Annotated in this window: 43 protein-coding genes and 2 pseudogenes (1 of these 45 running past the window's edge); 19 read left to right on the forward strand and 26 right to left on the reverse strand. The window is 45.5% G+C overall.

The features are described from left to right. Positions 1 to 511 (forward strand): annotated as a pseudogene (locus tag FKN16_RS11025) (hypothetical protein); the annotation flags it as partial. 4 nt (positions 512 to 515) lie between these two features. Continuing rightward, the gene (locus FKN16_RS11030; protein ID WP_170902694.1) at positions 516 to 2,162 is read left to right on the forward strand and encodes a BatD family protein; all 1,647 of its coding nucleotides are present in this window, start codon (positions 516 to 518) and stop codon (positions 2,160 to 2,162) included. Between the two features lie 116 nt (positions 2,163 to 2,278). Here FKN16_RS11030 and FKN16_RS11035 read toward each other — a convergent pair whose 3' ends face one another. The 5 genes from FKN16_RS11035 to FKN16_RS11055 form a co-directional block, all read right to left on the reverse strand. After that, positions 2,279 to 4,402 (reverse strand): GGDEF domain-containing protein, encoded by a 2,124-nt coding sequence (locus tag FKN16_RS11035; RefSeq protein ID WP_170902695.1) that lies wholly within the window; start codon positions 4,400 to 4,402, stop codon positions 2,279 to 2,281. 328 nt (positions 4,403 to 4,730) lie between these two features. Further along, entirely contained in the window at positions 4,731 to 5,480 is a 750-nt protein-coding gene (gene pstB / locus FKN16_RS11040; protein ID WP_005397884.1) for a phosphate ABC transporter ATP-binding protein PstB, read from the reverse strand. A 60-nt stretch (positions 5,481 to 5,540) separates the two neighbouring features. Then, positions 5,541 to 6,404, reverse strand: coding sequence for a phosphate ABC transporter permease PstA (gene pstA, locus FKN16_RS11045; RefSeq protein WP_005397882.1), 864 nt, complete (start codon positions 6,402 to 6,404; stop codon positions 5,541 to 5,543). Positions 6,405 to 6,426: 22 nt separating this feature from the next. After that, positions 6,427 to 7,359: a phosphate ABC transporter permease subunit PstC gene (pstC, locus tag FKN16_RS11050; RefSeq protein ID WP_006741921.1), complete on the reverse strand. Its 933-nt coding sequence runs from the start codon at positions 7,357 to 7,359 to the stop codon at positions 6,427 to 6,429. Positions 7,360 to 7,462: 103 nt separating this feature from the next. After that, positions 7,463 to 8,284: a phosphate ABC transporter substrate-binding protein gene (locus FKN16_RS11055; protein WP_006741922.1), complete on the reverse strand. Its 822-nt coding sequence runs from the start codon at positions 8,282 to 8,284 to the stop codon at positions 7,463 to 7,465. 328 nt (positions 8,285 to 8,612) lie between these two features. On the opposite strand from FKN16_RS11055, the gene FKN16_RS11060 reads away from it, so the two are divergent. After that, positions 8,613 to 10,256, forward strand: a complete 1,644-nt coding sequence (locus tag FKN16_RS11060; RefSeq protein ID WP_170902696.1) for a methyl-accepting chemotaxis protein — start codon at positions 8,613 to 8,615, stop codon at positions 10,254 to 10,256. A gap of 109 nt (positions 10,257 to 10,365) precedes the next feature. Here the strand turns inward: FKN16_RS11060 and FKN16_RS11065 are convergent, their stop codons facing one another. The 6 genes from FKN16_RS11065 to FKN16_RS11090 form a co-directional block, all read right to left on the reverse strand. Beyond that, entirely contained in the window at positions 10,366 to 10,941 is a 576-nt protein-coding gene (locus FKN16_RS11065) for a DUF1566 domain-containing protein (protein ID WP_053808314.1), read from the reverse strand. A gap of 1 nt (position 10,942) precedes the next feature. Next, complete coding sequence (locus tag FKN16_RS11070; RefSeq protein ID WP_170902697.1) at positions 10,943 to 12,394, reverse strand: DUF1566 domain-containing protein; 1,452 nt, start codon at positions 12,392 to 12,394, stop codon at positions 10,943 to 10,945. Between the two features lie 25 nt (positions 12,395 to 12,419). Beyond that, positions 12,420 to 14,672, reverse strand: a complete 2,253-nt coding sequence (locus FKN16_RS11075; RefSeq protein ID WP_170902698.1) for a proprotein convertase P-domain-containing protein — start codon at positions 14,670 to 14,672, stop codon at positions 12,420 to 12,422. Between the two features lie 12 nt (positions 14,673 to 14,684). After that, positions 14,685 to 16,823 carry a TonB-dependent hemoglobin/transferrin/lactoferrin family receptor gene (locus tag FKN16_RS11080; RefSeq protein ID WP_170902699.1) on the reverse strand — a complete coding sequence of 713 codons (2,139 nt, stop codon included), beginning with the start codon at positions 16,821 to 16,823 and terminating at the stop codon, positions 14,685 to 14,687. After that, complete coding sequence (locus tag FKN16_RS11085; RefSeq protein WP_170902700.1) at positions 16,824 to 18,821, reverse strand: prolyl oligopeptidase family serine peptidase; 1,998 nt, start codon at positions 18,819 to 18,821, stop codon at positions 16,824 to 16,826. A gap of 326 nt (positions 18,822 to 19,147) precedes the next feature. Beyond that, the gene (locus FKN16_RS11090) at positions 19,148 to 20,491 is read right to left on the reverse strand and encodes a DEAD/DEAH box helicase (protein ID WP_170902701.1); all 1,344 of its coding nucleotides are present in this window, start codon (positions 20,489 to 20,491) and stop codon (positions 19,148 to 19,150) included. A gap of 551 nt (positions 20,492 to 21,042) precedes the next feature. Between FKN16_RS11090 and FKN16_RS11095 the strand changes: the two genes are divergently transcribed. Beyond that, complete coding sequence (locus FKN16_RS11095; RefSeq protein WP_005375145.1) at positions 21,043 to 21,297, forward strand: Lpp/OprI family alanine-zipper lipoprotein; 255 nt, start codon at positions 21,043 to 21,045, stop codon at positions 21,295 to 21,297. A 26-nt stretch (positions 21,298 to 21,323) separates the two neighbouring features. Here the strand turns inward: FKN16_RS11095 and FKN16_RS11100 are convergent, their stop codons facing one another. Genes FKN16_RS11100 through FKN16_RS11115 form a run of 4 tightly spaced genes read right to left on the reverse strand, consistent with a single transcriptional unit; the run spans position 21,324 to position 25,435 of the window. Next, positions 21,324 to 22,250, reverse strand: a complete 927-nt coding sequence (locus FKN16_RS11100; protein WP_005394922.1) for a L,D-transpeptidase family protein — start codon at positions 22,248 to 22,250, stop codon at positions 21,324 to 21,326. 6 nt (positions 22,251 to 22,256) lie between these two features. After that, a complete protein-coding gene (gene phrB, locus FKN16_RS11105; protein WP_170902702.1) occupies positions 22,257 to 23,672 on the reverse strand; it encodes a deoxyribodipyrimidine photo-lyase in 1,416 nt (471 codons plus the stop codon). 19 nt (positions 23,673 to 23,691) lie between these two features. Beyond that, positions 23,692 to 24,495 (reverse strand): MerR family transcriptional regulator, encoded by an 804-nt coding sequence (locus FKN16_RS11110; protein ID WP_047009571.1) that lies wholly within the window; start codon positions 24,493 to 24,495, stop codon positions 23,692 to 23,694. Next, entirely contained in the window at positions 24,485 to 25,435 is a 951-nt protein-coding gene (locus FKN16_RS11115) for a DUF523 and DUF1722 domain-containing protein (RefSeq protein ID WP_046875782.1), read from the reverse strand. Before FKN16_RS11115 ends, FKN16_RS11110 begins: the two co-directional genes overlap by 11 nt. 397 nt (positions 25,436 to 25,832) lie before the next feature. Between FKN16_RS11115 and deoD the strand changes: the two genes are divergently transcribed. The 9 genes from deoD (at position 25,833) to FKN16_RS11160 (ending at position 36,517) form a co-directional block, all read left to right on the forward strand. Continuing rightward, complete coding sequence (gene deoD / locus FKN16_RS11120; protein WP_005394915.1) at positions 25,833 to 26,543, forward strand: purine-nucleoside phosphorylase; 711 nt, start codon at positions 25,833 to 25,835, stop codon at positions 26,541 to 26,543. A 71-nt stretch (positions 26,544 to 26,614) separates the two neighbouring features. Continuing rightward, positions 26,615 to 28,084, forward strand: coding sequence for a hypothetical protein (locus FKN16_RS11125; RefSeq protein WP_005394913.1), 1,470 nt, complete (start codon positions 26,615 to 26,617; stop codon positions 28,082 to 28,084). 159 nt (positions 28,085 to 28,243) lie between these two features. Then, the gene (locus FKN16_RS11130; RefSeq protein WP_170902703.1) at positions 28,244 to 29,728 is read left to right on the forward strand and encodes a hypothetical protein; all 1,485 of its coding nucleotides are present in this window, start codon (positions 28,244 to 28,246) and stop codon (positions 29,726 to 29,728) included. Further along, the gene (locus tag FKN16_RS11135; protein ID WP_170902704.1) at positions 29,712 to 31,295 is read left to right on the forward strand and encodes a diguanylate cyclase; all 1,584 of its coding nucleotides are present in this window, start codon (positions 29,712 to 29,714) and stop codon (positions 31,293 to 31,295) included. Before FKN16_RS11130 ends, FKN16_RS11135 begins: the two co-directional genes overlap by 17 nt. A gap of 243 nt (positions 31,296 to 31,538) precedes the next feature. Beyond that, positions 31,539 to 31,919 (forward strand): DUF3302 domain-containing protein, encoded by a 381-nt coding sequence (locus FKN16_RS11140; RefSeq protein ID WP_006741936.1) that lies wholly within the window; start codon positions 31,539 to 31,541, stop codon positions 31,917 to 31,919. Then, complete coding sequence (locus FKN16_RS11145; RefSeq protein ID WP_005394904.1) at positions 31,919 to 33,049, forward strand: HlyD family secretion protein; 1,131 nt, start codon at positions 31,919 to 31,921, stop codon at positions 33,047 to 33,049. The genes FKN16_RS11140 and FKN16_RS11145 overlap by 1 nt, the downstream gene beginning before the upstream one ends. A 337-nt stretch (positions 33,050 to 33,386) precedes the next feature. After that, positions 33,387 to 33,935 carry an ECF-type riboflavin transporter substrate-binding protein gene (locus tag FKN16_RS11150; protein WP_005375133.1) on the forward strand — a complete coding sequence of 183 codons (549 nt, stop codon included), beginning with the start codon at positions 33,387 to 33,389 and terminating at the stop codon, positions 33,933 to 33,935. Positions 33,936 to 33,941: 6 nt separating this feature from the next. Next, positions 33,942 to 35,681 carry a DUF3744 domain-containing protein gene (locus FKN16_RS11155; protein WP_170902705.1) on the forward strand — a complete coding sequence of 580 codons (1,740 nt, stop codon included), beginning with the start codon at positions 33,942 to 33,944 and terminating at the stop codon, positions 35,679 to 35,681. Next, entirely contained in the window at positions 35,678 to 36,517 is an 840-nt protein-coding gene (locus FKN16_RS11160; protein WP_170902706.1) for an energy-coupling factor transporter transmembrane component T, read from the forward strand. The genes FKN16_RS11155 and FKN16_RS11160 overlap by 4 nt, the downstream gene beginning before the upstream one ends. A gap of 124 nt (positions 36,518 to 36,641) precedes the next feature. On the opposite strand, the gene FKN16_RS11165 is transcribed toward FKN16_RS11160, so the two are convergent. The 4 genes from FKN16_RS11165 to napG form a co-directional block, all read right to left on the reverse strand. Further along, entirely contained in the window at positions 36,642 to 36,953 is a 312-nt protein-coding gene (locus FKN16_RS11165; protein WP_043884592.1) for a YrhK family protein, read from the reverse strand. Positions 36,954 to 37,124: 171 nt separating this feature from the next. Further along, positions 37,125 to 38,306 (reverse strand): MFS transporter, encoded by a 1,182-nt coding sequence (locus FKN16_RS11170; protein WP_005394895.1) that lies wholly within the window; start codon positions 38,304 to 38,306, stop codon positions 37,125 to 37,127. A gap of 204 nt (positions 38,307 to 38,510) precedes the next feature. Next, positions 38,511 to 39,365: a quinol dehydrogenase ferredoxin subunit NapH gene (napH, locus tag FKN16_RS11175; protein WP_170902707.1), complete on the reverse strand. Its 855-nt coding sequence runs from the start codon at positions 39,363 to 39,365 to the stop codon at positions 38,511 to 38,513. Further along, on the reverse strand, positions 39,365 to 40,135 hold the full coding sequence (gene napG / locus FKN16_RS11180; protein ID WP_015313573.1) for a ferredoxin-type protein NapG: 771 nt from the start codon (positions 40,133 to 40,135) through the stop codon (positions 39,365 to 39,367). Before napG ends, napH begins: the two co-directional genes overlap by 1 nt. 395 nt (positions 40,136 to 40,530) lie before the next feature. Here napG and FKN16_RS11185 point away from each other — a divergent pair, with 395 nt between their 5' ends. Beyond that, entirely contained in the window at positions 40,531 to 41,031 is a 501-nt protein-coding gene (locus FKN16_RS11185) for a GNAT family N-acetyltransferase (RefSeq protein WP_170902708.1), read from the forward strand. A gap of 43 nt (positions 41,032 to 41,074) precedes the next feature. Here the strand turns inward: FKN16_RS11185 and FKN16_RS11190 are convergent. Both FKN16_RS11190 and FKN16_RS11195 read right to left on the reverse strand, forming a co-directional pair. Beyond that, positions 41,075 to 42,052 (reverse strand): annotated as a pseudogene (locus FKN16_RS11190) (phosphotransferase). Further along, positions 42,052 to 42,327: a GNAT family N-acetyltransferase gene (locus tag FKN16_RS11195; protein WP_006741945.1), complete on the reverse strand. Its 276-nt coding sequence runs from the start codon at positions 42,325 to 42,327 to the stop codon at positions 42,052 to 42,054. The pseudogene FKN16_RS11190 and the gene FKN16_RS11195 overlap by 1 nt, the downstream one beginning before the upstream one ends. 136 nt (positions 42,328 to 42,463) lie before the next feature. On the opposite strand from FKN16_RS11195, the gene FKN16_RS11200 reads away from it, so the two are divergent. After that, positions 42,464 to 43,201 (forward strand): flagellar brake protein, encoded by a 738-nt coding sequence (locus FKN16_RS11200; protein ID WP_041853113.1) that lies wholly within the window; start codon positions 42,464 to 42,466, stop codon positions 43,199 to 43,201. 122 nt (positions 43,202 to 43,323) lie between these two features. Here the strand turns inward: FKN16_RS11200 and FKN16_RS11205 are convergent, their stop codons facing one another. The 3 genes from FKN16_RS11205 to FKN16_RS11215 form a co-directional block, all read right to left on the reverse strand. Continuing rightward, positions 43,324 to 44,283, reverse strand: a complete 960-nt coding sequence (locus FKN16_RS11205; RefSeq protein WP_005394882.1) for a porin — start codon at positions 44,281 to 44,283, stop codon at positions 43,324 to 43,326. Between the two features lie 398 nt (positions 44,284 to 44,681). Then, positions 44,682 to 46,310 carry a methyl-accepting chemotaxis protein gene (locus FKN16_RS11210; RefSeq protein WP_134646076.1) on the reverse strand — a complete coding sequence of 543 codons (1,629 nt, stop codon included), beginning with the start codon at positions 46,308 to 46,310 and terminating at the stop codon, positions 44,682 to 44,684. A 294-nt stretch (positions 46,311 to 46,604) separates the two neighbouring features. Beyond that, positions 46,605 to 48,965: an ATP-binding protein gene (locus FKN16_RS11215; protein ID WP_005394880.1), complete on the reverse strand. Its 2,361-nt coding sequence runs from the start codon at positions 48,963 to 48,965 to the stop codon at positions 46,605 to 46,607. Between the two features lie 186 nt (positions 48,966 to 49,151). Between FKN16_RS11215 and FKN16_RS11220 the strand changes: the two genes are divergently transcribed. Together FKN16_RS11220 and FKN16_RS11225 are read left to right on the forward strand one after the other, a co-directional pair. Continuing rightward, the gene (locus FKN16_RS11220; RefSeq protein ID WP_006741947.1) at positions 49,152 to 49,649 is read left to right on the forward strand and encodes a hypothetical protein; all 498 of its coding nucleotides are present in this window, start codon (positions 49,152 to 49,154) and stop codon (positions 49,647 to 49,649) included. A gap of 85 nt (positions 49,650 to 49,734) precedes the next feature. Continuing rightward, positions 49,735 to 51,366: an ABC transporter ATP-binding protein gene (locus tag FKN16_RS11225; RefSeq protein ID WP_170902709.1), complete on the forward strand. Its 1,632-nt coding sequence runs from the start codon at positions 49,735 to 49,737 to the stop codon at positions 51,364 to 51,366. A 241-nt stretch (positions 51,367 to 51,607) separates the two neighbouring features. Here FKN16_RS11225 and FKN16_RS11230 read toward each other — a convergent pair whose 3' ends face one another. Next, positions 51,608 to 53,641: a prolyl oligopeptidase family serine peptidase gene (locus FKN16_RS11230; protein ID WP_170902710.1), complete on the reverse strand. Its 2,034-nt coding sequence runs from the start codon at positions 53,639 to 53,641 to the stop codon at positions 51,608 to 51,610. A gap of 120 nt (positions 53,642 to 53,761) precedes the next feature. Next, positions 53,762 to 54,661, reverse strand: coding sequence for a LysR family transcriptional regulator (locus tag FKN16_RS11235; RefSeq protein ID WP_005375112.1), 900 nt, complete (start codon positions 54,659 to 54,661; stop codon positions 53,762 to 53,764). 162 nt (positions 54,662 to 54,823) lie between these two features. On the opposite strand from FKN16_RS11235, the gene FKN16_RS11240 reads away from it, so the two are divergent. Continuing rightward, positions 54,824 to 56,515, forward strand: coding sequence for an L-lactate permease (locus FKN16_RS11240; RefSeq protein ID WP_006741952.1), 1,692 nt, complete (start codon positions 54,824 to 54,826; stop codon positions 56,513 to 56,515). Between the two features lie 319 nt (positions 56,516 to 56,834). Then, positions 56,835 to 57,671, forward strand: partial view of an FMN-dependent L-lactate dehydrogenase LldD gene (lldD, locus tag FKN16_RS11245; RefSeq protein ID WP_005383962.1) — the 5' portion only. It continues 303 nt past the right edge of the window; only the first 837 of its 1,140 coding nucleotides appear in the window; it begins with the start codon at positions 56,835 to 56,837; the stop codon falls past the right edge of the window.

The following is a 57,671-nucleotide window of genomic DNA, read 5'->3' on the forward strand; positions in this document are numbered from 1 at the left end:
CAAAGAGCAACAAAAAACGGAAAAAGAACAACAACAAGAAGAGAAACAACCAGAGCAACAGCAACAAGAAGCAGAACAGAAACATCAACAAGAACAAAAACAGGAAGAGAAACAGCAACAGCAACAGCAACAGCAACAGCAACAGCAACAGCAACAGCAACAGCAACAGCAACAGCAACAGCAACAGCAACAGCAACAGCAACAAAAGTCTCAAAACGGTGAAAGGGAAGAGCAAGGACAACAGTCACAAAATCAGCAAGAATCTGAAAATAAAACAGAAAAGCAAAAAACAGAGCAACATCGACCGAAACGAGGTGAAAAGCAGGCTCATGAACAAGGTGAACCAATGCAGGCTCAAGTGCAGCCAAAAAACACGCATCGGGATGATCCTGAATTCCGTCGTCTAGAAGCAGTCGAAAGCGCTCGCGATCCAAGCTTTTTGATTCGTGCACAAATGCAGCTTCAAGCTCAACAAAAACAACCTCCACAACAATCTCAAAAGGAGTGGTAAGCCCGTGATGAACAAAGGCGTACAACTGATCTTTATTCTTGTGGCCAGCCTATTATCCAGCTTCTCGGTGATGGCACAGACGCTTCAAGCAAGCGTCAATAAAACACAAGTTGCTAAGAATGAAGTGATCAACCTCAGAATCATGGCAGATACTGAGCTCAGCTCAGATGCAATTGACTTTAATGTACTTGAGAACGACTTTTTCTTGGGTCAACCTCGTTATGGGCGCTCCAGCAATAACATTAACGGAAGAAAATCTGTACGTACTGAGTGGAGTATCTCGATTGCGCCGATGAAAGAAGGTGTTCTGACTATTCCGAGCTTTTCCGCAGATGGTATGAGAACGGAGCCAATAAAGCTTCGTGTCACCGCAAGCCAAGCTGAACCCAATCTCGATGACCTATTTAGCTTTAATATCAGTGTCGACAACAGCACGCTGTACCCTCAACAATCTGCGACATTACGTATGCAGCTTTTGATCAAAGCAGATACCCGCCGTCTTGATAACCCACAAATTGTGCCTCCACAGATTGAAGGCATGAAGCTTGAAGCGATTGGTGGCTTACAGCAGGGACAAAAGATCTTAAATGGATTAGAAGTAGCGGTCATTGAACAGTCGTTTCGCTTAACGGCGAATCAGCCGGGTATTTACACCTTGATAGGTCCTAGACTGACAGGCTCTTACATTTATGGCGACAGCTTGACGGGCTCTACCAAGATCATGCCAATCAACACCAAAGCTGAGCAAATGCCTATCGAGGTAAAACCAATTCCAAGCGAATTTGAAGGGGAATGGCTTCCAGCTTCAGCGTTAGAAATGACGCAGAGCTGGCAAGACGATCAAGGTAATCCTCTGTCGGTTAATGCGCTCAACACTGTCAAACAGGGCTCTTCACTCACTCGAACCATTCAAATTAAAGCTCGCGGAACACAAGCCGAATACCTTCCACGAGTAAGTATTGATTATCCAAGTTCGCTGCGGGTCTACCCAGAACAGCCTCAATTCGACAGCGCGAGAGATGGCACCGTTATCATGACAGTGAAGCAAGTCATTATCCCCACTGAGGCTGGGTCATATACCTTGCCGGGATACCATTTGAACTGGTGGGACAGCCAAAATGATGAAGCGAAAAAAGCGACGTTACCAGAGCTACAATTAGAAATAGAGCAAAGTGACACCGGGCTTATCACGTTGCCGGAATCGCCTCTGCCAACACCACCTGAGTCAGCCATCAGTCCCGAACCAAACGGTGGAGTGAGCAGTCTCTGGAAAACCCTGACCTTTGTTTTCGCTGGGCTTTGGGTGGCGACGTTAGGAATCGCGATTTGGGCATGGAAGAAGCGTCCTATGACGGCGAGTAAAACGGTTTCGAATACCGAGCAACCTCTTTGCGTTGATGCGTTGAAAAAAGTCATCAATGAAGGGGACGCTGCTAAAATTGAACGCTCAGTAAACGAGTATCTAAATACTCACCGAGACAGATTAAGCCCTGGTGATGCGCAAGCCGTAAAACAAGAACTTGATGCTATGAACCAAGCGCGTTTTAGTGCCAATCAACAACCTTGGCGTCCAGACTCGCTACTGGCAAAAATTCAAAACCTTAGCAAAGCAAACGTAACGAAAACCGACCACCAGCTAGAAAAACTATAAAGCAAAATGGCAGCTCACGAGAGCTGCCATTTTTCTTGTGCGACCAAACACACTTTAACAGTTTTATCTAAAAATCAACCAAACTGTCTCAGTAACTTTGATGTTATGAGCATCACTTATTCAACAAAAGCTTGATGCTCGTACTCATATCGCCTTACGCAATTTCGACCATGGCTCTTCGCTTGATAGAGAGCCTTATCCGACAACTGGTAAAGATGGTCGAAATTAAAGTCTTTGCCTTTCGTTTTGTAGCAAGAATAACCGACTGACACAGTGAGCAAGTCCCCTTCTGGATTGTGTTGGTGTTTGATGCCTTCATCTTCAATGCATTGACGAATACGTTCCGCTCTCTGCTTTACCGCCTCTTGATCAGAGCCGATCATTAGTAACACAAACTCTTCTCCACCAATGCGACAGAAAACCTCGTCTTCACCTTTGGTATGATGATCCAAGATATGACCCACGCGCATTAGTGCGATATCCCCTTCGAGATGGCCATAGTGATTGTTAAACAAGCCAAAGTGATCAATATCAATCAGGATAAGACCAAAGGACATCGCTTCCTCACACTCTAGCGCGCAATATTTCTGCATCACATGTTCTAACATACGGCGATTGCCAAGACGTGTCAGAGGGTCAAGTTTAGAAAGTACCTCAAGCTGTCGGTTGGCTTCTTCCAACTCTTTGGTTCGGTTCTGTACTTCTAACTCCAGGTTTTCGTTTAATCCGCGAATCGCCTCTTGCGCTTGAGTGCGCTGCAAAACCTCCGCTAGACTGGAAGCGAACATACGAATCACTTCACGTAGCTGAGAAGTCAGCGGCGCGCGCGTCAATAAGTTATCAACGGCAATAAAGGCGATGGGCCCGCTGCTATTCGAAGTCAAAACCGTCATCGCAGCCCAGCCAAAGCCGACAATATTACAGTCATGATAAATAGGAACGGATTCCTCAAATGCAACTTCACTAGGTACGGCGCGAGCTAAATTGATCAACGAAAAGTCTTGTGTCTCACCAAAGAAATAAGACTCATCCACCACATTGCCTTGAATGTCAGTCCCCCAAGTACCTTGCATGTATGAGCAGTTTTCATCGGTCAAAAACACCGCCATCCGATCAATACCAAGATTTTTGATGGCAAAAGTGACGGCCGATTTACATACATCACTGACGGTTGTACAGCGTGATAGCTCAACCATGCTTGAATGCAACATACGCACGTTCTGCTCTTGGCGCTTTCGAATGTAAATTTGTGAGAAAAGGGAGCCAAACGAGTCCAACATCTGTTTTTGATACGCTGTTATCGGCTTGCGATGAATAAAGTTATCAAGCGCGAACCAACCAAATGGCTCATTGCCATCACGTAGAATCAACATCGCGTTCCACCCCTGCCCAACCACTTTACCAGCTGTGTATATCGGCGCATCTTCCACGATCACTAGGTTGCTCTCAAGGCTTGACAGCGCAGCGATGTATTCTTCGCTCAGTTGGTGTAAATCGTATTGCGTGTGAAACTCATCAATGGTGATGCCTGATTCATCCGTGCCGTACGTTCCACTGAAACTACGCTTTTTCATGTCCAAAAGCATCAGTGTGGAGCGATCAAACCCCAACCGTTGACGTAGCGCTTCGACGGCTTTGTAATACAAATCTTTTAAGGAATCAGGGTTGGAGATCTCGAGAGCAACTTGCTGAACTAACTTCATGTTCTCGATAAAGCGCTCGCGTTGGTTAATTTCATCGACATATTGCGCTTCACGAATGTCTCTGTGTCTCATCTCTTGCGACGCATTTTTCTCGGCGCGAATGCACTGCCAACGCACCGCTGCAAGCTGCATTGCATCATAGCTTTCTTCATAGATATTGTGTGCCGTGCGAGCATGAACAGACTGAATCAGTAGGTAGGTGCGTTTGATAGGCGTGTTATCGAGCATCATTATGTAACTATCTCCACCTAAATCTTGGGTGTGATTCCAGTTACAAGTATTGATCGCCAGAGGAATGATGCTTTCAGAAGTGTCAAACTGACTCGCCCACTCCCAGAAGCTGTCAGGATAGCTTTGGATTGGGTAAAGCTCCCCGCGAGAGAAACTCACAGAATAACGGGGATTGATTGAAGGATCTTCAAAAATGGCTAAGGCTTGAGGGGAGAACAAACTCTCTAAATGATCAAATATCGCCTCCGCTAATAACCGATGATCCCTCGTTGAAGACACTTTTCTTGTAAAACTTCTTAAACTCACCCTACCAACCTAATCTACTTTTTTATTCTCGATAAAAAACTACTTAGGCCATCATATGCAATCAATACAATCAAATTTGAGCTGTTAAGTCATTCGCAAAATTATCAGACTTAGTTTCACATTCGAGAGCTCTTCAGCACTTTTATAACCGTATTTCACATAAGTTACATGTTCTATAAAAAAGGGGGATATTTGTGCTTCCTTGCAAGAATTATTGGTATAGGTTGGTGTTATAAATCCGCAGCTTGAAAAGAAAAAGGCCCCTCAAAAAGAGGGGCAAAGTTACCATCGCTTATAGTTATTTAGTTATGCTTGTAAATATGGCGAATTAACCGAAATCACCATTTACGTAGCCTTGAGTACGGTCATCTTGAGGGTTACTGAAGATCACTTGAGTATCGTTATGCTCAACCAGTTCACCCATTAGGAAGAACGCAGTACGGTCAGAGATACGACGCGCCTGTTGCATTGAGTGAGTCACGATAACGATGGTGTAGTTCTTCTTCAGCTCTTCCATCAATTCTTCGATTTTATGTGTCGCAATTGGGTCAAGTGCCGAAGTTGGTTCATCCATCAGAATCACATCCGGTTCCATCGCGATCGTACGTGCGATACAAAGACGCTGTTGCTGACCACCCGATAGACCAAATGCGTGTGACTTCAGACGATCTTTCACTTCGTCCCAAAGTGCTGCGCCGCGTAGTGAACGCTCTACCACTTCGTCAATGTGTTTCTTGTCTTTGATACCTTGAGCACGTAGGCCGTAAGCCACGTTTTCGTAGATGCTCATCGGGAATGGGTTTGGCTTCTGGAACACCATGCCAACCTTGATGCGAAGATCCGCGACATCAATGTTGCCGTAAATGTCTTCGCCGTCCATCGCCAATTTACCCGTAATTTTCACGCCTTCTATTAGGTCGTTCATGCGGTTCAAACAACGTAGAAGCGTTGATTTACCACAACCTGACGGGCCGATAAGTGCCGTTACTTGGCGAACTGGAATTGGTAGGTTGATCGATTTCAGTGCTTGGTTTTCACCGTAGAATAAGTCTAGGTTTTCAATATCAAATTTGTTCATTTTCTTAATCTCTTAAATCTTGAATTCGTGTCTTTTAACGTGCGTTCTTAATTAGTGTTGTTAGTAAGTTGCGGTGTTAAAACGTCTAGCAATCAGTTTCGTTACCATGTTGATCAGAAGAACAACCACGATAAGCACTGTTGCGGTACCGTAAGCCTGATTCCATTCTTCAACGGTAAACAGTTCGGTAGTCAGTTTGTATAGGTGAACGGTTAATGTACGACCGGAGTCCAACAGAGAATCTGGAATACGAGCAACCATGCCTGCTGTCAGAAATACAGGAGCAGACTCACCAATGACACGACCAATACTTAGAATGACCGAGGTTAAGATACCTGGCATTGCGCTCGGAAGAATCAAACGCCAGATAGTGTAAATTTTTGAAGCGCCAAGGCCGTAAGAGCCTTCACGATACGTTTGAGGCACTGCCATCAGTGCTTCTTCCGTAGTACGGATGATCACTGGCAGAATAAGAATACTTAGAGTCAGTGCCCCCGACAGAATAGAGAAGCCCAGACCAAGAATTGCCACGAAGAACGTCATACCGAATAGACCGAAGATGATCGACGGGATACCCGCCAACGACTCAGTACAGAATCGGATAATTTTTACCAATCGGCTACCGACTTTCGCGTATTCGGTTAAGTAGATTGCCGTCATGATACCCAGTGGCGCCGCTACCGCGATGGATGCGATAACCATGTAGATGGTCGAGACGATCATCGGGAAGATACCGTGCTCTTCACCAGTACGTGTGTAGTTATCAGTAATGAAGTTCCAATCTACGTGTTGTAGACCATTTGATAGGATGTACCAGATAATCCAGAACAAAAAGCCTACCGTTAGTGCAGCCGAAATCCAAACCAAAGCGTTAAAGACGTTATCTTTGAACTGGCGAGCTTGTTTTAGTTTTGCGCGATCCATAATAGTCACCTTTAACGAGCGATTACTTCGCTTTTTCTCGGTTTAGGTAAAGAAGTACAGCGTTCAACGACATGATGAAGACCAGAAGTACAACACCAGTGGCGTAAAGAGCGTTGGCGTGAATACCACTTGCGTAAGACATTTCAATCGCGATGTTTGCGGTTAGCGTACGTGCCGAATCTAGGATGCCTTCTGGCATAGCAGGTGCATTACCCATCACCATGATGATCGCCATTGTCTCACCTAGAGCACGGCCAATACCCAAAATCACACCCGTCATGATGCCTGAACGAGCCGCTGGAACGAGCAATTTGAAGATTGTGTAGATTTTCGAAGCGCCAAGTGCCAAAGAGCCTTCTTTGTATGCGCGAGGCACAGCTCGAATAGATGTTTCAGATACCGTGATTACGGTCGGTAGAATCATCACACCAAGCACGATGATACCTGCCAAAATCGTGTTACCCGCAGGGACATTAAAGATGTTTTGAATCAGCGGTACGATGATGACCAAACCAAAGAAACCATAAACCACAGACGGGATACCTGCCAAAAGCTCAACTGCAGGACGAATAATATCCGCAAGACGCTTTGGTGCGATTTCGGCAATGAAGATAGCCGTCAGCACACCAATTGGCACACCGACGATTACCGCACCTGCCGTCGATACAATAGAAGCAACAATCATTGTCGCAACACCGTAAAGTGCAGGCGGCAGCCAGTTTTGTCCAAGAACGATGCCCGATACACCAGCTTCTTGGAATGCCGGGATACTTTCTCGAACAATAAAGTAAGCAATAACGGCTAATGAGACGATGCCGATAACGGCACTGGTTAGGAACAAGCCGTGGAAGATACGCTCTTTCCAGTCTACGCGACGTTTCTCGCGCAGGCCGGGCTTGCTGATAGCTTTAGCGTCAGTATTCATAAGCTTTTCACTATTTGTTGCGATGGTCATTTAAAAAATCTCACGGTTCTGGGCGTTTTGCCGGTGAACACTATGGATAGAAAAGGCTCAGCCCGAAATGGTGGGCTGAGCAAACTTAAGAGTCCCGATAGAATTAGTTAACTGAGATGTAACCGTTTTGGTCAACTAGCTTTTGCGCATCTTCAGTTAGCATCCAGTCTAGGAATTTTTGCGTTTCAGCTGATGGCTTGCCTTCTTTGTAAAGCACAAGGAATGGACGAGCTACTTTGTAAGAACCGTTTTTCACGTTAGCTACCGTTGCATCAACGCCGTCGATTGCTAGAGCATTAACAGTGTTGTCTACAGTACCAAGAGAAATGTAGCCGATTGCGTATGGGTTAGATGCAACCATTGTTTTTAGTGCGCCGTTACCGTTTGCAACTTGAGCACGTTGAGAGATAGCTGATACCTTCTTACCAGAAATCTTCATTTTAAGAGACATGATGTCTTCAAATGCGCCACGAGTACCTGAAGCCGTGTCACGAGTAATTGCTACGATTGGCTTGTCTGCACCACCGACTTCTTTCCAGTTTGATACTTCGCCTTTGTAGATTGCAGTCACTTGCTCTGCTGTTAGGCCAGGCAGTTTGTTTTGTGGGTTAACAACCACTGCGATACCATCACGAGCAACCACTTCTTCGATTAGTGTTGATTCTTTTTCAGAGTCTTTTAGATTACGAGAAGACATACCAAGGTCTGCTGAACCATTTTTTGCTGCTTTAACACCAGCTGAAGAACCAGGGCCTTGAACTTCGATAAATACGTTAGGGTTCTTCTTCATGTACGTTTCAGAGAAAACTTCCATCAGTGGAGTTACGCTGCTAGAACCCACTGCAGAGATAGTTTCTTTAGCAGAAACAGGAGTCACTGCCATTGCGCCTAGAAGTGCGATTGCACCGATTACTGTCTTTTTCATCACAATTTCCTTAAGTGGCTTTATTGCCGTTGTGTTTCACTTGAACGGTGCTCACTTTAGAATTTGAATATGACAGTTGTGTTTCACTTAGTTGAACCCTCTATGACACGTTGTCATTTCTGTATATTAATTCCGCGACTGATCCCTCTACTGTTTTTAGCTTAGCGCTTTTATAAATTGCCGCGCGTTCAAAATGATAACTCCATCGATTTTGGTACATTTCATAACAATTGGATATGAGTAAGTCATTGATTTGACGAATGTGGCAATTAAAATCGAGATGCTTATTTATAAAAAAGATAATAATCAAACCGATAGAGGGTCAATCATGCGTCAATTTCTTAGTACGCTTTCTATTAAACTTCAGGTCTTTTTGCCTGTTCTATTCACCGTTGTATTACTCGTCATTGGATTGAGCGTCGGAATCGGCAAGCTCGACCAAGCATTCAATAAGGTTTCCACTTCCACCAACAAGCTGATCATTCATAAAGAGGAACTCAGCGCCATCGTAGACAACACCTACGCCATGCGCATCAAAGCCATTTACAGTCTATTTAGAGCCGAAGATGTCCAATCTCTCAACCAAGAACTGTCTGAACGACAAAACAAAAACCGCGATTTTCTGAATTCCATCGATAACCTCCCAGGCGTTCAAACCGAAGTGAATGCAATGCGCAAAGCCATGGATCACTATGTTGATTTCACGCGCGTCACCATGACACCTCTGCTCACCACCAAGCACTCTTCTGGCTACACCACATCCGATTTCAATCAAAAGTACGAATCTGCGATGGCAGAATACCGATTGGCTGGCGAAGCGATGATCAACGCCATCGACAACCTGTCTAAGCAATTGAATCAAATCGTCACCGATGAAGTCGAAACGAATGGCGAACAGCATTCAACCACGCTCACTTACAGCGCGGTCACGCTTGCAGTTATCTTGAGTGCCGCTTCGCTTATTAGTTGGATACTAGCCAGCTATATCGTTGCACCGATTCGTAACCTTCAAGGAACCATGCAAGAAGTCGCGAAAGGAAATCTATTGGTTAAAGCCGAAGCCATCGGAAAAAACGAAGTGTCGCAACTGGCTCAGGATGTAAACCAAACCATCGACAAACTGCGTGAAACCGTGAGTGCATTAGTTCGAATTAGTGAGGATGTGGCATCAGCATCGACCGAGTTAGCGACTGTTATGACTCAAAGCAGCGTTAACTCAGATCAAGAAAAGCAAGAAGTTGAGCAAGTGGCTTCGGCAATCAACCAACTAGAATCGACCGCAGCTGAAGTGTCGACCAATGCACAAGAAGCCGATAGCGCATCAAATCAAGCAAGCATGCTTACCTCACAAAGTCTGAACATGTTTGAGGAAAGCACTCGCGCAAGCGAAAAAATGGCAGAACAACTCAACGAAGCCGCAGCCGTCGTGACATCGCTGAAAGATCAATCAGAACACATTGGTCGCGTGATCGAAGTGATTGAAGGCATTTCTGAGCAAACCAATTTGCTTGCACTGAATGCAGCGATCGAGGCTGCACGAGCGGGCGAAAGTGGCCGAGGCTTTGCGGTAGTCGCCGATGAAGTACGTATGTTAGCGGCGCGAACTCAGGAATCGACGAAAGAGATCCAAACCATCATCGAAGAGCTTCAGCAGCAATCTGGTCACGCGAATGAAAGCATGCACTCTAGCTTAGCCATGTTGTCAGACAACCAAGCTCTGGCACAAGAAGTTAGCCAATCACTTGCTAATATCAGTAATGCTATCTCCGCTCTGAACTCAATCAACACGCAAGTGGCGACCGCATCAGAAGAGCAGAAACAGGTCACGGCCGATATCAACAACAACTTAACGAACATCTATGAACTAGTGAGCCAGAACGTGACTGGCATTACGCAGTCCGCCTCTGCCGCTCAAGAGCTTTCAGACTTAGCGGAAAACCAAAAGCACCAACTTAAGCAGTTCCAAGTTTAAACATTCTGCTCAACACGATAAGTGCCAAAGGTTAGAAAAGAAAAAAGCTCCGCACTGGCGGAGCTTTTTATAAAGGCAAAGCTATCAATCTTTATTAACGTAATAAGTATTATTCATCTGTCACTAACAAGAGAGAGCTTTTGAAACTTGAGTCTAATGGATCTCTATTGAAAACCTCACCATTAGTCGTATCAAGAGTAGCAACATGCTTACCGTCACCATTAGGTGTGTTACTCCAGATATTACGTCCTAAAATATCGTCCTTGTCTGTCAGTGTATAACCGCTCGCAAAGCCTGTACCATTCATCGCTGGGCTATAGCAAGCTTGCTCCGTTAACGATACCAACTCTTTAATGTTTGCTAGTCGCCAATTCTTTTTGCCAGCAAAGTTGTGTAGAGGGTGGTTACCGGACGGATTACGAATTTGTTGGGCCGTAGACAGCGCGAATTGCCATGACATCGTAGCTCGCGTTCCGGTGCATTCTTCGTTTGCTGCATTCCATGTCATACCGACTGGACAGCGCATCCATGTAAGACCTGTTTTTAAGTCAGTTACAGTTCCCTTATCTGAATAAGTGTAACGTGTATTAGGTGCTGTTTTAGCAAACTCAGTCGAACACTCTTGTGCTGCCATTGCTACTTGAGAAGCCAACACAAGAGATAGCGCGGTCATTAGTTTCTTCATCTTATTGTCCCTTAACTGCTACTAGACGGATTGGGAATTGGTAGGAATCATAGGCATCTTCACTTGTACTGCTTGAGCGAATCTCAACGAATGAAGTAGCCCCTCTATCTGCGCCCCGAGAGACAATTGCGGGGAAATAAATCTCACCATCCATGAGCTGTGATGATGTTTCCGTAAACCTAAAACCATCATGCCAAAACGCACCTTTTTCTAAATAAGGGCTGCCTAAAGTTTGCTGTGGGAAGTATTTGACATTAAAACCATACACATTGTTCGGTTCATATTCTGTGCTCGGCGCAAATAGTGTCTTTTCACCGAAATCTAGTAAGTCATAAGTTTCACGGTAAGTAGGCAGGCGCCAACCAGTGATTCCACATAACGATTGTTTGTTTATGTACTCAACGTATTGGCTCGTAGTACAAATTTCATCGCCCACCTCTTTACAGCCCGCAAGATCTACATCTTTGCTAAATGGCTTAAATGTTTCAGACTCAAACGCAAATAGGCGGTCTTTAAATTGAATAGAGCTAGCATCCGCACTCTTGTTTTCCCAAACAAGACCAGTACGCTCATCCAAAGTGCAAGCCCACTCAGTGGCATCTGCAGCTAAAGCAGCGCCTTGTGAATCTAGCTTAACGAACTTAAAACCCGCGCCTGTCGACGTTTGCTTGTCCTGTTTGTCGAAGCCATATTCCGCATCTTGACCAGGGTAAGAAGCTTGAACCTCTGCAACGTCTGCAGCGCCATCAGCAAAGTGAAGAATGGCACCCGTATCGTTACTACCAACCGTTTGTTCAGCAACCGCTGCAATTTCTTCAGCAAATGCACTCACTTCCGCTTCAGACAGAAGATCAGAGGCTAGCGATTTACCTTGGAAGCTAAGACTTTGAGCAAGCAGCGCTACGCCTTTGGTCATTTGTTGTGGTTGCATCGCAGCTAATAGCGCAACCGTGTTTTGCTCTAGCTTGTCTAGCTCGCTGGCTTCTGCGTTAGACATTACCGTACCAGATAGAGAAACGCCGGCATCCGTGAGTTGCGCTTTAACAATATCTTCAGCTTGAGCAACGGTTTTACCGTCAACCACAAGACCTGCGAGCAATGTTGTTACACCATTTACTGTGTTACCCGTTGCTAAGTTTTGGCCTGGAGCCGCAAGACGCAACGTTTGGTTTGAGCCTTGATCAACTTGAGCAAGAATCGTGCTAGTCAAAATGTTCTTGTCGCTTGACGTAAGGGAGAACTTACCAGCATTATCCGTTTTAGCACTCGGTTCAGTAGTATCACAAACGTAGTTCTGGTTTAAATCGATACATACTGGCGTATCAAGAAGTGTACCTGTAGAAACGATGGTGCCAGCTACATTATAGGTCGGTGTTGACGTGTCACCACCAGAACCACCGCCACAACCAGCTAGGGCTAGTGACATAGCAACGAAAGAATATTGAAACTTCATAAATTTTGTCTTCTTTAGATTTTAATTAACGAGAACGAATCACTCTCACCATTGAAAGCAGGAAAAGTCCTACCAAGGTCCAAGGCGAACCACTGCCACCTGAACCACCACCACTGCTTTCTTTAGTGGTATCAGCACTACACTGATACTGAGCAAAGTGACTCACCCCCCACTCTTTCAACACCCCAGAGTTCCCTGACACGCGGTCAGATACTTCGAGACGCCAAGTACCCCAACTCGGTTGACCGACAAGTGCTTGTAACTCCTCGTCATACTGAGCGGTGAAGTAACCTTTAAACCTATTGGTATTGCTTGATTGATGGCTAAGTAGCACAACCGATTTACCTTGTGGAGACACAAGCGTCACTTGCAGATCCTGCAGTGAGTCATGTTCGATGTTCAGGTAAACCGCAAACGAATCATCAATCGTGCGTGACTTGTCCGATAGCGTCTGAGAGAACAATCTGTCACCCTGCTCCGGCAAAGCGGAGTTCACTGGTTGAGGCTGGATATCGAGCTCTGGCGTACCATTAACCAGCATCACCTTTTCGCTCCACTGGTGAGCCTTTAAACCTTTAGCAAATTGGTAATCCAATAAAATAGAGGAATCGAATTGCGTGCCACATGTCAGACCGCTTGGTAACGCCACCTTCATTGAGGTCGAGTCAGAAAGCGTTTCATCAAAGTCGAAAACGGATGCGTTATTTAGCTGCCATTGCCCTTTGATGCTCGCTTCGCGGCCAGTTTGGCTCAGGCTCACTCCCACGTCTTGACCTTGTGCGATGTATCGAGCGTCATAGCGAACGCGAAAAGGCGCTTTAAGCAAGTTATGTTTGTTGAAGCTGTCCGTCAGGAACTGGGCATAGTCTTTATTTGGGAACAAAGTGCTTGCGGCAAACACGGTGGACTCTGCCAAATCATGCATTTTTACACCACGGCCAATACCGTACATGCCTTCAAGTACAATGGCGTCAAACTCGCGGAACACGTTATCGGTATCACCACCGTATCGTTCAACCGATGCTTTAAGCGCTTGGAACAGTGGCGTTGACCATAGCTCGTCGCCTAGTTCACCGCCCACACTGACGTGCGCTGGATACTCTGAGCTCTCGAAGTAACGCGCTCTTTGGTTCCATAAGCTACGAGTTGTTTTGCGTGTTCCGAACATACCGTCCCAGTTGAACACCGTATCTAACTCGAATTCTTGGCCACGGCGAGCTGCGTCTAAATACTGTGTTCGGTAGCTCGCGCTGCCCGCCCAGTAATCACCAACACCTTCTCCAATCGCGCCAGTATGTCCATACGCCCAATCAGGAACGATTTGATAGTGAATACCGTGTCCTAGCTCGTGCAAAATCACATCTGCATCTGCAGCATCTGGAGATACTCCGCCAACGCCTAACATCAGCGCACGCGAACCTGTGTAGTAAGAAGAGTTGTCGAGCGCTAAACCACGCCCATCAAAACGAAGCGGTTCGTCAAATAAGTCATAGCTCAAGCTCGATAAGTACTTCAGTGAGCTGTCAAGATGGTAAAACGCCATCAACTGCAAAAAGGCATTGTCGCCAAGTTGAGCGCTTTGCATCGCTTTTACATCCGCAAAAGATTGAACCCCCTCAGGCGGCAAAATAGTGCTGGTATCACGTACAGGCTCCGCACCTACCGCAGGTGAAGACAGTAATGCAAGTGCATCCACCTGTTTAACGCGCTCGTTGGCTAGGTAGAGCTTGCCCCCGGACTGCAAAACTTGAATCTGCTTCTCAACATATTGAAGTGGCTGCGGATAATCCTCTAACGAATTCCAAGCAGAATCAGGCGCAGCTTGTTGTTGCATTGTACGTAAATCAGGATCAAAGAGTGAGACGGGAACAGTCACCAACTCACCAGAGCTCAATGCTGGCGGCTCGGTCACTTCCAAGCGAACAGGCAGTTCCAGTTCTCCAGCTGGCATCGCCTCACCATTACGAATCACCGTATCTTCAAGGCTTTTGAAAATACGCTCAACTTGACTGTCTTGGTTAGTCGACAGCACAATGGTGCGTTGCGGTTGATACTGCCCATCGACCCACACATCAAAGTTGTAATGATCTCCGAGCTGAGAACGAGTTTGATAGCGAAACTTAAGTTCGCCAGCGCTAGCGTAATTGGCTTGTAAGTAGCGCAGCGCTTCGGCTTGGTTCGTGACCGTAATAGCCGCGCTAGGGTAATCCCACTCGGCAGCGTTCGTCACTTGAACGCCTGCCAACGCAAGAGAAAGCGCCAAAAGTTTGAGTTTCATGCAGGGCTCCTACTAAAAGATGTACTTCGCGTTAACCGTAAAGTAACGACCTGGTTCCGTTGAGTAGCGTTTGCTCTCATCTGCTATGCCAGCAACGTCTTGGTAGCGAATGTATTCTTTGTCGAACAGGTTGATGATGGTCGCACTCAAACGAAAATCTTCAGTGATTTGGTAACTTGCCCCCAAATCGAACGTGTTCCATGAATCTGTTTGTGCGCACTCGGTCTTTTGTCCAAGTGACGTTTGGCAACTCGGCACACGATCCATCGAACCAGCCCAGTTCCACGTCGCGAACGCATTAAAGTCTTGCTGCTGATAGTTCAGCCTAACATTGCCCTCGAAAGGTGTGATGCTACGAACGTACTCGCCTTCGGCGTCCTTTCCGTCAACATAACCAAGCTTGGTACTTAGCTTCCAAGACGAAGTGAAAGCGTACGCGGCAGAAAGCTCCGCGCCGTAGGTTTCAACGCCGTGTAAGTTTTGGTATTGCTTGATGTAGTTACCGAAGTTATCTTGCCCTGTGGTAACAACATCGATGAAGTTCTGGAACTTGTTGTAAAACGCAGAAACGTAAAGTTGCGCGCGGCCATTATCGAATTTGTTACCGATTTCAAACGAATCCGAAGTTTCAGCCTCTAGATCCATGTTCGGTGCAATGACAAACGGCGTTAGCGGCACAAAGTCATGGTTTACGAAGCCATACGCTTTGTCGTATTCCGGAGCACGATAACCGTGGTTATAAGATATATAAGCGATGTTATTGGCAAACACTTCACGAGAAATCGATAGGCTTGGAGATACCTCTGAGCTATCCATGTCTTTTAATGGGAAACCGCCCACTTCACCCTCACCGTCCGGTGTTAGACGATGCGCATCAAAGCGCAGGCCGCCTGTAATGGTCCATTTATCCAGCTCCACCATGTCTCGAACGTACAGACCAATGTTATAAGCACGAGCAGGAGCGAAAGGTTGTTTGGTCGAAGGCGTTACCCCGTTCCAATCAATCTTGGAATCGCTATCTGTGCGTTCATAATAGTCAGTAGAAAGCTCGATACCGTAAGCCAATTGGTGCTCAGCATTTGCAGCATAAATCGTATTGGTGAAATCACCACGGAAGCCAATTGTTTCGTCAATGAAGGTTTTGTGTTCTAGCTCGCGACGTCTAACAGTCAAACCATTGTGGTCAACTTGTCTCATTAAACGATTCGTGTCTTCCACCACTTCGGTGTGGCGCCAGTAGACCTTTGTATCTAACTCTTCGAACCAAGTTGGATTAATCGGTGTAACCTCTGCACCAATATAAGCGCTGTACTCTTTTGTCGATTCATCTTCTGCGAAGTCTTCGATATGCCATTTGCCATCCTTCTGTATAGATGGCGAACCTTCCAGGCGTTGTTGGTCTTGCCGATAAAGTTCGGCACGCGCTTTGACCATCACTTCATCATTGAAAAAATGATTGATGGCGTATGACGCGCTGTAACCATCCAAATCGCGGTTGTACAAATCTTGGCTGAAGTTACGCGTCTCTTCACCTTGCCAATACGCCGCGTTGACTAAGCTTTCCGTGTCGCCAGAACGAAATGCCAGATTGCTCGCACCTTTGTATTTATTGCTGATCCCCGTGTACGTGCCCGTGGCATCAACATAAAAGTCACGATCTTTTAAAAACTCGCCCGGCTGTTTGGATTTTAGAATCACAGCGCCACCGATAGCACCAGAACCTAAGACTGAGGAGCTCGCCCCTTTCACTACTTCTAATGATTCCAAATTAGAAAGATCAAACGTATCGCGGCCCACTTTGTCATTGCTGTCATTCGCACCAAAACCGTCTGCTGAGCGAATACCGTCACGAATGATCATAATGCGGTTACCCGTCATGCCTCGAATCGTGATGTTTTGTGGACGACCAGCGCCACCCGACACACTTACCCCAGGTTCGTGACGCAGCGCATCATAAAGCTCTGTTTCGCCCTTTTGTTCAATCTCTTCGCTGGTGACAACTGCGACGCTGCCTGCTAGTTCAGACATTGGTTGTTCAATCCGATTCGCCGTCACCACGACCTCTTCCATAGAGAAAACGTCAGATTTGGCGTGCACTTGGCTGGCAGCTAGTACCGAAAGTACTGCCGCTGACACTGGGGTAAGCTTCATTTACTGCTCCGCTTTAGATGTTTTAATTAGTGATAAAAGAAAGGCGTATTCTTTTGCTTGTTGTTCTTGCGCTTGTCGTGGGTCCATTTGGTGGCCCGAATTAAAATCGGTCTGCAACAAGTACGGCCCGTCGCGCTCACTTAGCGCGGAAACCTTGGCGAGATACTTGGCACCTTCCCAGTAAGGCACGCGCTGATCGATCAAACCGACTTGAACCAGCATGGGTGGGTAAGCGTCTTTATGAATGTTGAGAATTGGATCGTACGCTTTCATTAGCGCCAGTTGCTCAGATTTGGTTGGGTTACCCCATTCGCCATACTGCTGTGTGGTCAGCGGAAGTGAGGTGTCCGACATACTTGCTACCACATCAACAAAAGGTACTTTAAGCACGACACCTGAAAACAATTTAGGGTCTTGATTAACCGCTCCCGCGACCAACGTGCCACCAGCACTTGAACCGATGGCAAAAATCTCTCTATTGCCGCGTTCAAACGTTTGCATCGCCTTAGCGGCCGCGACAAAATCACCAATAGAATTGGCTTTGCGCACACCACGGCCCTGCTCGTGCCACTCATCGCCAAAGTACCCACCGCCGCGAACATGGGCGATAGCGTAAATCACGCCTTGGTCGAGCAAGCTTATGACTTGAGGCATAAAGTACGGTTTCATCGTAAAACCATATGCGCCATAGCCGTAAATCATCACAGGTGATTGCGCGTGTAATTTGTCTTTGCGATACGCTAAAGAGACCGGGACAGAAACACCATCGTGCTTGATAAAAATGCGTTGGGAGACATAACGTTGACTATCAAAATCTTGGTAAGCATCTTGAGAATACAAGGTTTTAGTCAGCGTTTTTACATCGAACTCTTCCCACTGAGGAGGCGTAGTCATCGACATGCTTCGTATACGAATCTTGTTTGATTCAAAATCGCCCAACGTGCTCAACCAAGCGACATTGCCATCCTGTTCCAATGGCAGTATCACTTTTTCCTGACCTTGGTATGAATACACCGTCAATGTCGCTACGTTGTTCGGCTTACTGAGTGCCACAACTCCTGCATCATAAAGGTAGAACTGGTCAAGCGGTTCACGAAGGGTAGTAAAGCGTTGCCATGTTGCGCTAAGAGGTGCTAGATCGGTTTGATAAAGTGCAAATGTACCTTCAAGATTGCTGTTGACGTAAACGCGCCCTTTCGCCACATCCGCGTAATATTCCACGCCCGCTTCCGGCACTCTCAGTGAATCGCTTACGGTGCCCGTTTCTAGATCAACAAGCTTCTGCTCTGTGGTTGACTCGTTGTTGCTTTGCAGCACCACGTAACGGCTATCTGCCGCACGGTAGAAAGAAAGTAACCAATCTGATTTGTATTCGTGCCATACAACGGTTTTAGCCGAAGATTCAGTGGAGATGCGTAGGATCTGATGAGGTCGCTGTGTACGCATTTCCTTCGAAACGAGGTAAGCCATCTTACCATCAGGTGAAAGCAATACACCGCTATCGACGTGCGTTGCCAGCTCCGTAGATTGGCCAAAGAGTAAATCAACAACCACGGCGCGATATTGCTCGCTGCCATCAATATCTTCAGTGAAAAGCAACGTGTCTCCGCTTACTTGCCACTGCCCTACTTGATAATACGGATATGCAGATTGACGTTCAGAGAAATCAAATACTGTGTTCTCTTGTGCATACTGGTTCGAACGTGATAGCAACACATAACCACGGTCACGACGTGTTAACGTCCATTCGCGTCCATTTACGATCGACCATGGTTTATCACCTTTATCTGCCACCATGGCTTCCCACTGCGCGAGCAGATCTTGCGTCAACGTCTGATATTTTTTTTGATGCTGTTCAGTCTTACGGTTCTGCTCTGTTAGGTAGGTAAGAACTCGCTCATCTTTACGAGCGTCATCTCGCAACCAATTAAAGTCATTAACGGCAAAGCAAGAACTAGAGATAATTATGAGCCCTAAAAAAACATGAGTAAATTTCATATAGAGAGCAAATTCATTTATAGGATTAATACAATGGCGCGTATTCTGCCCTTAAATAAAAATGAGATCAATTATCATTTTCATAATCATGTGAAATTTTTATCTAGTATGTGAGGAAAAACGTTTGTTTGGACCGAGTTGATAAAACTTAATACCTCTCTAAATTAGCGATCTATGCTGTTTATATAAAACTAGATAAATATAAAAGCCTAGCAAACACGTTAGTACAGAAAGACATCATTTCGCCTAGAGATAAGCATAAAAAAACCCGAGTGCGAACACTCGGGTTTTGAAAAACTAAAATCAGTTGAAAACTGGAGCGACTTTTACTCTTCAGAGTTTGGTGCCGCTGGCTTTTTCTTCGGAATGAACACATCATCACCCACTGATACGTTTTTGTAGAAACTCTTGTCACGTTTAACAGGTTTCTTAGCCGACTTCTTCGCTTGAGGGCGTGATTTCTTCGCTGTCGCTTTCTTGTTACGGAAATCTGGCTTAGGTGGCTTCAGGCCTTTGAACTTACCTTTCAGATCTTCGAATACTGAAAACTCAAGATCTTGTTGTAGGTAAGCTTCTACACGTTTAAAGCTATCCCAGTCTTTTGGACCAACAAGAGAAATCGCATCACCCTTGTTACCAGCACGGCCCGTACGGCCAACACGGTGTACATATTCTTCAGTATGCTTTGGCATATCGAAGTTAATGACGTGTGTCACTGTCGCAATATCCAAGCCACGAGAAGCAACATCTGTTGTCACTAGGATCTTGAAAACCGCTCGCTCAAACTGGCTCATGATCGTATTGCGTTGAGCCTGGTTCAAGTTACCACTCAGTGCAACGGCCTTCAGTTTCTTCTCGTTTAGCTTCGCTGTTAGGCGCTCAGTATCATCGCGCGTCGCCGTAAAGATGATAACTTGGCGATATTCTGCTTCTGAAAGTACGCGATCTAGAATCGCCTCTTTATGATCAAGATGATCACACAGGTAGAATTTTTGCGTGATATCTTTGTGTTCTTCGTTAGAAACACCGATAGCAATACGTTTCGGAGCATTAAGCATTTCAGCCGCAATGTCATTTACGTCGGCGTGATCCAACGTTGCAGAGAACATTAATGTTTGACGGCGACGATGCTTAGCTGCTTTATGGATACGATGAAGCTCTGGTGCAAAGCCCAAATCCAGCATACGGTCTGCTTCATCAAGGATCAGCGTTTCCAAACCTTCAAGGTAAAGCGAGCGGTGCTCTAAGTGGTCAGCCAGACGTCCTGGTGTCGCCACGATGAATTTAGGGTAACGGCGCAGTGCTTTCACTTGATCATTAAAGTTCTCACCACCCAAAATCAATGCAGCTTCATAAGATAGGCCAGCAAGCATAGAGCGAAGCTCACCATACACTTGTTTCGCTAGCTCACGAGTGGGAGCAAGAATAACTGCGCGAGGGTCTTTGGCAGAAAACGATTTTGTCTTTAAAGACTTGTGAAGCATTGGTAATACAAACGCCAAAGTCTTGCCCGAACCCGTTTTCGAAGATGCCAATAAATCCTTGCCTGCAATCGCAACAGGAATAGCCTGCTTTTGAATGTCAGTTGGTTTTTTAAAATCGTAGTGTTTTAGGTTCTTCAACAATCGGTTGTCTAGGCCTAGATCTTTAAATTGCAAAGTATTCTCCAATAAATCAGTCAGCGTCTGAGCGCTCTGTAATGTCGTTTCCGCTCTAACGCAGCAAAAAAATAAAGCTCGGTATAATACCGCAAATCATAGGAGTATAGATAGAGATCACACAAACTAATTCCCACAGATGAAAACAAAACATCATTTGCGGTCAATTAAGAACAACCCCTCGCTTTATTGGTCAGCTGCTTGGCTTAAGATTTAGAGAAAAGCGAGCTCAAGGTGCGCCTCTCGTTCTCCAATAAAACTGCGTAAATGGCAGTTATTTGCGCCGAGAAACTTTCATTTGTGTCAATATCGTCTAAATTATTGATATCAGGAACGTGGCAAAAACACCTGCTATGAGAACTGTTGTGGGAATAAGGGAGATGATAATTCACTCACCTTTGTTAAGCTCAGGTAAAAGTTGACGTCAGGTACTCCATGAAATTCTTGGGTTTTTTTGACTTTTGCTACATCATGTACTGATAAAATGTATCCACATTTAACCTCGCTACTGTATAAAATAATAGTTGGTAGCGAGACTTTCACTATAAGCAAGGAGTTCTTATATGAACAAAACGTTGATCGCAGCTGCAGCAACTTCAGTACTTCTACTAGCAGGTTGTGCTTCTTCTGATGACGCAGCAACAGCAAATGCAGCAAAACTAGACGAACTAAGCAACCAAGTTAGCCAACTAAGCCAAGACGTACAAGCTCTTCAATCTGACGTTCAAAAATCAGGTGCAGCAGCAATGGCTGCTCAAGAAGAAGCTGAGCGTGCTAACGAGCGTATCGATAACATCGCTCAGTCTTACACTAAGTAAGATTTGATACCGCGTCTTAACGCCTGTTAAGGCGCGGTTATTTCGACAGGAACCCCATTCTGCGCGGCAATCGCTGCTTTAGCCTTCACATTTTTCAGTCCGAACTCATCCAGCCACCACTTTAACTCTTTTGGTACCTGTAGGTGATCTTTCTCACCATTGCTGCGAGTCAATGGCTCATGTGCCTCTAAAAATACACTTCTGTCCGGCTCTAGTGATACTTTCACTGGTTGGTTAATGATATTCACTTCTTCACCGTTACGAACTTTTTCAAACAACCATTCAATGTCGCTTGGGTCCATACGAATGCAACCCGCGCTGACGCGCATGCCGATGCCGAAATCTTTGTTGGTACCGTGAATAAGGTACTCGCCATTTCCGTAGGCTAAACGCAATGCAAACATCCCAAGTGGGTTGTCTGGACCGGCAGGTACAACGGTTGGCAAGTCAATGCCCTTCGCTTTGTACTCGGCACGAATCGAGGCTGGCGGCGTCCACGTAGGGTTTGGACGCTTTTGGCTAATACGCGTTGTCATCACCGGGGTGTCTCGCCCAATTCGCCCGATTCCCACGGGGAATACATGCACAATATCTTCCCCTTTCGGGAAGTAGTATAAGCGCAATTCCGCTAAATTGATGACGATGCCTTTGTGGGGTACATCTGGGAGGATCAGTTGTGTTGGAATAGTAAGAACGTGTCCCTCTTCTGGCAAGAAGGGATCCACGCCTTTATTTGCCGCCATTAAACCTAGCATCCCGACATCGTAGTGCTTGGCAATATTTGCCATGGTTTCGCCTTCTTGCACGACGTGGTTTTCAAGGCGACCAATTAAACGACTGCCATCCTCTGGTAGCTCGTACATTTTTGCGAATGACAAACCACTCGCTAAAGATAACGATACAGATAACAGCGTACGTTTTGCGAAACTCATTGATCGCTTTTTGCTAAGCATTTCACTTTATTCCTTGGCACTTTTAAAGAGCCGTAAGGTTATCTCTCTTTCTGTCTTGTGATCAACCATCGGCTTGTGATATTCCAGTAAAGAAAATCCCTTCCAAGTCCAAGGTTTATGGATGTATTTGTTTGGCACACTTTTGATTTCAGGCACCCAGTGGCGCACGAATTGGCCATCAGAATCAAACTTCTCACCTTGGCTTATCGGGTTGAAAATACGGAAGTACGGCTGCCCATCACAACCCGTCGATGCAGACCACTGCCAACCACCATTGTTTGCTGCGAAATCACCGTCCACCAGCTTACTCATGAAGTACGCTTCGCCCCAACGCCAGTCAATGTGTAAATCCTTGGTGAGAAAGCTCGCGACAACCATACGAAGCCTGTTATGCATCCAGCCTGTTTGGTTGAGCTGACGCATTGCAGCATCGACGATCGGGTACCCTGTCGCTCCTGTCTTCCATCGCTCAAAAGCCTGCTCATCATAAGACCATTGAATTTTATCTTCCCAGTCGATAAAGCCTTTGCCTTTAACGAGCTTTGGTTCGAAAACCAACAGATGCTGATAAAACTCACGCCAAATGATCTCACTCAACCAAGTTGCTTTTCCTTCTGTTAGGTCATTTTGTTGGTTTTCAGCATACAAGCGAGCAATACATTGCCTTGGTGACAATGCACCAATCGCAAGATAGGGAGACAGTTGACTGGTGCCATCAATAGCCGGAAAATCTCGATCTTCCTTGTAAGCATCACTGCGCTCACGAGCAAATTCCCTAAGCTGCTTTAAAACATCATGGGTCGAAGCAAACCAATCCTCGCTGGACTCTCGAGGATAGCTAAACGTGAAGTCTGAACTAAATCGAATCGGCTCTAATTGTTCCAATAGTTTGCTGCTTAGCGGCGCTTGTTCTTGAGGCTTTGTTACCGCTGGCATTTGAAACTGCGTCAACCAAGCACGTTTGAATGGTGTAAATACCTTAAAATACTCACCTTGCTTATTGAGAACCGTCGTTGGTGGGTGCACACATTTGTCGTGAAACAGTTCAAAATCGATATCATGGGAAGCTAGCGCCTCACTCACTTGTGCATCGAGCTCTCGTTCATTCACTTCATAGTGAATATTCGCCATAACAGACGTTGCTTCAAGTGTTTTCGCCCATTCACTAATCACTTCGGTACAATCAGAAAACGACGGCACCTCTTTATATAAAAAAGGAACATTCAGGCTTTCCAACTCGTCGTTGAGATACTCTAAACGACGAGCAATGAGATCCGCCTGCATCGGCGCCATGTGGTGTTCTCGCCACTGCTCTGGCGTCGCGATAAAACAAGCGACAACAGGCTGACCTGAATCTAACGCCGCTTTAAGTGCGGTGTGGTCTAACGTTCGTAAATCACGTCGAAACCATACTAAGATCATGGTGTCTCCTTCGTTTCGTCTACTCTGTTAGGTGCAGTTTCTCAATCACTTCAGAACATCCAATACGTTCGCCAAAACGTGTTTGAAGCATTTTGATGGACTCCACTTGCTTAGCTGCCAGCGCTTTATTGGAAAACAGGTAAATGAGCGAGTAGCTATCAACAACTTCGTGCTCCAGTAAACCAGAGACATCATCAACTTTGTCGATCAACGTCGTGTGATACCCTTGCTCACACAACTTCGCTGCTTGAATCCAGCTCTCTGCTTCCCTATGTTGTTCAAAGCTGATAAGCAAGCACTTCCCTTTGGAAGCGGCTTTGTTTTCAGAGTCGATAACAAGGGCAAGACGAGTAATCAAACAAGTTTGAAATAACCCCATCTGCAACGATCTCAGCGATCCTTTGACCATCTCCAGCGCGTCAAATACAGGGTCAATAAACTGTTCAATAACCAAATTCAATGGATACTCTTTGAGAACAGAAGCAAGTAAGCTCTCCGCTTTGCCTCGATTCAGTTTCGAAAGTGCTGATAACATGGTTTCTACTTCTTCGAGAGTACGAACTTCATTGTTGACTTCTACGTCAGCACTTTTTCCCAAAAGTCCCTTTACTTTACCGATTGCAATCCCCTTCGCGAGCCAACTCTGGACTTCACGAATCGTATCGAGATCTTGCTGTCGATAAAGTCTGTGCCCTTTTTCTGTTCGCTGAGGCTGGATCAAATTGTATCTTCTCTGCCAAGCTCTCAGCGTAACTGGCTTTACACCCGTGATTTCTGCGACGTCTCGGATCGCGTATAGTTTTTCTTCTGAACTACAAACCATAGCGTAATCTCATCTCCTGCGGATACGGTTCTAAAAACTTCTGTTTTGCTAAATACTCATCTGGGTAAGTGTTTAAGTAGTGCTTAATCAATGTCAACGGTGCTAACAATGGCAATGTACCAGTGCGGTAGTCATGAATTACTGTTGCTAATTCTTCTTTTTCGTCTTTAGTTAAAGCGCGCTTAAAATACCCTTGTAAATGCATTAGTACGTTAGTGTTGTTTTTTCGGCTAGCACGATTCGCAAGTGCCTTCATAAGACCTAAGCGATACTCTTGATAGAATTCTTCGATTTCATAGCTAGCGACATCGGCAACTAAACGACCAAGAGAGCGGTATGACTCAGGGTGATGCGCCATCAAGGTCAACTTATAGCGCGAATGAAAATCGATAATTTTGCCTCGAGTTGGCTCTCCGTCCATCGAGTCATAAAAGTCGTTCAAGCAAAATACTCGGGTAATAAAGTTTTCTTTTAATACAGGATCGTTGAGTCGGCCATCCTCTTCGACGGGCAACCAAGGCATTTTTTTCATCAGCGTTTGTGTGTACAAGCCGACGCCTTCTTTCGCTGCGTTATTTTTGCTATAAACCTTGACGCGCTCCATACCGCAAGTTGGAGACTTGGCACAGACGATGTAACCACAAAGTTGCTCGCTTTGTAGCTCCTCCACTTTGTTAGCAGAGTAAGCAAGCATATTATCGGTATGGTCATTTTCTGGATTTTTAGTTTCTACCAGCGCCACACGCTCTTCTTCGGAAATCAAACGAATTGTTGGTCGCGGCACTGGCATTCCGACGCCCACTTCGGGACATACCGAAACAAAGTCAAAATATGGGCTGAGCTCTTTAGTCACAAAGTTACTTACTTTATGACCAGAGTCAAAACGAACTCGTTCACCCAAAACACAAGAACTGATACCTACTTTGATTGAAGATTCCATGATGACGCATCCCTATACAAAATGTTTTGTTGTATAACTTATAGCAAGGCTTTTTAGATTGTACAAGAAAATAAATTGTACAATTTAATCGTTTTACTTTTCTCAAGAGCATTTCGATCAGCGCTTTCTCAAAAGTTTTTGATGTTCTCAGTGTCCATTTTGTGCGCGCAATCGACAAATCGCTCAAAAGCGAATCGATTGCTCTTTTGCTTTCAACAGATTTAGTTATCAATGATGTTCATGGTTTCTAAAAGCGTGGTTTTTGTGACTAAGCTCTCAAGGGGCCACTGTACGTCCCGATATTATTGCTTCAACGAAAACGAACAAGTTCAACAGAATTGGTAATAGCGTTCTATACTAGAGGCGTTTTATCAAAACAAAACTTTGGAGAGCACTTATGGCAACCCCACACATCAATGCACAACCAGGTGATTTCGCTGAAACGGTTCTAATGCCAGGCGACCCTTTACGTGCTAAATACATCGCAGAAACGTTTCTTGAAGATGTGAAGCAAGTTTGTGACGTTCGTAACATGTTCGGCTTTACTGGCACTTACAAAGGCAAAAAAGTGTCTGTTATGGGTCACGGCATGGGTATCCCTTCTTGCTGTATCTACGTACACGAGCTAATCGCAGAATACGGTGTGAAAAACGTAATCCGTGTAGGTAGCTGTGGTGCGGTACGTGACGACGTTAACCTAATGGACGTTGTTATCGGTATGGGTGCTTCTACAGACTCTAAAGTAAACCGTATCCGTTTCAACAACCACGACTTCGCTGCAATCGCTGACTACGGCCTTCTAGAAGAAGCGGTAAACCAAGCGCGTGCTCAACAAGTACCAGTTAAAGTTGGTAACGTATTCTCTGCAGACCTGTTCTACACACCAGAAGCTGACATCTTCGAGAAGATGGAAAAACTAGGCATCCTAGGTGTAGACATGGAAGCGGCTGGTATCTACGGTGTTGCTGCAGACCTAGGTGCGAAGGCGTTAACTATCCTAACGGTTTCTGACCACATCATCCGTGGCGAAAAACTAAGCTCAGAAGAGCGTCAAAAGTCGTTCAACGACATGATGAAAGTTGCGCTAGAAACCGCAATCAACATCTAAGAACAAGTAGTAAGTAATAATTTGCAGCCAGAGTTATTGCTGGCTGCCCGAATTATCCCGAGGGGGCGATTGTGTCTAACGGCGAACTGCCAAAAGACGCAGATGGGTTACAACTCAACTTTTGTAAAACATTGGCGTGTGACAACTTTGGATTGAGTGATGCAAAGCGTTACGTTCTGCAACATGCTAACCCTAAACGTCCGGCGATGGTATGCCGTGAATGTGGAGCTTTCCCCCCCTTACTTAACAATCGCGATGTCGTGAACGAACTTCATCGCCTGCGACACGTCCACAGTGACGGGTTGCCTGCGTGCCGCAATGATGATTGCGAGAACTTTGGACTATCCGTCCACACACATAAACACCTCTACCACGCTTTCGGTTACAGTGGTGATCGTCAACGTTACCGTTGTAAAGCGTGTCAAAGTACCTTTGTTGATAAATGGTCAGGCGCGAACAAAAAGCTACAATTCCAAGAGAATTTAATGGGCTTATTGTTTACTGGTTACTCTGTACGCGAGATCTGCCGAAAACTCAGTATCAACCCGAAAACCTTTTACGACCATGTTGATCATATTGCGAGTCGCTGTCGCCGTAAATTAGCCACTATTGATGCTCGTTGGGTAAACCACGCAACGCACTATGAATTGGCCTCAAACTATGTTGCATTGCAGCCAAACAGCAATAATGGTGTCTACTGGATTGTTTCTGGTGAAGCCCACTCAGGCTATATTCTTTGTCAACATGTGAACTATTCTGCTGATGAAGAGCCAATCGCCACGCTAGACCATAACCCGTACGACGAGGTCTCTCGTTTTGTTTCCCAAGAGTACACAGCGGAAGCAAGTGAACCGCCAGCGGAACCTTCGAACCTCCTGCGTGAACGTATTGACCAAAAATACCAAACCATTTTGGCTCGCGGTAACGTGGAAGATCCTCTTGGTAATCTTTCTGTATTCCATTACCCATCTAAAGGTGCATTAGTTCGTCCGCCTTACACATCATACGCTCATTACCTGCATGTACTTGATATGTGTTGCCCCAACAAACGTGTATCTCTATATATGCCTCAAGACCCCCTACTACGTTCGGCAGCACTGAGCGTTTGTTTGTCTCGAATTAAAGAGAAAAATGTCGACTTGATGTACGTAGAAGAAGACGCAAATTGGGACATGAGCACACCTTTTGGCAAGGTCGATATCGCCTATATGAGCTGGTGGCGAGATCGCTGGGCGATCTCCACTCAAGACGAAAGCCACAAAGGCATTTGCTACCTTGCTGGTGATAGAAATGAGCCCGAGAAATGGTTTAACGTTGCAACAACTCGCCATGTGCAGTTCTATCAAAATCGCTTCCAGATCCTTTTCGAAAGCTTCATTAACGAGCCACGTCGCAAATTACGACCTGCTGGAATTTTACCTCTTTTAGATATATTCAGAGCTTGGCATAATTTGTGCTATCAGGATAAGCAGGGTCTTACCGCCGCACAAAGGCTAGAAGTCACTGATGCTCCTTTGACCATCAAACAGCTCCTATCGTAACTATTGGCATTTAGATGTAGTAATTAGGGGCTGTGACAGTATACATTACGGCACCTAATCTTTACCAAAGCGTTATCCGCATCGTTTTGGTAATAAAACATGCATCTAACCACTTAATATTAGGTGTGAATTCCAGTTCGATAGTCATGGATGTGAACGTTGGATAAAAACCAAATTCAGCTAGAAGATGAGCTCAAAAAGCTTAAAGGCCAAATAAAAACGGCCCCTGAACACACCTTCAGTATTGCGCAGCAATACCGTATCCGCGCGGAGCAAATTTTATTTGTGGATGGTGAAATCAGAGCATTGCTGATAATGGCGCAGTGCTGTTGGTGCCTAATGGATTACCGACAAGGCTTAAAGCTAGTCAAAGACGCCTACAGCAAGCAAACCCAACTTGAAACCGACGATCACCTGCCCGAAATTCTTCATTTATTTGCTCTCCAATATTGGGGACAAGCAAAGTATTACTCAGCCCAACAATATTGGATTAATGCACTCGAACAATCCGCCCTCGTTGATGATATTGAAATTCAAATCGAATCTCTAATTGGGCTTGGCAACGTATGGCGCATCACAAATGAGCATCAACTTGCCGCTTCCACTCATGAGTTGGCGGTTAAAGTGGCAAACAACGTCCGTATTGCTTGGTTGGAAGGCAAAGCTCGTATCCTGTTGGCTTGGGACTATTACTTACTGAATAAGTTTGTCGAAATGCTCACTGTGCTGGATGGTGCAACCGAAGTACTAAAAGATCATGATGACAGCACATGGCAAGCCGAGATCTGGGACTTTAAAGGCTTAGCGCTACTTGGGCTAGAACGCCTTGATGCCGCTGAAGAAGCCACACAGAAGGCCCATAAACTCGCTATTGAACATGATCTCATTTGGATGAAGGCACATTCGTTTATTAGCCGCGCAAGGCTCGAACTCTTGCGCAAAAATACGGATAGTGCAGCAAAGTTATTACTCGCAGCAGAAGAGTCCGCGCTTAGTTTTGACAACGGCGAGCTACTAAGTCAGATCTGCTTTCAGCAATCTCGAGTCGCTGAAGAGCAAGGTAATTTTGAATCGGCGTTTAACGCGTTTAAAAAATACCGTAAACATGCACTTAAAATGCTCAAAGAACAGACTCATCGAGTCAGTATGGATAAAGCACGCGGCTCCAAACGCCAGCTAGAGCAACGAGCGCGTAAGCTAATTAATCGTATCCGTTCCCAACATGAATATGACCCTGAAAAACAGTTTTCTAATGTTGTGTCCGAGACCTACTGGTGGGAACAGTTAGTTCTGTTTAAAACAGAGCTCAAACGCTCCAACCACGCGATCATTATGATTCAGCATGCAAACCCCGAATTTCTCGATGTTTGTACCGAGCTAGTTCATGCATTGACGACCTCAAGTGATCTCATCTCACGAATTTCCAGTGACAGACTAGCTATGTTAATTGCAGAGAAAGGTCAAGCAGCAGAAGATGTCTATCGCACGGTTCAGGCTATGTTAGACATCTATCCATGGAAACGTCGCGGGCTAAAAGGTTCCAAACCGATACTGTATTTGCAAGATATCCTGACCTTCCCATTCACTTTAGAGCAACTCGAAGAAAGCTATATTGAGGTAATGAAGCATGGAACAACTGCTTAGCAAGGTTACTGACGCAGGCATCGATCCTTCTTCCGTCTCTGGTGAAGAAGCGATTACGCTGTGGGAGCACATCGGGTTACATATTGCATCCACGAACCGAGAAAAAGCACATTGCTATATCATTAGTGCCGAGTATCGACGAGAAATTAAACAGCTCAACGACAGCATCGAAGAATTACGACAAGCCCTTGAGTTGCTCGTTTTACCCGACGATGTAGAAGATATTCTGTCTGTAAAAGCAAGCTTGAGTGATCGTTTAGTAGAAGTAGGTGACTACAACGCGGCATTAACCGAATATGTTGCTGCAACGAATATCGCTGTCGAATATGGCTATATTGATGAATACGTACTGGCTATTATTGGAATGGGCAATTTGTGCGATGCCTATGGGGATCACCATCGCGCCTTGCGTTATTACCAAAAAATCGATGCGATCGATCACGCCATTAGCAGTCGCTCCCTACGTCTGCGCTACAAACTTTACATGCTTGCCTGTCACATCAGTTTGAACCGTACCGCAGATGCACAAGAATTATTGAGTGAGTGTGAAGAGCTAAGTATCCTCGTCAGTGATAAAAACCTTGCTGCGCAAATTCATCTTTACCGAGCCAAACTGCATCGTTTGCAAGAGGATTACCCTAACGCATTGCTTGCTATCTCTAATGTCCAGTATACGACGGGCAGTGCTACCACGTACTGGTTATCCACGATGGTCAAAATCGAGACCGCATATTGTCTAAACGGTGTCGGACACATCTCTTTAGCCAACTTAGTGCTGGACTCTATCGGTAAACGAATTCAGAAACACTCGTCTCCTCTTGTCGCTCAGCATTTTTACAACGCAATGAGTCAAGTTTACGCTTCTCAAGGGTTATTTCAGAAAGCATTAAACTGTGAAAAAAAAGCGTTTCGCATTGAATCTGACCTTGTCAAACACATTCCAATTGGTGAATTGGGTTCTACTCAATTACGTCGACTTTCTCGTTTTGAGCTACAGCTCAAACTCATTTTGTCAGAACTTGAAAACAAAGAGCTCAAGGAAACCACCAAACAACATAAGAATACGGTCGCCCAACTACAGCAAGATGTCTTTACTGACCCGCTAACCTCTTTGCACAACCGACGTTGGTTAGAAGTCAAACTCAAAGACCTGCTTTTGCACGATACTGAATTTGCGTTGATGGTCATCGATATTGACCATTTTAAGTCCATCAATGACGAGCTCAGTCACCTTGTTGGAGACAAAGCGATTAAACGTGTGTCTCAAGAATTAGCAGGATACTTCAAATTTAAAGGCGCTTCTTGCGTTCGCTTTGGCGGTGAAGAGTTTCTTGTCATTCTAGAGAATAGCAATCTAGAGCGGGCAGAAATGCATGCCGAGAATTACCGCGAACGCATTTATCAATATGGTTGGGACGATATTCTTGGCGAGCGGGGGTTGACCGTATCGATCGGGATTACCTTACATCGAGAAGGAGAGAATACCCAACGTACCTTCTATCGCGCCGACAAAGCCTTGTACCGCGCCAAAGCCAATGGCCGAAACCAAGTCTGTACCGAACTTTAAACCATGCCCCAATCTTCACTTGGGGCATAACCGTGGCTTTTATTCTCCATTCCTTCCTTTATTACTACTTAGTTTGAATATAGTCGCCTTCACTTCTTATTGTCCTCGAATCGCAATCGATACGGATATCGCATAAACATAATTCAAGTACAAAATAACTTGATTGAACGATAGTTAAGACAAATACTTAAACTGTTCATTTACGTAAGATTTTCCATTAGGTAACAAGCACAGGCAGGTAAGATGTTTCTAGACTATTTTGCACTTGGGTTACTCATCTTCGTTGCTTTGGTGATCTTCTACGGGATTATCGTTATTCATGATATTCCGTATGAAATTGCTAAAGAACGCGAACACCCTCATCAAGACGCAATTCATTACGCAGGCTGGGTTAGCCTTTTCACTTTACATGCACTGTGGCCATTTTTATGGATATGGGCAACATTGTGGCGCAAGGAGCGAGGCTGGGGCTTCAAACAACTTGAGCAAGAAACTCACGACATTCATCACCGTCTTGAAGAGCTCATCGACGAAGTCAACGAACTCAAAAACGAAGTATCGATGTTGAAACAACAAAAGATTCAGCAAAGGCCTTTGACTGAACAAAGTAAAGAGGACGAATAATGGATTTATTGCTGATTCTGACTTATACAGCCCTTTGTATCGCCATTTTTAAAGTCTTTAATATTCCTTTGAACAAATGGACCGTACCTACAGCCGTACTTGGCGGCGTAGTGTTGGTGGGCACACTCGTCCTTCTTATGAACTACAACCACCCATTTACTCAGTTAGGTAACCAAGTGTTCCCAACTACGCCTATCGTCTCTGGTGTACGTGGCCGCGTTGTGGAAGTGCCCGTTCAAGCGAACCAACCGCTCAAAACGGGCGATATTCTTTTCAAAATCGATCCTGTGCCTTTTGAAGCAGAAGTCGCACGCCTTGAAGCGAAAGTGAAAGAAGCAAGCCAAGGTGCGTTGGGTTTAGAGTCTGACTTGAGAGAAGCAGAAGCGGCGGTTTTGAAAGCGCAAGCCGATAGAGATAAAGCACAAAGAGAATTTAGCCGATATCAAAGGGGCTTTGATCGCGGCGCGTTTACGGAACAAGATTTAGATACTCGACGCCAAGCGTACAAAGCGGCAGAAGCCATGCTAGACGTTGCCATTTTGCAGCAAGAGCAAGCACAGATCGCATTAGAGTCGGAAATCGGCGGTGAGAATACCCAAGTCGCGCAACTACTCGCTGAGCTACGTAAAGCAGAGTTCAACCTTGAGCAAACCGTCGTTCGTGCGCCAACCGATGGTTACGTTACGCAATTGGCTTTGCGCCCTGGTGTGATGGCTGTGCCGTTGCCGCTTGCCCCTGCAATGACCTTCGTGCATACCGAAGACATTACGTACACCGCGGCGTTCAGACAAAACTCGCTACAACGTTTGAAGGCAGGCTTTGAAGCGGAGTTTATGTTCCGTGCGATACCGGGCAAGGTATTCCGTGGCGAAGTCATCGACGTGATTCCAGCTATTGGTGAAAGCCAAATTCAAGCCAGAGGTGCTCTGCTTGGTACCGATGCCCTGCGCACAAGCGGACGTGTATTTGCGAAGCTGAAAATCACGGACGATTTGAGCGAATACCACCTACCAATGGGTACCGCGGTTGAAGTCGCCGTTTACTCAGACAGCTTTACTCACGTGTCAGTGATGCGCAAAGTGCTGATTCGCATGAAGAGCTGGCAGAACTATTTGTACCTAGACCATTAATGAACAGCTAGCTCATTCATTTATCGATGAAAATAGTATCAGAAAGTGTAATCGGGGGCTGACAATCAGCCTCCGATTTCATTCTAGCCATCCAGACAGATAGCATTCCCACTTTTATCAATATTCTGTATAATGCGCGCCTTATTTTTAATGCTTGCTAAAAAACAAAGCCAGTCAAAGGGATACGTGAATCAAATCACACATTTCCTGAAGAAAAATAGAGCAAACAATAAGCAACTTGGTTGTTTTGTATATATGTTACACAATCAAATAACCAATGCTTTCCAACAATATAAATGAACGTTCTTTAAAATCGACCATTGAACTGAGGTTATCTATGAATCTTTCTGCTAAAACCGTTGTGGTTATTGCAATCGGTGCTGCTCTTTACGGCATCGGTGGCTTACCTATGTTTGGCATCCCTGTGTTTGCAAACACAACGCTAAAACCAGCCATGGCAGTATTAGCATTGTTCTCAGTACTATTTGGCCCACTTGTTGGCTTTTTGGTTGGTTTTATTGGCCACTGGGTCACTGACCTATTCGCAGGTTGGGGCGTATGGCTCACTTGGGTACTTGGTTCAGGTATTGTTGGTTTGATTATCGGTCTATTCCCTTCTCTAACGCGCTACCGTTTAGAGAAAGGCGATTTCAATATGAAAGACTTCGCGTTATTCGTAGTACTTGCGCTATTAGGCAACGTATTTGGTTACGGTTGCTCTGCATTCCTCGACACGATTTTATACGCAGAACCGTTCACTAAAGTGTTTACCCAGCTTTCAATTATCGCGATCGGTAACACCATTCTTATTGCTATTGTTGGCTTCTTCATTCTTAAGTCTGTCGCTAAACGTAACAAGCAAAGCCGTAACTTAACAGAGGCTTAATGTCGAATGACAATCGAATTTTCTAACTTCTCTTTTAGATATGAGTCGCTGGACAAACCGACGCTAAAAAATATCAATCTAAGGATAGAGAAAGGAGAGAAAATCGTCATTATAGGTCCAAGTGGTAGTGGTAAATCTACCCTTGGGCAATGTCTTAACGGACTGATCCCACACGCAATCAAAGGGGAAACCAGTGGAACACTGACCATCAATGGTCAAGACACCGCCCCTTTCGACATGCACCAATACACTGAGCAAGTTGGCACCGTACTGCAAGATACGGACAGCCAATTTGTCGGCTTGAGCATTGGCGAAGACATCGCATTTGCGCTGGAAAACCAGCTAACTTCTAACATCGACATGTACCCATTGGTCAAAGCCACGGCCAAAATGGTCGACTTGGAACAGATGTTAGATCGCTCTCCCCACGATTTATCTGGCGGGCAGAAACAGCGTGTTTCTTTGGCGGGCATTCTCGTCGATGACGTCGATATCCTTTTGTTTGATGAGCCACTAGCTGCGCTTGACCCTAAAACGGGAAAAAAAACCATCGAGATCATCGATGATCTACACCGCGAAACGGGCAAAACCATCGTAATCATTGAGCATCGTCTTGAGGACGTTCTGCATCGCTCCGTTGACCGTATTATCTTGATGGAAAGCGGCGAAATCATTGCCGATACAACGCCAGATGAAATTTTAGCGTCACCTCTGCTAGAAGATTACGGCATCCGCGAACCGCTTTATATTTCGGCTCTGAAAGAAGCAGGCTGCGCGATTGAGGGCGATGCAAAACCTTCTAGCTTAACCACATTACCGTTAGAGCAATATAAACCAGCAGTACAAGCATGGTTTGATGGTTCAACAGCACAACGACCTAAAACGCCAGCCGAGACTTTGCTTGAAGTCTGTGGCCTCACCTATTCTTACGACGGTGAGAAAAACGCGCTAGAAGGCGTGAGTTTTGACATCAAGCGTGGCGAGTTTGTCTCTGTACTTGGCAAAAATGGCTCGGGTAAATCGACCATCACCAAACTGATTATGGGCGTTATTGAAGCGGATAGCGGCTCAATGAGCATGAATGGTCAAGATCTAAACGAACTGACCATCTTCGAGCGCAGCCAGAAAGTGGGCGTGGTGATGCAAAACCCGAATCACATGATTTCCCATCACATGATTTTCGACGAAGTGGCCTTCGGCCTCCGTAATCGTGGCGTTGAAGAGAAACAAATCGAAGCTAAAGTACTTGAAGTCCTTGAGCTATGCGGTTTGAGAAAATACCGTCACTGGCCAATCGAAGCATTGAGCTACGGCCAGAAAAAGCGCGTAACCATTGCTTCAATTTTGGTCTTGGAACCAGAGCTTCTGATCCTTGATGAACCGACGGCAGGTCAGGACTACCGGAACTACACGTCTATGCTGAGTTTCATCGAAAAGCTCAATCGCGAGTTGGGCGTAACCGTGATGATCATCTCTCATGACATGCATTTAGTGCTGGAATACACTACGCGCTCTATCGTGATTGCAGACAGTAAATTAGTCGCGGATGCACCAATGACGCAGGTATTCAGCAGTCCAGAGCTACTGGACCAAGCGAACCTCACCACAACAAGTCTGTTTGAGTTGGCAACGAAAGTTGGCATCGAAAACACCAATGGCTTTATGCAGCATTTTATCAATGTAGAAAAAGCGCACCGCCAACAAAAAAGCGGCGAAGTAAACCAACCAGAGAAAGCAGTGGCATGAAAGACATTAAGATGAAGTTTGGTATCAACTACATCGATACCCAATCGCCACTTCATAAATTGAATGGCATTACTAAGTTCTTGCTTTTCATTGCTTGGGTAACGGTGGTGTTGACCACGTTTGACTTGCGAATCATTGCACTGTTGATCGTGCTTGGTTTGGGCTTATTGAAAATGACCAAAGTGCCATTTCATGTCTACAAACCACTTTTACTCGGTACAGGCACGGTATTGCTGATCAATGCCCTATTTATGTTCGCGTTAGCACCGCAACAAGGTACTGAGTTCATGGGCTCATCAACGGTTTTACTCTCGTTACCCGGTAATTACTCGCTCACTCAAGAGACGTTGTTTTACCTAGTAACAGTGACGTTGAAATACTTCAGCATGTTCCCAATCGCGTTAGTGTTTGTATTTACCACTCACCCGACGGAGTTTTCAGCTAGCTTGAACCGCTTGGGTGTGCCTTACAAAATCGCCTATGCCGTGAGCTTAACGCTGCGCTACTTGCCGGAAGTGAAAAAGGACTTTGTTAACATCATGCACGCGCAGCAAGCACGCGGAGTAGAACTGAGTAAGAAGACTCCGTTGTTCACTCGTATGAAGAACGTGGCGAAGATTCTTGGCCCTCTTATTTTCTCTAGTTTGGACAGAGCAGACCAAATCTCAAACGCGATGACGCTACGTGGTTTTGGCCGTCACTCATCTCGCACCTGGTACAGCCTAAAACCCCTGACCAAAGCCGATATGATCTGCATGGCGGGGATTGCAGTGATAGTGATTGCTGCGATCAGCAAGCGTGTTATGGACACACAACTGTTCTGGTATCCGTTTTAAATTCTAAAGCTTCAAGCTGAACATAACGTGGTTAGTGTTGTGACCACGTTATGTTTCCCTCTTTCCCCTCGATAACCCGCTCATTAGCCTCTTGCTTGCAGGTGCTCAAAATAGGCGTGTAATCTCAGCGGCTCGTTGATGTGCCAGAAAGTTGCTTATTTAAGCGACCAACATGAACTAAACTCATCAGTTTTATCAGGGGCTTAATGATCAACTGTGCGCTGCCTACGATGAACAGCCAAGTCCCGCTTTCAATCAACGAATCATTCAAAAAGAAAAAACTACCAATTAAAAACCAAATAGCTATGAGCAGATCGTTGGCAGCACCTAACGCCTCATAGCGACGTTGAATAACGACGTGACGGTTTCCTAGATCTAAATCCAACTCCCTGCCATGTACCTGCACTGTAAAACCCTCCTTAGTGTTTCGACTCATGTTGTACCCGAGTAATTTCAACATACTTAGGTATAAAACCCTAACGGACTCAATAGATATGTACAACCATAGAGGAAACAACATGAAGATAAAGAAAGGGGTGCCTAAGCACCCAATTCAATGAAGCTACTAACAGTAATTAACTTCTATTACTAGATAGTAAGTACCAACTTAGCTCCACTTTAATAAGCGGGTCTCATTGCCCTCTTCTGGCTTCGCTGGAATATTGAGTGACAGCAGTAAGCTCACAGCCGCCATACCTGCACCGATGTAAAATACGCTAGCAGGAGAAACCAGCCAAATCACACCAAACGTAACGGGTATCACAACCGCCGCAATATGGTTAATAGTAAACGCAACCCCAGCGGTCGACGCCATATCGGCAGGATCAGCAATTTTTTGGAAGTAGGTTTTGATAGCAAGCGCTAGCGCGAAGAACAAATGGTCGACAACATACAATGCAGCAGCCCACTCCGCGGTTTGCACCAAACCATAACCGACGAATACGAAGATCAAACCGACGTACTCAAACATCAGCGCTTTACGCTCACCAACAACGCCGATGAAGCGGCCGATTCGCTTCGCAAACAAGAAGTTAAAGACATAGTTGATCAAAAACAGCAAGGTAATGTCTGCGGCAGAGTATCCAAACTTCTCTACCATCAAGAAGCCAGCGAAAACCGTGAAAATCTGACGGCGAGCACCACTCATAAACGTGAGCGCATAGTACAACCAGTAACGTTTACGCAGAATGAGTTTCTTGTTTTGAGGCACTTTTGTTTTAAATTGAGGGAAAGCAAATGCCATCACCAAAATAAGCACAAAACCTAAACCACCTGCCATTAGATAGACCGTTTTAAAATCAAGTTTGAGCTGTTCGAGCGAAACCCAAATGGCGCCGTAGGTAAACAGAGAAGCCAAAGCCCCAACAGAAATAAATTTACCCAGCATTTCCGGGGCTTCTTCTTTCGATAGCCATTGTAAAGACAAAGACTGCTTTAGTGTTTCAAAGTAGTGGAAACCGGTGGACATTAACAAGGTGGTAAAAAGTAGACCGTACAAAGTGGGAAAATAACCTGTTAATGCCGTACCAAGCGTAAGCATCGCCAAAGAGACGAGCATAAAGCGTTGTTCACGGATAAAAAGTAAAACGAATACCGCAGTGAAAGCTAGAAAGCCAGGTACTTCCCTAACACTTTGAAGTAAACCGATATCAGCGCCATCAAAGTTCGCTTTCTCGATAACAAAGTTGTTCAACAACGCCATCCAAGTAGAAAAAGCAATGGGCACGATAATGGAAATTAACAGGAGGAAATTTTGCGGCGTTCTCCAGCCTTGCGATGAGGTAGTCATGATGTTTCCTTTAAATATGAAGGCATCATCATAGCTTCAAATGTAACAAATTCGCAATATCATTATTATTTTCAACCCAAACCAAGCAGATATTGCATAGGGATATTGTTATGAAGATAAACATCGCACTCAATTCCTTGGTTAAGCGCGATGTTGAAATATCGAGAGAAATAGGTAAAAACGCCAGTGATGAGGCTCGGTAACTTAATCGATATTCTTTACTGTTAGACGATTCTTAAATTCAAACACATGTTCTGGACACACATCCAAACATCGGCCACAGCTAATGCAGTTTTGATCCATAACTCGACGATCTCCCTCTTTCAATGGTTGTCGAAGCACCTCAGGTTCTGGGCAGACGTAAAAGCAATCCATGCATTTGGTGCAATTTTCGCGGCGAACAGCAGTAACGCGCAACAGGCTTTTTCGGCCTATCACACCATAGGTAGCACCCAGTGGACATAAGTGCCCACACCACCCATGCTCAACTAAGAGTAGATCCAGTACGAACACCAGTGCGATCAACACCCAACCTGCGCCCATACCAAACACCAATCCGCGATGCAGTGCCGCCACTGGATCTAACCATGTCCAAAGAATCGCGCCAGACAGCGCGCTGCCCAACATCAAAACAGGGATCAGCCAATAGCGAATAGCAGGAGACCAACGATAGCTCGCTTTAATGTTGAACTTTCGGCGCAGCCACGCCGCTAAGTCCGTCACGATGTTCAACGGGCATACCCAAGCACAAAATGCGCGCGGTGCTAAAATCGCATAGAACACCACGACAATCACTACGCCTAACAACGCATTAAACTCCGGTATATGCCCTGTCGCCAAAGCTTGAAGCACAATTAACGGGTCACTTAAAGGGACCGTATCGAGCAACATACTCGATGAGAGGTTACCGGTTAGAACCCCTAATGTCGGCCCAGCCATAAACAGCGCAATAATGGTGAGCTGACATAGCCGACGTAAAACCAGAAACCGATGCGCGCGCCACCAACCAAGCTTTTCTACCGCTTCTTTGCCAGCATTTTGAGCTAAGTTCTTTGCCATTACTTACCTCCTTTTAGCGATTCAAGCGCACCTTCCGGTACAGGCGTCTCACTAGGGAGGATATTTTCGAGTGGTTTGTCGATCTCTTTCCAACCAAAATTGTAGTGACTGCCCACTTTGCCTTTCGCCAAATCCGTCGGGACGACTTTAATAGCAGCGACATCCAACACGCACGCTTGTTCGCACTTACCGCATCCGGTACACACTTCGGAATTCACTGTTGGGATAAGTTTGGCGTGATAACCGGTTCGGTCGTTGTGAACCATCTCTAACGTGATGGCTTCATCAATCAGCGGACAAACGCGATAACAAACGTCGCATCGTAATCCTTGCCAGTTAAGGCAAGTTTCATGGTCAATAAGAACCGCTGTCCCCATGCGAGCATCATCAATATCGGTTAGCTTCGGATCCAGCGCCCCACTCGGGCAAGCCACCACACAAGGAATGTCTTCGCACATTTCGCAGGGAATATCGCGCGCAGTAAAGTAAGGAGAACCAGTGGCTACAGGAGAAAGTAATGTCGCGAGTTTCAATGTGTCGTAAGGGCATGCTTGAACACACAAGCCACATCGAATACAGGCTGATTCGAAATCGCCTTCTGGCAAAGCACCGGGTGGGCGAATAGGCACACCTTTCGTTTCTCGAGCTTGGCTTTGCAGCGATTGTAAGCCCAACACACACGCCGCTGCGCCAACGCCTGCCGCAGTTCGGACAGTATCACGCAAAAATCGACGCCGACTTTGCGATGTTTTAGACTGAGAGGATTTCATGCTATTTCCTCAACGAAACTCCTTTATCAAGTTAAGCATAAATAGCGCTAAACGTACCTCTTCCCCATACCTCATAAGAGGTAACTCCACCCTCAATTGATTCAAGTCAACTGATATACAGTGCCGTCGTCACAGTTTGAATAATTCCATTTATTTCCTCCAACATGAAATTCACCACGATACTCTGCCGTGCACGCCATTTTCAGTACAATAATTCAACGCCGTTGCAATCTATTCGCTAAATTCAAAGATAAATGACTACTAAAATTTAGAAAAACATCGCTATAACAACCTAATTTAAAAGGTGTTTATCTCTCAAACTTAAAAAAATACTATCCAAAATAAGGAACTGTGGTTAGATTGAAAATTAATACTAAAAAGCGAAGGAGAGAAGCATGGAAATTATCGTACGTCCAACAACCGTTGAAGACGCAGCGGCACTCGTAGAAATCTATTCACAACCAAAAGCACAACGTGAAACCCTGCAACTCCCAAAACCTTCGCTCGCAATGTGGGTGGAACGATTGTCAAATATGCCCGCTGGCGTTTACAGCTACGTCGCTGAAATCGATGGCAAAGTAGTGGGTAACATTGGCTTTCATCACTCGCAGCGTCCAAGAACGGCGCACACGGCCGCGTTTGGTATTGGCGTTCACGACCAGTTTCACGGCCTAGGCGTGGGAAGTAAATTAATTGAAACCATCATCGAGTTGGCAGATAACTGGCTAAACGTGAGAAGAATTCAGATAGAAGTCAACGCCGATAATGGCGCCGCCATTGGCCTGTACAAAAAGCATGGATTTCAAATTGAGGGCGAAGCGATTGATGGCTCCTTCCGAGATGGCGAGTTCATCAATACCTATTACATGGCACGTATCAGGCCAAGTAAAAAGTAAATCAAAGCCTCCTAATTGGAGGCTTTTCTTTTTAAACTTCTACTCACTTTCGTAAGTGAGCCAGCGCTCTGCTAGTCAATGCTTCTGTGTAAGGGTTGATCTTCCAGTGATCAGGGCTCCAGCCTTTCACAAAGCGTTGAAAGTCAGCCCACGCAACCGCAAACAAAGGACGCCATTCGCGCTCGACTTCATTGGGGTCAAGATTCGGCTGATAAACCATTAACGCCTGTTGCAACTGAGCAAAATACGTATCCAAGCCCCAAACTTCCATCTCTGCACAACGTTCTGGCTTGACGGCGCTGCTCATGAACAGTGCTACGTCTTTCATCGCACAGCCATGTCCGATGTATTGAAAGTCGACCGCAGCAACGCTTGATTCTTCTCGATCAAAACAGAAGTTCGCCAATTTAGCATCACCGTGTACAAGCGTTTTGAACTTGGCTTGCGAAAGCGTTTGATCAATCAATTGAGCGGCATTTTTTAGCTCGGTGTCTTGCAGCACCTCAAGCTCATCGGGTCTGGTTGCCAAGTGCCAATACGTGCCGCTATGCCACAGCTTATCCGAGCGAACACCGATGTAGCGCGCATGAAAGTTCGCCAACCAAGCAAGGCAGGCTCGTAGATGCTCTAGCTTTGCATCGGTGATGACTTTTGGAAAGCCCGCCTCGGCGAGATCTTCCATCACGATGAGCCATTCATTCTCCGATTGGAACGTTTTTAGACCTTGTGGTACTCGGCAGCGAGTGCTCACCTCTCTGGAAAAATGCGTATACCAATTCACTTCCACCTGATAAGAGTGCAGCTTTCTTTGGTGAGAGCGGTCCGTATTTCAACCTCTTGGGTGCTCTGAAGGCTTAGGGAGTTTTACATGCTTAATGATCACCGAACAAGTTGAATAATTAACTCGGACTAACTCACCATAGCCTCCCCATAGCGATTGTATGACTTCTACCGATTGATAATTCCCAAGCTTTAGCTCCTGGCCAATGCTTTGGTAACGTTGGTGGTTGTCGTTCATCATCATGCAAGCAGATGTGACCACGCTTGGTTTTTCTCCATATAATGAATGACATATGGACAGACTGGTTTGATTTGGTAACCGAGTGCCTCAATTTCTGGCAATACCGCTTCCATCATCACTTTTCCGTACCCTTTACCTCGTAATGCTTCAGGAACTACGGTTGATGTGATGTGCATGACATTGTTCTCAAGCTGATAAACCACCTTGGCTTTATAACCTTGTTCTAAATCAACCCAAAATGTGTTGTTTTCAACTTCATGAGTTACTTTATGCATATCTTGCTCTCTAATTTTTGTTACGGATTGATTGAATCAAACTATATCACTGAATAGAATCAACACCATGCGGAAGTGCTCTGTCACTTCACGCCATTACCTTCTCAAATCAGGTACGACAATAATAATGAGAAATATGAGCCCTATTGCCAGAGACGGCAAACTACCTCTGCAAAGCAAGAAGGCACCCGAACGTCAGGCAAGTACACTAAATAGCACCGATGCAATGGCAATGGTCGAACATGGCAGTGAAGTAAGTTTAAACGTCACGACACCTGTTGGTACCAAGTTTATTACAACCAGCACATTTGTCGGCTGTCACTCAAATAATACCGCATTGATAGAGGTTCCGAACATCTCCGATGAGGACTTGAAATTCTATTTTCAAGAAGGCTTTTGGATCAATGTAAAAGCGTACTCTCATCGAGGGGAAGGTGCTGTCATTCCATTTCGGGCGCAATTGCAGCACCGACTCGGCGACCCGTATCCAATTTTAGTGCTAAGTCTACCTAACACCATGCAGGTCTTTCAGCTTCGTAAAGAAGTACGTTACGAAGTGAATTTGAGGGCGCGCGTTTGTTTAGAAGCCTATCGAACTGAATGCGAGATAAGAGATTTATCTCGTAGTGGCTGCCGCTTTGTGACATCACCAATGAGCCGACCACTTCAGGTTGGTGATCGCGTTTCATTGGACCTAACCATGCCCGGTGAAAGCCACATGCTCGCGCCATTGCGAGGTCGTATTTGTAACTTACAAAAATCGACACACCATGCTCGCTATGGAATGGAGTTTGATGAGGTTGGTAAAACCAACGCTAAAAGTCTCCTGAGTCACCTAAAATTTGATGGGACTAAACTCACACTAAAAAGGTAGCTTTGATAATGAGCACCAAGTAGCGGCCAGTTTTGATACCCGGAAAACAAGAAACCCCTTACTGTAAAGTAAGGGGTTTTGTTTACTAAGAATAAGGCAGTATCTTAGATAACAGTTTCGACTTAGAAGTCGTAACGTAGACCTAGCGCTAGCTCATCTTTTTCATCAGCGCCTTCGTTATCCATTAGATCGAAGTTGTATGATGCGTAGCCACGGAAGTTAGGCTTGAAGTAGTAAGTAACATCAACAGCTAGGTTTTCTACAGTATCAGCATCTTCTAGCTCACCTTTGTTGAACGTAGAAGTAAATACAGTTTGACCCATAGTGTATGATGCAGCTAGTTCGTAACCTTTGTAATCCGCAGACTCACCTGCAACATCCACGTCTGCGCCTGTGTAGTTACCAGCGAAGTAGAAATCACCTACAGAGTATGCAGCAGCAAGCATGAACTCATCACTATCGTTTTGGTCTGCATAACCAGCACCTAGTTCAATACCAGTATTAGCAAATGCGTAGATACCAGATAGAGAGAAGCCATCTTCCTCGTTGTCTGTAAAACCTTTTGCATCTGTTGTGCGATCAGCAAAGCGGTAGCTAGCACGTACAGCTAGTTGCTCGAATTGGCCTTTGTAAGAAAGCATGTTGTCTGTACGGTCAGATACAGGCAGCTTAAGTGCTGCAGTGTTACCGTGGTAAGCCATAATATCGGTAAAGTCAGTAAGAACGAATAATGCACCGTCGTTTTTACCGTAAGTTACTTCACCGTACTTACCGCCTAGGCCTGCGTAAGCGTAACGAGTTTCAAGATCACTGTTGTTATCTACGGCACCTTCTTCTTTTGTTTCGAACTCACCTTCCCAAAAACCAACACCGTATAGGTTTTCATTGATTTCCTGTTTGCCTAGGAAGTTAAGACGGATGCGAGTACGGTCTTTTGCCTTACCATCCATCATAGAAAGACGCGCTTCAGCGCGGCCGCCCATCTCAAGAGAAGTGCCATCTTGGTTGTATAGTTCTGAAGCGACAACTTGAGATCCTGATGCCATTAGCGCCACTGCTACAGCTAAAGTTTTTAATTTCATTGTTATTTTCCATATCATTGTTTTATATGTATTTTCTCACCAGAAAAACAGGACTTTTCTGTACCAACGAGAAAACTGGCGGCATAGTAGCAGCTGTTATTTTTCACGCAACGCGTTGAATAAACAGCACTTATAGAAGAAAACACCAAGTAAAATGACGATATGAATACCTCTCAACCATCAAGTTATCGGTTGAGGTAAAAAAATCGTTCGCGTCAAAAAAAAATTGACGCAAAAAATGTAAAAACAATCTCATTATATGTGATTTTGCTCGCAAAATATTTTCACTAAATGACTGTTTTAGATAGACTTCCTGATTTTAAATCAGTTTCTCACAAACAAAAAAATCCCCAAGCAATAGCTCAGGGATTTATACATTTTGTTAGGCGAATAGCGAATTAAAGCTTAAAGAAGCTCAATTGCTCTTTCTGCTTCTCTGCAAGTAATGAAAGCTCAGTGCTCGCGCTTGCGCTTTGACTGATACCCGCCACATTCTGGTTAACCAGTTCAGACATGTTAACCACGTTGCGGTTGATGTCTTGAGTGACTTGAGACTGCTCTTCGGCTGCGGTTGCCACTTGCGTGTTTGAATCGTTAATGTTGGCTACCGACTCGGTAATACCAACCAATGCCTCATTCGCTTGATGCGTCAGTTCGTTGTTACGACTAAGCATATCAAGGCTGACTTGCATGCTGTCATTCGCAAGCCCAGACTGCGCTTGAAGTTCTTCAATAATCGTTTGGATCTCTTGAGTCGAGTCTTGCGTGCGTGCCGCGAGCATACGTACTTCATCCGCAACAACCGCAAAACCACGACCAGACTCACCAGCACGCGCTGCTTCAATCGCAGCGTTCAATGCGAGTAAGTTGGTCTGCTCAGAGACACCGCGAATCACTTCAATAACGTCGTTGATCTGAACCGACTGCTCTTTTAAACGCAGTACCACTTGCGCTGCATCGTTCAATGCCTGAGACATCTGTGCGCTTGCTTCTGCGCTCTCTTGGAAGATAGCCAGACCTGATTGCGCAAGACCATCAGCTTCGCGAGCTGTCGAATCCGCAGACGTTGCGTTATCGCTCACGTTGTTTGCCGTGCTAGCAAGTTCATTAACAGCCGATGCAACTTGTTCGATCTCAGCGAGCTCTAGCTGAGCATTCGCTTCTGCTTGCGTCATTACTGCGGCAAGCTCAGTCGATGCCGAGGCAACCTCTTCACTGATACGAGTTAGCTGGTCGACCGTGTTATAAAGCTGTTCTGCTGTTTGGTTAACATCTTTGCTCAGCTTCGCAATTTCGTTATCACCATCTACATCTGCGCGAACTGATAAGTTGCCCATTGCCAACTGACGCATCACTTCTTGAAGTTTTTGAATAGGCGTAACAATCATGCCTGATAAGATCCACGCCCCCACCAATGAGAACGCAAATACCGCAAGAACTGTCAACATAGCGTTGTTTTGTACACGCTCATTCTGTTGATGGCTTCTTATGGTCGACTGCTCTGCTTGGTCATTCACATGCTTCGACAGAGTATTGATTTGTTGAACCATTTCTCGGCCAACATTACGGTACTCTTTAATGAATGCACGGTACTCACTGTCCGACTTCAAGCCTTGATCGTACTGGTTAAAGAAAGCCACTGAGCGCTCTGAATATCGAACATAGGCTTCGATCGCTTGGCGAACTTTAATCGCATCTTCACGAAACAGATTACGAGCTTCAATCGCACTTAAATCAGCTTCAACCTGCTTTAAGCCTTCTTTCAATTCATTAAGAAAATTTTCACGACGAGAAGCGTCGTAGATAGCGTAAACCGCTGTAATACGAAGTGGATAAATTTCATCGTCAATACGCGCCAAAGTGTCTTTATGGAAAACCAAAGACTCTTGGTTGGAAGCAATAACATCTTGCTCAGCTTGAAGATTGTTTTTAGTAATCCACAAAGCAATAAACAAAACAATCGCGGTAAATAATACCGGAACCAAAATTTGCGTTCGTACTGACAAATTTTTCAGTGATAACTGCATGACTGGACCTCAGTTGTATGCGTGATGCCTATATCCAAACGAACTCAAGCAACTCTTAATACTGAAGCTGCATTTCGGTTATTTGAATATCTATGCTTCCTTGCGACGGGAAAGTTCCCAGACGAATAAACAAGTGGCGAATATTAGAGGTCGATCACACTTTTGTCTAGTACAAAAAGTCCCCATTTTCAATCTGTTATTGACAATATCCCGACAGTAGTGTCGGGATATTGTCGTTATGATAAATTGTGATCACTTATGATGAGATACATTCACATTTAGGACGGTTTTAGGCTATTTTCTCAACGAATTGAGCTTAGCTTGAGCAAGGCCAAAAATCGTATCTATTGGATAAGAACCTTCATCGGTTGGCTCACCGGCGACTTTCCCCGTGAACAGCTCGATGGCTTCAGTGACATGATCAATCGCCCAAATATTAAACTCACCTTTTTCTACTGCTTTCACGATGTCGGAACGGAGCATCAAGTTATGAACATTAGATTGCGGGATAATGACCCCCTGCCCTTCATGACGACCTTTAATCACACACACATCGTAAAAGCCTTCAATTTTTTCGTTCACACCACCAATCGGCTGAGCTTCACCAAACTGATTCATTGAGCCTGTAATCGCAATGTCTTGTCGGTTTGGTTGCTTTGAAAAAGCAGACACCACAGCACATAGCTCTGCCATGCTGGCACTATCACCGTCGACACCACCATAAGATTGCTCAAACGTAATCGTTGTGGTTAATGGTACTCGCGCCGTTTTACCAAACACGGAAGACAAGTAGGCCGATAGAATCATCACGCCTTTAGAGTGAATACTGCCGCCCAAATCCACACTGCGTTCGATATCGATAACATCCCCATCGCCGTAACACGTCGTCGCGGTGATGCGATTCGGCGCGCCAAACATGTAGTCGCTGGTGCTTAATACCGAGAGGGCATTCACTTGACCGATAGCCTTCCCTTCAGTGCGAATCAAGGTTGTACCGTTGACAAACGTTTCCATCACATTGTCGCGTAATCGGCTCACTCGCATTTCTTGGTTCTTGAGCGCCTCTTCCACATGACCGATACGGATCATGTTGGAGTTGGCTTGACGAGCAACGTAGTTTGACTCACGTAATAAATTCGCAATATTGGCAGAGTGGAGTGATAGCTTGGTTTGATCACCAGACAAGCGTGAACTGTATTCGATAATCCGTCCCATGGACTTTCTATCACAGTGCAGCATATTGTTGTCGTTCACGACGCTAGAAATAAAGCGCGCATAGTGCAGTTCCGACTCTGGCGTCCGCTTCATCTCATCTTCAAAATCCGCTGTCACTCGGAACAACTCACTGAACTCTGGATCGTAATGCTGCAGCAATTGATAAGTTCGGTAGTCACCAAACAAAATGATTTTAATGTCGAGCGGGATAGGCTCGGGATCGAGTGATACCGCCCCTGTCAATGTCACTTCTTTTTCTAGGGAGGTAAAGCTCAATTGACGAGCACGCAGTGCGCGCTTCAAACCATCCCAAACGTAAGGCTGTTCAAGCACTTTCTGTGCATCCATTAACAGAACGCCGCCATTCGCCTTATGCAAACTCCCCGCACGAATCAGCGAAAAGTCGGTAAACACGGTTCCCTTGAAAGTGGCTGTCTCAATCGAACCGAAGAGCGAATGGTAATTGGGGTTTTCTTCAACAACGATAGGAAAGTCACTGCTGTTGCGGCTTACCAAGACGTTCACTTTATAACGACGTGGTAATTTTTTATCCAACGACGCCGTCGCAATTTCGCCTTGCTCACCACTTTGGTCAAGGAAGATATCTGCGTTTTCAACAATATCTTTTTGCAGCTCAGTTAAGTACGTTTTGATTTCAGAATATTCCGCGTAATCCACTTTGAGCTTTTTAATGAAGTGAGTAATCACATCGAGCGTCACTTCATCATTAAGCTTTTTGATTTTGTCGCTGTAAGTTTCTTCCCACTCTGTGAGTTCACGAACCATCGAACGTAACCGCACTTCGAGTTCATCAATAGCATCGCTGAACTGCTCTTGCTCTTTCTTACTTAGTGCATCAAAAGACTCTTCCGTATGAAGCTCGTCACCATTCATGGCGACAAACTGATAATCACCTTGTGTGGTAAGCGTCAAGCTAATGCCTTTCTCTTTTGCCTCTCGGCTAATGCGGTCCAGCTCGTTTTGTTGCTTCGCTGCCAATTGGTTTTTTAATCGCTCAGCTCGGCTAAAGTACATTTCATTGTCGAACGCTAGGGGTAAAGCATTCAGTAGTTTGCCCATTAAGGCTTCAATATCAACACGTAACTTATTCCCGATACCACAAGGCAGCTTCAACACCTTGGGTGTACGGGTATCTTCAAAGTTCGCAACGTAACACCAATCAAACAAGGCTGCTGCATCGTGCTGGTGACGATTCAGATAGCGCAGGATCATGGTGCGTTTACCTAGCCCATTCTGACCAATGGCGTAGATGTTATACCCTTTCTCTTTGATGGACATCGCAAACTCGACCGCTTTTTGCGCGCGCTCTTGGCCCACAATCTCATCAATTGGAGGTAACTCCTTGGTCGACTTACATGGCATATTCTCTAGATCTGCTACAGAATATAGCTGCTTAGCTTCCAATCTTAGTATTGCCATATCCACTTCCTTTTTCTTATTTTCGTCATTTGAGTGTAGAGATTATTTGCTTAATTTTAAGTGATTTACCTTCCACCCTAGTTTGATTGGACATTTTATGAGCATAAAAGTGATATCAATACGCACTTGCAATTGATAATCAATTTCATTTAATATCAAAGCAAATCAACTCTTGTGGAGATGGACATGAATATTGAGCAATGCTGGATGCGCTACTTAAAAGCAGAGCAATTGATGGAACAAGGCCACTGGCCCGAGGCACATCGTTTATACGACGATGTACTCAGCAATCTACCGAACCACATTCATTCGGCGCTCGAAAATGCTCAAACCAAACCTTGTCAGTTTGTCTGTCTCATCACCGGGCTGAGAGATGCGTGCGTCGCACAATCGGAGATTCTCAACAAACTCGGATTGCAGCACGATGCTTTTTCAACACTCAATCAAACGTACGCACTGTTCCAATTCTTGCAACTAGAGAATCATGAACTTATTGAGCGTGTGGGTCATTTACTTGGTCAACAAAGTGAAGACTTGTTAGCTCATATGGCGGCATTTTGCTCTGCTCAACGCAATGCTCAATGGATGATTGAGCTAGACCATGTGACGCGCGCACATGAGCAGTTTTTGCATTTGCAAGCGATGAGTTCGGCAAAGCCTTCGCCTTCTCACCTTTATAATTAATCTAAAGCCCAAGCATTGAGGCCAGCTAGGTTTGTGCTGTCCATTGCTTGAGTATCATTTGCTTTACCAACCACAAGGATCTGTGATGTCTTCTAAAACCATTCTTTCGGTGAATAACCTATCGGTCAGCTTTACGACAAACGATGGGATCGTCGATGCAGTAAAGAATGTTAGCTTCGATTTAAAAGCAGGCGAGACGCTTTCCATCGTTGGCGAGTCTGGGTCTGGCAAGTCAGTATCAACCAATGCATTGATGAAACTATTGCCAGACAACGCTATTTTGCATACGAACTCATCCATCATGTTTGAGGGTAGCTCCATCTTGGATAAAACGGAGCGTGAAATGCAAAACATTCGCGGTGATCGTATCGGTATGATTTTTCAAGAGCCGATGACCTCACTGAACCCATACATGCGGGTGGGGATCCAAGTTGCTGAGGCCATCATGTGCCACCGTCCAGTGGATAGACGGAAAGCCAAAGCGAGAGTGTTAGAGCTGTTTGAACTGGTTCACATGCCAGAGCCAGAGAAAGCGTACAGCAAATATCCGCACGAGTTTTCTGGCGGTCAGTTGCAACGCATCATGATTGCGATGGCACTGATTAACGAACCCGATATTTTAATTGCCGACGAACCAACCACCGCGTTAGATGTCACGGTTCAAGCAGAAGTGCTGCACCTGATTAAAGAAATTCAGGCTCAGATGGGCATGGCGATACTTTTTATTACTCATGATTTAGGCGTTGTAAAACACTTTGCCGACCGTGTCATTGTGATGTGTAAAGGGGAAGTCGTCGAAGAAGGCGAAACGCAAACACTCTTCGAAGACCCAAAGCACGAATACACACGTATGCTGATTAACTCGATTCCAAAAGGCAGTAAGGACCCTATTAGCGAGAGTGCTACACAACTATTAAAAGCTGACGATATACGAGTCAAATTCTTGATAAAGTCGCATTTTATTGCCAGTAAAAATGAGTACTTCGAAGCCGTAAAAGGCATTTCTCTTGAGCTCAAACAAGGGGAAACACTCGGGATTGTTGGGGAATCCGGTTCAGGCAAGTCTACCCTCGGCCGCGCACTGATAGGCCTCCTGCCATCCACAGGTAAAATCGAATACAAAGGCCAAGATATGGCTTTGCTGACAAACAAAGAACGTTTTGAGCTGAAAAAAGACGTTCAGATGGTGTTCCAAGACCCTTATGGTTCGCTTTCTCCTCGTATGACTATCGGCGAGATCATCACTGAAGGATTAACTGTCCACCAGCCAATGTTGAGTAAAAAAGAACGTATGCAGAAAGCACGCGACGTGCTTCGAGAGGTTCGCTTAGATCCCGCGTCCATCAACCGTTATCCGCACGAGTTTTCGGGAGGCCAGCGTCAGCGTATTGCTATCGCGCGAGCACTGATCCTTGAACCTTCGTTTATTTTGCTTGATGAGCCGACCTCTGCATTGGACCGCTCGGTTCAACTGACTGTGATTGATCTCCTGAAAGATTTGCAGAAAAAGCATAACATTGGCTACTTGTTTATTAGCCACGATCTATCAGTCGTCAAAGCCCTTTCTGATCGTGTTCTTGTCATGCAAAAAGGCGAGGTCATGGAACAAGGTACAGCCGAAAATATTTTCCAAAACCCTAAAAATGACTACACGAAAAAACTGATAGATGCCTCATTTGATCTTGAAAACAGTGAAAATCAGCACAATGCGGCTTAGGTTCATCACAGTTTCATATTCATAAACTAGGATTAAGAAAAGGTGATGATTTCATCTTGTCTTAAGAATGGCGTAGCTGCCTTTCGGTTTGGCCGCCGAGACTGGTTGGTTCAAGAGTCAGACTTAGTCAACCTGGCTCAAATACTGGTAAACAGTATGAATTGAGTTCCCCCAACCATGAAAAATGCCGCGACAGTGTCGCGGCATTTTTTATTCTCAGAAGCTTCGAGCAACTAAGGCATTAAATCGACTCAATACCCATATTGTATAACGTAAATGCATACACGTCTGTGGTGAGGTCAATTTGCTTACTCAGCGGCATCCCTGCACCATGACCAGCATTGACATCAATGCGTATTAATACTGGATTAGCGCCTTGCTGCTTGTCTTGCAGCTCCGCAATAAACTTGTACGAATGTGCTGGAACCACACGATCATCGTGATCGGCAGTTGTCACCAATGTCGCAGGATACTGCACGCCTTCTTTTACATTGTGAACAGGAGAGTAGCCAAGCAAGTATTGGAACATCGCTTCGCTTTGTTCAGACGTGCCATAGTCATACTTCCAGCCTTCTCCAGACGTAAACGTGTGGTAACGCAGCATATCAAGCACACCCACGGCTGGCAGCGCCACCTTAAATAACTCAGGACGTTGCGTCATACACGCACCAACCAACAAGCCGCCATTTGAACCACCACGAATCGCTAGGCGCTCGGAGCTAGTGTAGTCGTTTTCAATCAGGTATTCCGCCGCCGCAATAAAGTCATCAAATACGTTTTGCTTTTGCTGCTGAGTGCCTGCGTTGTGCCAAGCTTTACCGTATTCACCGCCGCCTCGCATGTTGGCTACAGCGTAAATACCACCCAATTCTAGCCAGTTGGCCACATTACCAGAAAACATCGGAGTGAGGCTGATATTAAAACCGCCATAACCATACAGCATGGTTGGCGCACTACCATCAAGTGCGATGCCCTTCTTGTATGAGATGATCATCGGAACTTGCGTGCCGTCTTTTGAGGTGTAAAACACCTGTTTTGATTCATACTCACTGCGGTCGAATGGCGCTTTTGATTCTTGAAACAGCGTCGATTCACCAGACTCAACATCAAATGAGAAGATCGTCGGTGGTGTCACATAGTTAGTGAATGTGTAGTAAAGTGTGATTTCTTCTAACTTGCCAGCTAGACCATAAGCCGTGCCCTCTCCCGGCAGTTCAACATCTCGAATCCACTCACCTCGGTAGTTAAACTGCTGCACTTTAGAAAGTACATCCACCATATAAGTCGCAAACAGATAACCGCCACCTTTGCTAATTTCTAACGGCTGTTCTTGTTCAGCAATCACGTCAGTCCATCGTTCTGTTTGGGTGTTATAGCTGACAACTTTGCCGTTCGGCGCATCTAGGTTGGTGTAAAGCAGCAAGGTTTCGTCTTGACTATCAATCAAGTAGGTGTCGCCTTGCGTCGTATCGCGCAGTGTCACAATCGCTTGGGACTCAGACTGTAAATCGATATAAAACAGACGATTACCCGAGGTGGATTCTGCGCCAGAAATAATGAGGAAGCGGTCGTCTGTCGTCGTGGTACCAGACACATAACGGTGAACCTGCGTATCCAACTCACCGAAAATCACTTTATCTTCAGACTGAGGTGTACCAAGTTCATGATAATAAAGCTTGTGATGCTCAGTTCGCGCAGATAACTCACTGCCTTGCGGCTTATCATAGCTTGAGTAATAGAAGCCTTTGCTGCCCAGCCAAGAAATCGACGTAAACTTCGCATCCACAATCTCAGGCTCTAACTGTTCTTTGGTTTCGGCATCAATAACAAAGATCTTGCGCCAGTCACTGCCCCCTTCCGAGATGGAATACGCGACCAAACGATAGTCTTTAGAGAAGCTAACTTCGCCAAGAGAGGTCGTGCCCTCTTCGGAGAAAGTATTTGGATCAAGGAAAACCTCGGCTTCTCCCTCCCCTTTATGGCGATACAGCACGCTTTGGTTTTGCAAACCGTCGTTTTTGTAGAAGTAGGTGTAGTCACCACGTACAAATGGCTGGGAATATTTTTCGTAGTTTTGACTGTTCGCCACTAAGTCACGGATTTGTTGGCGGTACGGGATCTGACCAAGGAAATCGAACGTGACCGAATTTTGACCCGAAACCCATTGTGCGGTTTCTTCACTGCGATCATCTTCTAACCAGCGATAAGGGTCGGCAATGTCGTGACCAAAGTAAGTGTCCACGACAGAATCTTTACGTGTTTTTGGGTAATGCATAACGTCCGTGTTACTCCGTTGTTTTTATTAAGTTGTTTATCTTCAATCGTTTTATTGCGGTGATTACCTTAGAGCACCCAATATTGATTTCAACGACATTGTTTTAAATCTATGAAGAACCTAGAAATAATGAGATATCGTTAAGTAACGATCACGAATGTGCTCAATAAGCAGCTTCACTTTATTCGGTGGTTGACGAGTAAACGGGTACACCGCGTAGATACCCAGCTTTTTACCCACTAGTTCAGGAAAAATATCGACCAGTTGACCATTGCGAATATCGTGATACACCAAGCAGCGCGGGACGTAAGCAATACCATGGCCGCCCAGAGCGGCTTTACGTAATGCGGTCGCGTTATCAGTAGAAAAGCAGCCAGATACTTTGACGATGTAATTTCCGTCTTCGCCTTTAAACTCCCAATCCGTTGCACCTGTGGTTTGGTAAGCGTATTGCAGACAATTGTGCGTGGTGAGATCAATCGGCTCGATCGGTTTCCCATTTTTAGCGATATATGAAGGGGACGCGCACACCACCCATTGAGAATCGAGAATATGTCGTGCGATCAAACTGGAGTCGGCTAGGTAGCCAGTTCGAATGACTAAATCGTAACCATCAGCCACTAAATCGACAAAGCGATTATCCAATGACATGTCCACGGTCAGGCCCGGATGAAGGTTACAAAATTCGGCAACAGCATCAGCAAGTATCAAATCTCCAGAGATACACGGCACGGACATTTTTATGTGACCGCTCACATTCTCTCCAAAGCCTGCAACAGCGTCCATAGCCTCCTGAGTGGCCTGCTTCACATTTTTAGCACTGTGGAGTAACACCTTACCTGCTTCGGTTAAGGTCAATTTACGCGTTGTTCGATATAATAGCTGCGCCCCTATCTCTTCCTCCAACCTTGCCATTCTTTTGCTAACTACCGAATTTGTAAGGTTATTTGCTTCTGCAACCTTACTAAAACTGCCCAGTTCGATTACTTGAGAAAATAGGATTAAGTCGTCTGCTCTCATACGATTATGTCACTTTTGGAATTAATTATTTTCATTATTTCCCTATATCAACAAAAAATAAAGGAGTAAATTCACGCCAAATTAACAAAACCATTACAACAAAAAGTCACCTCTACAGCGGATTGACACCGTTCGAGAAGTCAGCGTACGAAGGATGTACAAATGAGTGAAACCCTACTTGCCCTAGTGGCATTTTCGCCAATTGTTGTTGCCGCCATCTTATTGGTTGGTCTCAACTGGCCTGCTAAAAAAGCCATGCCTGTTGCGTTCGGTTTAACCGTCGCTATTGCCCTAATGTTTTGGGATATGTCAGCCAATCGCGTACTAGCTTCTGTATTCCAAGGGCTAGGCATTACTGTCTCTGTTCTATGGATCGTGTTTGGTGCCATCTTCTTGCTCAACACTTTAAAACACACTGGAGCGATCACCACTATCCGTAATGGATTTACCGATATTTCAGCTGACCGCCGTGTGCAAGCCATCATCATTGCTTGGTGTTTTGGCTCATTCATTGAAGGCGCATCAGGGTTTGGTACCCCGGCAGCAATTGCTGCACCACTACTGGTTGCAATCGGCTTCCCTGCGCTAGCCGCTGTCCTAATGGGCATGATGATTCAGTCAACGCCTGTTTCATTCGGTGCGGTGGGTACACCAATCATCGTGGGTGTAAACAAAGGTTTAGACACGCATAACATCAGTGAGTCTTTGGCTGCACAAGGCGCAACATGGGAAATGTACCTGCAAGATATCACCGCGCACGTTGCTGTGATTCACGCTGTTGTAGGTACGATGATCCCTGTATTAATGGCGATGATGTTAACACGTTTCTTCGGCAAGAACAGAAGCTGGAGTGAAGGTCTGGATATTCTACCATTTGCTTTATTCGCAGGCGTCTCTTTCACTGTGCCATACGCGTTAACCGGTGTGTTCTTGGGTGCAGAATTCCCTTCACTTATCGGTGGTTTGGTTGGTCTTTCTATTGTTGTTACCGCAGCGAAAAAAGGCTTCTTAGTACCAAAGACTAAGTGGGATTTCGAAAGCGAAGACAAATGGCCTGCTGAATGGCTGGGCTCGCTAAAAGTCGATCTAAACGACAATCCAGGCAAGCCAATGAGCATCGTAAAAGCTTGGGTACCATATGTAATGCTGGCGGTAATTCTCGTCGCAAGCCGCGTAAGTCCGGAACTGAAAGGCTTTGTACAAAGCGTAAGTTTGTCGTTCAGCAATATTCTTGGTGAGACTGGTGTGAGTGCCGCTATTCAGCCATTGTACCTGCCAGGTGGCATCCTCGTGTTTGTCGCACTGCTTGCCGCAATGTTACAAAGCGGTAGCGCAAAGCCATTGCGTGAAGCGTTTGGCGAGTCAAGCAAAACACTGATTGGCGCGGGGTTTGTCTTGGTATTTACCATCCCGATGGTTCGTATCTTCATCAACTCTGGTATTAACGGCGCTGACCTAGCAAGCATGCCGGTCACAACAGCGAACTTTGCCTCTGACCTTGTCGGTTCTGCGTTCCCAGCACTAAGTGCCACCGTTGGTGCGCTGGGTGCGTTCATCGCTGGCTCAAATACGGTTTCAAACATGATGTTCAGCCAGTTCCAATTCGAAGTGGCACAAACACTGTCTATTTCGAGTGTGATTGTTGTGTCGCTTCAAGCCGTTGGTGCTGCCGCAGGTAACATGATTGCGATTCACAACGTTGTTGCCGCATCAGCCACCGTAGGCTTACTTGGCCGTGAAGGCGCAACATTACGTAAGACTATTATCCCTACGTTCTACTACATTGTAATGACGGGCATTATTGGTTTGGTGTTGATTTACGGCCTCCAAATGACGGATGTCTTGATGAAGTAACGCGAAACGCAGGGTTTGTAGCCCTGCCTAATTTGACACAGCTGTCAGCACTACTACCCCGACATGTTGATTTAGCTTGCTACATCAATCCCCCCCCCCGACAGCTGTGTCATCCTTTCCAATTTGTATAACTGATTGAGTGATTTAACAAAATTTTTCAATCAATTATGTAAATGAGTTACCAACATCACCAGTTCAAACGTAAGTGAACCATAGGTAACTATACTCATTTTGATGCCTTCACTGCTTTGCGATGAAGGCTCAACGAAAGAGCAAATTGCTCCACAACTTTGCTTAGAATAACCGCTAGGACACCATTATGATTATCTCAGCTTCTACTGACTACCGCGCTGCCGCGAAAGCCAAGCTTCCCCCGTTTCTATTCCATTATATTGATGGCGGTTCTTACGACGAACGCACGCTGAAGCGTAATACTGACGATTTAGGTGATGTCGCTCTTCGCCAACGCGTCCTACGCGATATGACAGATTTGAGCCTAGAAACCGAGATCTTCGGTGAGAAACTGGCAATGCCAATCGCGCTAGCTCCTGTTGGTCTAACTGGTATGTACGCGCGCCGAGGCGAAGTGCAAGCAGCAAAAGCAGCCGAGAAAAAAGGCATCCCGTTTACTATGTCGACTGTTTCGGTTTGTCCGATTGAAGAAGTCGCACCTGCAATTGAACGTCCAATGTGGTTCCAGCTTTACGTGCTTAAAGACCGTGGCTTTATGAAGAACGTGCTTGAGCGTGCAAAAGCTGCGGGTGTCACAACGCTGGTGTTTACCGTTGATATGCCAGTTCCTGGCGCGCGTTACCGTGACATGCACTCAGGCATGAGCGGCCCTAACGCAGCCATGCGTCGTGTATTCCAGGCGATGCGCCACCCAAGCTGGGCACTGGATGTGGGTCTACTTGGTAAACCGCACGACTTAGGTAACATCTCAACGTATCGCGGCGAACCAACAAAACTAGAAGATTACATCGGCTGGTTAGGCGCAAACTTCGACCCGTCTATCTCCTGGAAAGATCTTGAGTGGATTCGTGACTTTTGGGATGGCCCAATGGTCATCAAAGGCATCCTCGACGAAGAAGACGCCAAAGATGCGGTACGTTTCGGCGCGGATGGCATTGTGGTATCTAACCATGGTGGTCGTCAG

The sequence above is a fragment of the Vibrio sp. 11-4(1) genome (genome assembly GCF_013048625.1).
GTDB classification, from domain to species: Bacteria; Pseudomonadota; Gammaproteobacteria; order Enterobacterales; family Vibrionaceae; genus Vibrio; species Vibrio diabolicus.

Coding starts and splice junctions, on each gene's coding strand:
- FKN16_RS11240 (WP_006741952.1), top strand. CDS start 54,824: ATGAGTGAAACCCTACTTGCCCTAGTGGCATTTTCGCCAATTGTTGTT.
- FKN16_RS11075 (WP_170902698.1), bottom strand. CDS start 14,672: ATGAAACTCAAACTTTTGGCGCTTTCTCTTGCGTTGGCAGGCGTTCAA.
- napH (WP_170902707.1), bottom strand. CDS start 39,365: ATGGCAAAGAACTTAGCTCAAAATGCTGGCAAAGAAGCGGTAGAAAAG.
- deoD (WP_005394915.1), top strand. CDS start 25,833: ATGGCAACCCCACACATCAATGCACAACCAGGTGATTTCGCTGAAACG.
- FKN16_RS11225 (WP_170902709.1), top strand. CDS start 49,735: ATGTCTTCTAAAACCATTCTTTCGGTGAATAACCTATCGGTCAGCTTT.
- FKN16_RS11085 (WP_170902700.1), bottom strand. CDS start 18,821: ATGAAATTTACTCATGTTTTTTTAGGGCTCATAATTATCTCTAGTTCT.
- FKN16_RS11095 (WP_005375145.1), top strand. CDS start 21,043: ATGAACAAAACGTTGATCGCAGCTGCAGCAACTTCAGTACTTCTACTA.
- FKN16_RS11185 (WP_170902708.1), top strand. CDS start 40,531: ATGGAAATTATCGTACGTCCAACAACCGTTGAAGACGCAGCGGCACTC.
- FKN16_RS11080 (WP_170902699.1), bottom strand. CDS start 16,823: ATGAAGCTTACCCCAGTGTCAGCGGCAGTACTTTCGGTACTAGCTGCC.
- FKN16_RS11220 (WP_006741947.1), top strand. CDS start 49,152: ATGAATATTGAGCAATGCTGGATGCGCTACTTAAAAGCAGAGCAATTG.
- pstA (WP_005397882.1), bottom strand. CDS start 6,404: ATGGATCGCGCAAAACTAAAACAAGCTCGCCAGTTCAAAGATAACGTC.
- FKN16_RS11135 (WP_170902704.1), top strand. CDS start 29,712: ATGGAACAACTGCTTAGCAAGGTTACTGACGCAGGCATCGATCCTTCT.
- FKN16_RS11070 (WP_170902697.1), bottom strand. CDS start 12,394: ATGAAGTTTCAATATTCTTTCGTTGCTATGTCACTAGCCCTAGCTGGT.
- FKN16_RS11110 (WP_047009571.1), bottom strand. CDS start 24,495: ATGGTTTGTAGTTCAGAAGAAAAACTATACGCGATCCGAGACGTCGCA.
- FKN16_RS11150 (WP_005375133.1), top strand. CDS start 33,387: ATGAATCTTTCTGCTAAAACCGTTGTGGTTATTGCAATCGGTGCTGCT.
- FKN16_RS11100 (WP_005394922.1), bottom strand. CDS start 22,250: ATGCTTAGCAAAAAGCGATCAATGAGTTTCGCAAAACGTACGCTGTTA.
- FKN16_RS11170 (WP_005394895.1), bottom strand. CDS start 38,306: ATGACTACCTCATCGCAAGGCTGGAGAACGCCGCAAAATTTCCTCCTG.
- FKN16_RS11060 (WP_170902696.1), top strand. CDS start 8,613: ATGCGTCAATTTCTTAGTACGCTTTCTATTAAACTTCAGGTCTTTTTG.
- FKN16_RS11065 (WP_053808314.1), bottom strand. CDS start 10,941: ATGAAGAAACTAATGACCGCGCTATCTCTTGTGTTGGCTTCTCAAGTA.
- FKN16_RS11155 (WP_170902705.1), top strand. CDS start 33,942: ATGACAATCGAATTTTCTAACTTCTCTTTTAGATATGAGTCGCTGGAC.
- phrB (WP_170902702.1), bottom strand. CDS start 23,672: ATGATCTTAGTATGGTTTCGACGTGATTTACGAACGTTAGACCACACC.
- FKN16_RS11200 (WP_041853113.1), top strand. CDS start 42,464: ATGAGCCCTATTGCCAGAGACGGCAAACTACCTCTGCAAAGCAAGAAG.
- FKN16_RS11215 (WP_005394880.1), bottom strand. CDS start 48,965: ATGGCAATACTAAGATTGGAAGCTAAGCAGCTATATTCTGTAGCAGAT.
- FKN16_RS11160 (WP_170902706.1), top strand. CDS start 35,678: ATGAAAGACATTAAGATGAAGTTTGGTATCAACTACATCGATACCCAA.
- napG (WP_015313573.1), bottom strand. CDS start 40,135: ATGAAATCCTCTCAGTCTAAAACATCGCAAAGTCGGCGTCGATTTTTG.
- FKN16_RS11140 (WP_006741936.1), top strand. CDS start 31,539: ATGTTTCTAGACTATTTTGCACTTGGGTTACTCATCTTCGTTGCTTTG.
- pstB (WP_005397884.1), bottom strand. CDS start 5,480: ATGAACAAATTTGATATTGAAAACCTAGACTTATTCTACGGTGAAAAC.
- FKN16_RS11165 (WP_043884592.1), bottom strand. CDS start 36,953: ATGAGTCGAAACACTAAGGAGGGTTTTACAGTGCAGGTACATGGCAGG.
- FKN16_RS11210 (WP_134646076.1), bottom strand. CDS start 46,310: ATGCAGTTATCACTGAAAAATTTGTCAGTACGAACGCAAATTTTGGTT.
- FKN16_RS11195 (WP_006741945.1), bottom strand. CDS start 42,327: ATGCATAAAGTAACTCATGAAGTTGAAAACAACACATTTTGGGTTGAT.
- FKN16_RS11115 (WP_046875782.1), bottom strand. CDS start 25,435: ATGGAATCTTCAATCAAAGTAGGTATCAGTTCTTGTGTTTTGGGTGAA.
- FKN16_RS11230 (WP_170902710.1), bottom strand. CDS start 53,641: ATGCATTACCCAAAAACACGTAAAGATTCTGTCGTGGACACTTACTTT.
- FKN16_RS11205 (WP_005394882.1), bottom strand. CDS start 44,283: ATGAAATTAAAAACTTTAGCTGTAGCAGTGGCGCTAATGGCATCAGGA.
- pstC (WP_006741921.1), bottom strand. CDS start 7,359: ATGACCATCGCAACAAATAGTGAAAAGCTTATGAATACTGACGCTAAA.
- FKN16_RS11145 (WP_005394904.1), top strand. CDS start 31,919: ATGGATTTATTGCTGATTCTGACTTATACAGCCCTTTGTATCGCCATT.
- FKN16_RS11055 (WP_006741922.1), bottom strand. CDS start 8,284: ATGAAAAAGACAGTAATCGGTGCAATCGCACTTCTAGGCGCAATGGCA.
- FKN16_RS11235 (WP_005375112.1), bottom strand. CDS start 54,661: ATGAGAGCAGACGACTTAATCCTATTTTCTCAAGTAATCGAACTGGGC.